Genomic DNA, 57,671 nt, shown 5'->3' with positions numbered 1-57,671 from the left:
CCGCACTGCCTTTGGCCGATGCCTCCTTTGAGGCGGCTTCGGCGTTAGCGAGGATCTCAGCCCATTCGACATCATCATACGCATGGTCGTCACCATATTGATCGTTGAAATCGACCCATTCGATCATGGCGAGGGTTCTCTCAAGCTCATCGAGGGCGGCCTTCAGCGCCGACTTGGCTTCCTCGACTTTCCCGCTTTCGGTTCCGGCCAAAGTCACCAAATACCAGCCCAGAACATTTGAGATCTGCCTGCCCAGATGATGTGCCGTCTGACCGTCGATTTTTTCTGATTCACCGTTGAAATCATACAACGCTTGATTCATCTCGCGTTGTGGTTTGATAAAATCGTCTTGAACCTTATCGGATCGCTGCAAGGCCTCGCCAAGAAGCTTCTGAAGCGTCTCAAGATGGGCGATCTGCGTCTGGGTATTAGTGGCAATCACCTGCGCCCAAACCGGCTTCACCGCGATCCTCGCCGCGACGATAGCCAGCGCCCCGGCTAAGATATTCTGATAGCGATCGACGTTGTCGGCGAGCCATGCGCCGGCATTCGGCAGCCAGGTCCAGTCTATACTCATCAACGCGCCCTCCCGCGGCGTGACGCCGGCACCGAACAGCTTGTACGGAACGTCGAAGCCTTCGCCATCCCGCTTCCGGTTTAGATCGAGGGCCGTCAAGCCGGCAAAATATCCCAAATGGCATGCTCGCGCATTCGCGCATGACGCGCGCGAGCGATTAGAATCCTGGACCAGAGGTGTTTGCCGTCTTGATTGCCTATAAGCGCTGAACGTCGGCTTATCTCCATTGTCACTCGGAAGCGGTCAGCCAGCAAACGGCCAATTGCCGTTAAACAAAAGGTTCGAACTGGTATCGAACGGACCGGAAAAAAGACGCCCGCCCGATCGAAACCGTGCGGGCGTCAGATGAAGATCTCTGATTTCCTGAAAGGAAGAGCTCTCCTGGGTCGCACGGCGCGGATAGGCGAGGCCGGGAAGCGAGGGCGTGCCAAAAAGGTCGGCTTGGGGCGCGGGCCGGGGTGCCCGCGCGGCTGCGCCGCGCGTCATAGCGGGAGCGCGGTTTGCGCCCGCAGCGGTTCGACGAAAAGCGTGTGGCGCGGCGGTTCCTCGAACAGCACCTCGTTCGGCAGTGTCCCGTCGAGCCAGTGCATGACGTTGCGCCGTTCGATGATCACGCCGTGGCGTGACTGATAGGGAATGACGTCGGCGCCGGCGGGGATGGTGAGGATGCGGTACGACAGCGGCCAGTCGGCGAGCGGCGGGTCCCAGACCGCCGCGAGATAAAAGAAATTGCCGCTGTCCAGCGTGACACGGTAGCGATGGTCGCCCGTTCCCATGCGGAACTCGGACGCCGGGATCAGGCAGCGCCGTTTGGGGAAGGCACGGCCTTCGGAGCGCACGAAGCGAAAATTGATGCCGTCCGAGAACCGCGGATCGGAACCCCATACCGCTTTGACCATTTCGACTTCGCCCATATTGTCGGGGTCGCGGCGCACGAGCGCCGTCACGCCGCCGCTCGGGGCATCGGGATCAAAAGGGGTTGGCGCGATGGTCACATGTGGAACATAATAGGAACGAAGATGAGTCGCAAGAGCCAGGGGGCAAATGCGAATGTGCAATGACTACAGGCTGGAAGTCGACATCGCCTCGATCGCCGAGGATTTCGACGACCTAAAGATCAAGATCGAGATGCCCGAGGGCGCGCCGAACGTGCCCGCGCGCGAAGACGTCCGCATCACCGACATGGGGCCGATTGTGAAGGCGAGCGACGGCTCGGCGATGGGTGAGCTCGTCAACCGGCGCTGGAGCTGGCCGGGACAGGGCGGGAAGCCGGTCTATAATGTCCGCTCGGAGGGCCGCGATCTTGGCTCCCAGCGCTGCCTTGTCCTATGCGACGGCTTCTACGAATTCACCGATCCGACCGACAAGACGCAAAAGCGGCTCGATAAATGGCTGTTCACGATGAAAGATCATCGCTGGTTCTGCATGGCGGGCATCTGGCGTGACGCCCACGTCGGCGAGGCCTTTAGCCTGCTCACCATGGACGCGGGGCCGGACATTGCACCTTATCATCATCGCCAGATCATCCCGCTGCCGCGCGATCAATGGGCCGCTTGGCTCGACCCGCGCGTTCCCGCCACCGATGTCCTCAAATGGCTGCCCGAGGGCAGCCTTGAGGTCACGCAGGTCTACGGCAAGCCGCCGGCGCAGGGCGCGCTGGCGCTATGAGCGAAGCACAGGGGCTGGAGCGGTTCGTCGTGGCGCAGGAGCAGATTTACGCCCGCGCGCTCGAAGAAATTCGGCGCGGCAAGAAGCGATCGCATTGGATGTGGTTCATCTTCCCGCAGCTCGCGGGGCTTGGGCGAAGCGCAATGGCGCAGCGCTATGCGATTGCCGATGAAGCCGAGGCACGCGCCTATCTGGCGCATCCGCTTCTTGGCGCGCGCTATGTCGAATGCGTGTCGGGGCTCCAGGATCTGATCGGCAGTGACGCGGTGGCGGTGTTCGGCGATGTCGATGCCGTAAAGCTCCGATCGTCGTTGACGCTGTTCGAAACGGCTGGCGCGGGCGCGCTCGTCGGGGCAGCGCTCGACCGCTGGTTCGGCGGACAGCGCGACGAGCGCACGGCTGAGCTTCTGGGTCTTACCATCGCTCATCCCGCCGAACCGCGCGGTGACTCTGACAATGAGGCCGAGCAAGATTAGCGATCGATGTCGGCGCAATTGCCGGCCGGCATCAGGCGCCGGATTTGGCGATTTTCGGCGTCAGGATCAATGTGCGGTCCTCGACGCGCCACGACTGAAGTTCCGAGAGGAAATTCATGCCTAGGACGTCGGTGTCGCCAAGCCCGGGCGAGATCACGACGTTGAGCTTTCGCGCCTCAATGCCGCCAATCTCCAGCCGGTCGAGCGTTCCTGCGTCGGCGCGAACCGTGCCGTTCGCGGTCTTCATGAGCAAGGGCACGAGCGTTGCATCGGCATCGACGCCTGCGGCCCGTGCCGTCGCGGTCGAAAGGGCGGTGACCGTCGCACCGCTGTCGACAAGCATGCGCCGCTCGATGCCGTTGAGGCGGACCGTCGCCCAGAAATGCCCGTCGCGGGCCATCGGGATGCGGACCTCCTCGCCCACGACCTCTTGCCGGTCGAGACCGAGGCTCGCGGTGATTCGCGACAGATTGGGATCGAAGGGTGCCTGCTGGAGAATGAGGAAGATGCCGAAGGCGAGCAGCGCGAAGGAGAAGAGCCCGCGAATGACCCGTCCGACATAGGGAATCTTGAACAGCAACATCAGGATCAGCGCCGCGCCGACGGCGTAGATCGCAAGCTGGGTCCAGGGCAGGTCGGTGGTGAGCGGCATATTATTAGCGCGCTTTTACAGGCGCGAAGGTGACGCGCCAGTGAATGATCCACAGCAAGGGAACGCGGACCGCTTGACGCACGTTCGTTCCGGGTGGAACATATAGCGAACATCTGAGTCGATGACCATCATGACCGCACCGCCTTTTTCACCGCCCCGGCCGAGCGCCGAGGAGCTTCAAGCGCTTCGCGAAACCGTGGCGCGCGTCGCCGCGGCGCGCGGACCGGTGCTGCCGTTCGGCGTGGGACCGATCGATCATCTGTTGAACGCCGGCGGGCTCGACGGCGCGGGACTGCACGAGGTCGCGGCGGCCTCGGCAAGCTGGAGCGACGATGCAGCGACAACGCTTTTCGCGGCGGGGATCGCCGCGCGCTTCGCGGCGGCGCCCGAAGTGTCAGCCTTGTGGGCCCTGACGCGTTTCGACCTTTACGCTCCGGGACTCGAGCAGGCCGGGCTCGGCCCCGAACGCGTGCTCTATGCGCAAGGCAAGAACGACCGCGAGTTGCTGGCCCTGTGCGAAGACGCGCTGCGAGATGGCTCGCTCGCATGCGTTGTCGCCGAGGTGAAGGCGGCCGATCAAACCGCTACACGGCGGCTCCAGCTCGCTGCCTCCGAAGGGGGCACTCCAATGCTGCTCTACCGCCGCTACCGCCGTTACGGCCAATGTCCGCTCACCGATTTGTCGCTGGCCTGCACGCGCTGGCGGATCGGCAGTCTCGCTTCGACCCCGCTGTCGATGCCCGGGGTGGGGCGCGGGCGATGGTCGGTCGAACTTGTGCGCCAGCGCGGCGGGCCGCCTTTCTCCCTCGAACTGGAGGCGTGCGATGACCAGGGTCGCCTCGCTCTTCCTGCCGCAACTCGCGATCGAGCGGTTGCGACGGGCAGCGCCGATCTCGCGCTCGGGCACGCCGCCTGAACCCGCGCGGCTCGGCCCGCGCCTTCCCGAACCCGTCGACGACAATCCGGGCGCCTGCTCGGTGCCGCGCGGCGGCGGCTGGCGTCCGGGTGCTCGTTGGGCGCGGGACACGGCTTCGGCCGCGCCGAACCGCGACCTTGTCGACGCGCGTCCGGCGCACCAGCAACCGACCATGCGCGAACTGGGGCGGCGCAGCGAGGCGGCCGCGCCTGTCTTTCGGTTATCGCGGGCGGATGATGGATGCCCGTCGCCCGGCGCGTCCATCGCGCCGCCACCGCTGCCCCTGTGGGGCGCCCGCCCGACCATCCTCGTGGCTCGGACGGGTCAGCGTGATGTCGTGACCGCGGCCTGTCCACTCGCACTCGATCTCGGACTCGCGCCCGGCATGGCCGCGGCGCATGCACGCGCGCTCGTTACCGATCTCGATGTGTACGAGGCTGCGCCCGAGGCGGATCGGGCGTGGCTGGATCGGCTCGCCTTGCATGCGGTGCGCCACTGGACACCGACTGCCGCCGTGTCGGGCAGCGACGGGCTATGGCTTGATCTGACCGGCACGACGCATCTCTTTGGCGGCGAGGCGCGCTTCGCCGCGCGGCTTCTATCCTTCGTTCGGCGTCTCGGTTTCACCGCGTGCGTCGCGATCGCTGGCACGCCCGGCGCCGCGCACGCGCTCGCGCGCTTTGGCGGCGCGGCGACCTTGGTCTTGCCGGAAGGGCGGGAGGGGGAGGCGCTGGCCGGGCTGCCGCTTCGCGCGCTCCGGCTCGCGCCCGAGGCGCTGGCGTCGGCGGCGCGTTTCGGAATCGAGCGGATCGCTGACCTTTACCCGATGCCGCGCGGGCCGCTCGCGCGGCGCCTCGGGCGCGGCGCGGTCGAGCGGCTCGACCAGGCGCGCGGCTTTCTGCCTGAGCCGATCGTGCCCGTCGTCCCTTTCGAAATGCCGTGCGCCGAGCGCCGGCTTCTCGAACCGATCGCCACCGCCGAGGCGATCGAACAGGTAATTTCGGATCTCGTCGCCGATCTCGTCGCCGACCTCCGGGAGCGCGGGCTCGGCCTTCGCGCGGCGGTTCTCCGCTGCGAGCGTGTCGATGCGCGCGAGCAGCTCGTCACGGTCGGCACCGCGCGCGCGACCCGCGACGCGAAGCATCTCGTGCGCCTCTTCAGGCTGCGTATCGACCGGATCGAGCCTGGGCTCGGGATCGAGGCGATGGCGCTTGCCGCGCCGCAGGTCGAACCCCTCGGCGCCGAGGTGATCGGCACGGGGTTCGATAGCGGACCGCGCGCCCCCGATCTTGCGCCGCTCGTCGATCAGCTCGCGGGGCGCGCTGGAGAGGGCGCGCTGTTCCGCCTCGAGGGCCGCGAAAGCGATGTGCCCGAACGCGCGATCGGCCGTACCGGCCCGCTCGCCCAGCCTTCCGGCTGGCCGGCTTGGCCGCGGCCGATCCGCATGCTCGCGCGGCCCGAAGCCCTGTCGGGCGTCGTCGCGCTGCTTCCCGACCATCCGCCGCGCCGCTTTGCGTGGCGCGGACGGTCCTACCGCGTCGTCGCAGGCGATGGACCCGAGCGCATTCATGGCGAGTGGTGGCGAACGACCCGCGAAATGTGGGCGGTGCGCGATTATTTTCGCGTCGAGGCGGAGACTGGCGAGCGTTTCTGGCTGTTCCGCCGCGGCGATGCGATCGAAGACCGCACCGGCGATTTGAGCTGGTATATGCACGGCGTCTTCGGATGATCGCTCCCGTCACGACCTATGTCGAACTCCAGGTGACCAGCCATTTCTCCTTCCTGCGCGGCGCGTCAGCGCCCGAGGAGTTGTTCGCGGCCGCCGCGCTCCTCGGCCATTCGGCCCTCGGGCTTTGCGATCGCGGCAGCGTCGCGGGGATGGTGCGCGGGCTGTCGGGGCAGGAAACGACCGGGGTCCGCCTGATCCCCGGCTCGCGCATTGACCTCCGCGATGGCCGATCGCTCCTGCTCTACCCCAAGGACCGTGCGGCATGGTCGCGGCTCACCCGCCTGCTGTCGCTCGGCAAGGCGCGGGGGGGCAAGGGGAATTGCTGGCTCGACTGGCCCGATGTCGTGGCGTGGGCAGACGGGCTGGTCGCTGTCCTCCTGCCCGACGCCGCCGATGAGAGGACGCGCATCGACCTTGGCGAGCTGCGGGAGACCTTTGGCCGCGACGCCTATCTCGCACTGTCGCTGCGCCGTCGGCCTGGTGATTTCGCGCGGCTGCGCGCGCTCGACGCGCTGGGTCGCAGCGTGGGCGTGCGCTGCGTGGCGATGGGCGACATCCTCTATCACGCCCCCGAGCGCCGCCCGCTGCAGGATGTGCTGACCGCGATCCGCGAGAAAACGACCGTCGACGCGCTCGGCTTCAAACGCGAGCGCTTCATGGATCGCGCATTGAAGTCTCCTGCCGAAATGGAACGGCGCTACGCGCTTTTCCCCGACGCGATCCAGGCAACCGCCGACATCGCGTCGGTCTGCTGCTTCGACCTCGGCGAGATCCGTTATCAATATCCCTATGAGGAGGTGATGGCCGGGCGGACGGCTCAGGAGGCGCTTGCAGCGCTTACCGAGGAAGGCGCGGTGCGCATGTTTCCCGGCGGCGTACCGCCTGCCTACCGGAAACAGATTGATCATGAGCTCCGCTTGATCGGAGAATTGAATTACGCGCCCTATTTTTTGACGGTCAATTCGATCGTCGCCGAGAGCCGGCGGCGCGGCATTCTGTGCCAGGGGCGCGGGTCCGCGGCGAACAGCTGCGTCTGCTTCCTGCTCGGTGTGACCTCGATCGACCCGATCAAGCACGAGTTGCTCTTCGAGCGCTTCGTGTCGGGCGAGCGCAAGGAGCCGCCCGATATCGACGTCGATTTTGAGCATGAACGGCGCGAAGAAATCATCCAGTGGATCTACGAGACCTATGGGCGGCATCGGTCGGCACTCACCGCGGTGGTGACGCGTTATCGCACCCGCGGGGCGGTCGCCGAGGTGGGGAAGGCGCTCGGCCTGCCGCGCGACCTCACCAAGATGCTCACCGGCCTCGTCTGGGGCTGGTCGGTCGACGGCATCCCCGACGAGCAGATCGCGAGCCTCAACCTCAACGCCGACGATCATCGGCTGCGGCTGACGCTCGATCTCGCGCAGCAGCTCATCGGGACGCCGCGGCATTTGTCGCAGCATCCCGGCGGTTTCGTGCTGACGCAGGAGCGGCTCGACGACCTCGTGCCAATCGAGCCTGCGCGGATGGAAGACCGGCAGATCATCGAATGGGACAAGGACGATATCGACGTCCTCAAATTCATGAAGGTCGATGTGCTCGGCCTCGGCATGCTCGGCTGCATGAACCGGGCTTTCAATCTGCTTGCCGAGCATAAGGGGATTTCGGTCGGCATGGCTGACCTGCAGGACGATGATCCGGCAGTCTATGGCATGATCCAGAAGGCCGACACCTTGGGCGTCTTCCAGATCGAAAGCCGGGCGCAAATGTCGATGCTGCCGCGGATCAAGCCGAAGTGCTTCTACGATCTGGTGATCGAGGTCGCGATCGTGCGGCCCGGCCCGATCCAGGGCGATATGGTGCATCCCTATCTTCGCCGCCGCGAGGGCAAGGAGAAGCCCGAATATCCCAAGCCCGAGCTCCGCGCCGTGCTCGAGAAGACGCTCGGGGTGCCGCTCTTCCAGGAGCAGGCGATGAAGGTCGCGATCGTTGGCGCGGGATTTACGCCCGCCGAGGCTGACCAGCTCCGCCGCGCGATGGCGACCTTCAAGCTCACCGGCGGTGTCAGCCATTTCTACGACAAGCTCGTGGGCGGCATGGTCGAGCGCGGCTATCCCAAGGATTTCGCCGAACGGACCTTCAAGCAGATCGAGGGGTTCGGCAGCTACGGCTTTCCCGAAAGCCATGCCGCGAGCTTCGCCAAGATTGCTTATGCTTCATGCTGGATGAAGCATCATCATCCCGACGTCTTCTGCGCTGCGTTGCTGAACGCGCAGCCGATGGGCTTTTATGCGCCCGCGCAGATCGTCAGCGATGCGCGCAAGCATGGCGTCGAAGTGCGCCCTGTCTCGATCAACGACAGCCATTGGGATTGCACGCTGGAGGAAGGGAAGGGTCCTTATCTCGCGGTTCGTCTCGGCTTCCGCCAGGTGCGCAGCCTCGCCAATGTCCATGGCGCCGCCATCGTCGGCGCGCGCGGCGATATGCCTTTCGATTGCATCGAAGATGTGTGGCGGCGCGCCGGGGTCCCGCGCGCCGCAATCGAACGGATCGCCGAAGCCGATGGCTTCGCCTGCCTTGCCGAGGACCGGCGGCAGGGCTTGTGGAAGGTGCGGGGTCTTGGCGAGGCGCCGCTCCCCTTGTTCGCGGCGGCAGACGCTCGCGAGTCCAGTTTCTCGCCCGAGGGGCTCGAACCCGCGACCTCGCTTCGGCCAATGACCGAGGGGCGCGAGGTGGTGGAGGATTATCGCACGCTGCAGCTGTCGCTGCGCGCGCATCCGCTTAGTTTCTTGCGGGATGAGCTTGATACGATGGGTATCGTGCGCTGCGCGGATCTCGGACAGATCCGCGACGGGCGCAACATCGAGGTCGCCGGCGTTATCCTCGTGCGGCAGCGGCCCGGCTCCGCGAAGGGGGTGCTCTTCGTCACGATCGAGGACGAGACGGGGATCGCCAACGGCATCCTGTGGCCCGATCGCTTCGATATCTACCGGCGCCAAGTCATGTCGGCCTCTATGATCGCGATGCGCGGTCGGCTTCAGAAGGAAGGCGAGGTCATTCACATCATCTGCGACCGGATCGTCGATCATGACGCGATGTTGCGCTCTATCGCGCAGGGTAATGTCTCCATTGCGCCTGGACGCGGGGATGGGGCGCGGAACGGAGGCGGACCGGACTCCCGCGACGCGCCGCTGCGCATCCGGAGCCATGACTTTCACTGACAGCCATTGCTCTCCTGGCTCGTCGAACCTTTCCCTCATTGGCTGCCTGATTGCGGGCCTCGGCTCGCCTCGTGCCGTCAACCCCCTGCAGGGGTTCGCCCTCGCATGCGCTCGGTGACGGCGGCTCGCGGGCCCTCCCTCTGGCGCCATCGGGGACGGTCCCCGAGCAAGCAAGGAGACTTCAAATGGCAAGCATCGCAAATCTCACCGTCAAGGACGACGGCAGCTTCGAAGGTACGCTCGCGACCCTCATGGTCACCGCGCCGATCGCGATCGTCCCGAACGGCCGCAAGGTGAAGGACAGCGAACCCGTCATCAACACCGACCGTCGCACCTATCATGTCGAACTGCGCGCGACCGCCGCATCCTATATGGCGTCGGTCTCCTGGACTTATCCGGCCGACGAGCTCATCGCCTTGCAGGTCGCCGAAGCCGAGGCAGCGCGTGCCGCGCCCGTCGCCGGTGCGATCGATCTCGCAGCGCTGAATTTCCGCTACCGAATATCTGGCGACAAGGTCGCCTGGCGCCCCGTCCGCGCGTTCGACGACATGCGCCAACTCTTCATCGAGTTCGGCGCGGAGATCGCCACGGGTGACATGCCGCCGCTGTTCGTCACCGGCAGCAGCGGCGAGGCCGAACTCGTCAACTACCGGGTGCAGGGGCGCTATATGATCGTCGACCGTCTGTTCGAGCGCGGCGAACTGCGCTTGGGGGTCGGGAAACAGGCGCGGACCGTCCGGATCGAGCGCGAGACGCCGCGCCGCCGGGGCCGGTCATGACCGAGCGCGAGGACCAGGCCGTGCCGCCAGCCGAGGAGCCGGGCAATGAAAATCGCGCCGCGCAGCCGCCAGCCGTCGACGCCTTCCGTCTGCGCGGTGAACCGCCGCGGGTCATGCGCCTGTCGCGCAAGACGCTGGCGAGCATCGGTGCGGCCGGGGGAGTCGCGATCGGCGGCGCCTTGCTCTGGGCGCTGCAACCCTCAGCGCCCAAGTCGTCCGATAATCTCTATTCTGCCGACACGGCGAACCGCGTCGAGGTCGTGACGGGCGCGCCCGCCGATTATGGCAAGGTGCCGAAGCTGGGACCGCCGCTGCCCGGCGACCTCGGGCGGCCGATCGTCGCAGCGCAGCGCGACGGCGAAATTGTCCCGGTGCCGCCGATGGGCAGTCCGTCGGCAGCCGCGCGCTCGCCAGCCGACGAGGCGCGCGACCGGGCGCGGCAGAAGCGCGAAGCCGCCACCACCAGTCGTCTCTTCCTTGGCGGAGGGTCCGCGGGTGCAGGCATGGCCGAGGCGTTGCGCGGATCGATCGATCCTGTCGTGGCCGCACCGGCGCCGGTAGCCGATGAGCGAAGCCCGGTCGCGGCGCGCCGAGCCTTTCTCGAAGGCGGCGCCGGCAAACCGAACGAAAGTCCCGAACGCATTGGCGGACCCAGCTCGCCCTATATCCTTCAGGCCGGAAGCCTGATCCCGGCAGCGCTGATCACTGGCATCCGCTCCGACCTGCCCGGGCAGGTCACCGCGCAGGTGACGCAAAATGTCTATGACAGTCCGACCGGCCGGATCCTCCTCATTCCGCAAGGCGCACGGCTCATTGGCGACTATGACAGCGAGATCGCCGCGGGGCAGGAACGCGTCCTGCTTGCCTGGGACCGGCTGATTCTGCCCGGCGGCCGGTCGATCCGGCTCGATCGTCAGCCCGGCACCGATGCGCGCGGTATGGCAGGCCTCGCCGATCGCACCGACCATCATTGGGGGTCGATGCTGCGCGCGGCGCTCGTCTCGACCTTGCTCGGGGTCGGTGCCGAGCTTGGCTCGGACGGCGATGACGCGATCGTGCGCGCGCTTCGCGACGGGTCGCAAGATACGATCAACCAGTCGGGACGGCGGCTCGTCGAGCGCCAGATGAACATTCCGCCGACCCTCACCATCCGCCCCGGCTTCGCGCTGCGCGTCCTTGTCACGCGCGATTTGATCCTGGAACCAGAGAATTCGGCGCCATGAGCAAGCTCAGGCTCGGCCCGATCGTTGACGACAAGCCGGTTAAGCTGTCGATCGAATTGCCGGGCACACTCCATCGCGAGCTGATCGCCTATGCCGAGGTGCACGCGAAATCCATCGGACTGGCAGAGCCCTTGCCGCCCGAGAAGATCGCCGTGCCGATGATCGAGCGCTTCATCGCAACCGACAGAGGCTTTGCGACTGCGCGGCGTCGGCGCTGACATCTGGAGACCATGCGTGATTGTCGATGGGGTACGGCCAGCACTGGCGATGGAGGCGTCAATGCACTAACAATCCCATCGTGGAGGCCGGTCAGTATAGGGACCATGAGGATCGCCACTCCGAACATGTGTAACGAGGTCGCTCCAGGTTGTCTGACAGGCTTCGAAATGAGAGGCAGGGAGCCGACGATGTGATGAAGGCGGGAACAGATGCATCCGCGATCGTACGGCGAACGATGATGAAAGGTCTGCTCAGCTTTGGAACAGTCGGCGCCATGAGTTCAGCCCGATTTCTTTTAGCCGCACCCGGGTCGCTCTCCTCATGGAACTTTGGCGCTATGTCCCCCCAATGGCAAACAATCGAGATCGCAAATGGGGACACATTGCTTGTACCGGCTCTGGTCGCCGGGACGCATGCGACCGCAATCCTCGATAGTGGGAGCGGCGCATCGATCATTAGCACGTCTTTCGCAGCCAGGATTGGCCTGAGCAGCGATGAGCAGCGAACAGTCAGCGGCCTAAGCGGCAAGGCACCGGTTCGACTGGTCCGCAATGTCGAAGTGACCTTCGGCGGCGCGGTTCGCCGCCTTCCGTTCGTTATCGCAGCGGACCTTGGCGCGGCATCGGCGGCGTTCGGACGTTCGATAGACGTCATCCTGGGCGAAGATATGTTGCGCGGCAACTGTATCGCGCTCGATTTCGCTAACAGCCGATTGGCCCTTGCAAAAACTGGAAGCTTTGCCGGGGGGGAGGGCTGGGCACCATCGGCGCTCGGACGGGGTGCCAAACGCGAGCTCTTTATTTCCGCTTCAATCGAAGGACGCACTCCCGTTCCGCTCATGTTCGACCTGGGAAACTCCACCGCGTTGATGTTGTCCTCGACCTATCTCGAGGCTCAAGGCATCTTGGAGGGGCGGACGACGTCGACCGCCGTCTACGGCGGAGTTGAAGGCGTTCGGCTAGCAAAAATACTCATGGTGCGAGATCTGACGATCGGCGCGGCAGGGGTTTTTGCTCTTCCAGCGCTAGGCATTGCGAACTGGCTATCGGTCGACACCGTCGGAAACATTGGCCTGCCACTCATAGCGCAGTTCGATGTGATGCTCGACGTAACCGCGGGATTTGTCTGGTTTCGTCGACCCCCATCACAACATCGGCTGCCGATGCTCAAGGATCGTAGCGGCTTGGGCTTGGCAGTATCGGTGGATGCGCTGACAGTCGTTCATGTCGCCCCATCCAGCCCTGCGTCAGCAGCAGGCTGGGTTGCAGGAGAACATATTGTGGCCATTGATGGCCATCCCGTTGATCCGAGCTACACGCGGGGATCTTTGTGGGCGTGGCGTTTCGACGCCGCGGGTACAGTCGTGAAGCTCGAACTGGCGGGAGGGAGCATGCGCGAATTGACCCTCGCCGACTATTACTGATTTGGGGCAAGACGCGCAGAGCGTTCGCGGTCCGCGCAGTGCAATCGGCCTATGTTTGCCGGCATTGCCCGAACCGTCACGGCTTGTTGCCGGCTCGCCCCGGAGGAGGGCAGGCGGGGAAACGCACCACCGGTCCGTGCGCGATCGTCGCTTTCGAAGCAGCCGATGCCGCTCTCCATACCTCCGATTTTTATCAGGTTCGAGCGGCGATCTTCTGCCCGCTTTCAAGCGCGACCTCGCACGCCGGCCTCAGGTGCCCTGGCCAGTAGAAATTTCGCCAGATCAACCAGCGCTTTGGCATTGATCGCGAAAAGCAGCATCGCGAGTCCCAGATAGCCCCATCCCAGCCAGGTCAAGCTGATGATCGTGCGAGCCTCATTGCCTTGCCAGACGACCGCCAGCACTACCTGTGCCACAAACAGACCGGCGAGTGCGGCGGCGCTGCCGAGTCCCAGGCGCAGCCGCAGCAACAAGGCGATGCCAAACAGGGACTGTGTCGCGGTGAGGAAGAACTCTTCGTGCTGACGCGCATCGAGCGGCAGGGGCGACAGATGGCCCGCGCCGAGGCTGAGCGCGAGCGGCAACATCCCGACCAGCAAGGTCCACTGGTTGATCTTGTCCGATATCATAGTCGCCAGGCCATTTTCGGCACGGCCCGAGAGCACAAACAGCACGGCGACCACCACAGCCGGCGCTTCGCTCGCGAGCGGCGCCAGCCATTGGATAAGCAAGAATTCGTCGAACCCAAGCACGCGTCCGGAGTCGACCATCGCCTCCGCAAAGGGTTCGGCCGACAGCAAAATCACCGCCATTGCGGTAAGGGTTAGCGCCCCCATCACGAACCACTGCTGGCGCGAAGGGAGCACGCTCAGCGCCGCCGCCGGGCCGGGCTCATCATCGGAGTCGCACTCGCTGCCCTCCTCTGCAAGGCTGGCGCGCCAGACATAGAGGCCGAACATCGCAACCAATAGGACGGTATCGATGATTGTGATGGCGTTCTTGAACAAGATATTGAAGGCGTAGAGACTGGGCAACAACAGAAAAACGATCTCGGTTCTGTTGGTGGGCCGCAGCGGAATCGCACGTTCGCGGGTCCGGCGCCAATGCAGCAGAACCAGTAATGGCCAGGCAAGTCCGACCAGCAAACGATTGGCGCCAGTCATGTTGGCTGCCGCATAGTGCACATAATTCGAACCCGGGTTCGCTCCGGCGGAATAAGCGTAGTAAAAGTCGACCGCATATTCCGGCAGAACGGTAATCAGCGCTACAATCGCCACGATCAGTCCGGCGGAGATGCGTTTTTCGGCAGCCTCGGCACCCCAAGACAAATAGAAACCTGCGCCGAGTATCGCGATTCCGAATATCAATGCGTCGAGCAGTGGATTGGGGCGCCATCCCGTGGTTCTAAGAATGATCGCCGGCACCATGGCTGCCGCCGTGATGACAAGCAGTACGACAAATTGCCGCATCGATCGGGGGCGAGGACTATCTGTAACCGGTTGGAAGTTCACGGGCCTTACTCCTGCTTTGGAGGGCTTTTGGGCTGGCATATGTCTGGAACCGATGCATCCTGACGAGCGACAGCGCTCTTCAACCTGGCTGCGCCGCCGCCGATGATCTTGATCGCCCCGAGGTGATCGGGCCGATTCCCGGCACATCGCTCATAAGTTTGACTGTTTGGATCTTGCAACATGGCAATTGGAATCTGACAATCCATTTAGGATACCGCACGCTTCCATCGGTCGAGAGCCAGAACACTTCTCGCGCAAGTTGACGAGGTGCTGCCTCAACTGCAACAGCGCGGCCACACGCATTTCTACCTGCTGAATATGGGTTTCAAGTAGCACATTGATTCCGCCACAATCCTGCGTCGGGTTGTCTCTCAGGCCTAACAATGTCCGAATCTCGCTCAGCGTCATGTCGAGGGAACGGCAATGACGAATGAACTGCAAACGCTCGATGTGAGCATCGCCGTACAGCCGGAAGTTGCCACCGCTTCGCGCCGGCTTCGGCATCAGCCCTTCCTTCTCGTAGTAGCGAACGGTCACGACCTCGCAGCCGGAGCGCTTGGCGAGATCGCCAATCCTGATTTCCATGCCTCAATCCCCAGTTATCGCTTGACTCTATAGCTACTATAGAGAGCTATATGAAGTCGAAATAGACGATCTGAGGGAGGTATCCGTGAGCGAATGTTCTTCAAAGGGGTGTGGCTCCCCGGTCGGCCCGACCGTTCAACCTACGGCACAAGCCCTGCGAGCAACTGGATCAACTCAGGCGGCGTATCGCATCGAGAACATGGATTGCCCCACGGAAGAGGCGCTGATTCGCGGCAAGCTGTCCGGGCTTGAGGGCGTCGTGGGTCTGGAATTCAATCTGATGCAGCGTACCTTGGTCGTTCAGCACAAACTGCCTTCGCTGACTTCCGTTGAGCAAGCGCTGGCAGCTATTGGCATGCAGGCCGTGCGCATGGATGGAACGTCGGCCGGGCAAACGACGAGGCTGTCCATTGCCAAAATGGATTGCCCCACGGAAGAGGCGTTGATCCGCAACAAGCTGGGCGCAATGGCCGGGGTTGCCGATCTCGATTTCAACCTGATGCAGCGCACATTGTCGGTACGCCATGCTGACCACGCCTTACCTGACGTCCTCGGGGCGCTGCAAACGCTTGGTTTCGAGGCGCAAGTAGTGGACGCGGCAGAGGCTTCCTCGCCAACTGCTTCCCCTGTGAACACGCCGACCAAGTGGTGGCCGCTGGTCATCTCCCTTATAGCGGCATCCGCTGCCGAGGGGGTCTACTGGTTCAACAACGGCAATCATTGGTCGGTCGTCGTTCTTGCGCTCGTCGCAGTCTTCACGGGCGGCCTTTCCACCTACAAAAAGGGTTGGATCGCACTCAAGAACCGTAACCTCAACATGAACGCCCTGATGTCGATTGCCGTCACGGGCGCCATGTTGATCGGCCACTGGCCGGAAGCGGCGATGGTGATGGTCCTGTTCTCGCTGGCAGAAGTGATTGAAGCCAAGTCGCTGGATCGCGCGCGCCACGCAATCCGCGGCCTGCTTGACCTGGCCCCGGAAGAGGCCACGGTGAAACAGGCTGACGGTACATGGCGCGAGGTGAACGCAAAGCAAATCGCCATCGGCAGCCGCGTCCGAGTCAAGCCAGGCGAGCGCATCGCCCTCGATGGAGAGGTGCTGGAAGGCCGCTCTACAGTCAACCAGGCCCCGATCACGGGCGAAAGCCTCCCGGTCGAAAAATCCCCGGGTGATCCCGTGTTCGCGGGCACGATCAATGAATCCGGTTCGTTCGAATACCATGTCACCGCCGTGGCCAGTGACTCCACACTATCCCGCATCATTCACGCTGTAGAGGCTGCTCAGGGCAGCCGTGCGCCGACCCAGCGTTTTGTCGATCAGTTCGCTCGTTGGTATACGCCAATCGTGTTCGGTCTAGCCATCGCCGTCGCAGTGCTGCCTCCGCTTCTTGTGGGCGCAGCCTGGCTCGACTGGATATACCGTGCGCTGGTTCTGCTCGTTGTCGCCTGCCCGTGCGCACTGGTGATCTCCACGCCGGTCAGCATTGTGAGCGGCTTGGCCGCTGCCGCCCGCCACGGCATTCTCATCAAGGGGGGTGTCTATCTGGAAGAAGGCCGCAAGCTGCGCTGGCTGGCTCTGGACAAGACCGGCACGATCACGCACGGGAAGCCCGCGCAGACCGATTTTGTCCCATGGGGCGATGAATTCGCTTCCGACGGTCGTAGCATCGCCGCCAGCCTGGCGGCCCGCTCAGATCATCCGGTGTCCAAAGCGGTGGCCCAGGCCGCGCAGGCTGATGCGATTTCCCTGCTCGACGTGGCTGAATTCAGTGCGCTGCCCGGTCGGGGCGTGCAAGGCAAAGTCCACGGTGAGGTCTTTCATCTTGGCAACCACCGGATGCTCGAAGAACTGGGACAATGCACACCAGAGCTGGAACAACGCATTGCGGCGCTGGAGACCACCGGCAAGACTGTCGTGATGTTGGTGGGGACAAGGGGTGTCCATGCCTTATTCGCCGTGGCGGATACCATCAAGGACAGCAGCAGGAGTGCCATAGCTGAACTGCATGCGCTGGGCATCAACACCATGATGCTGACCGGTGACAACCACCATACGGCACAGGCTATTGCCGCACAGGCCGGAATAGACCGTGCGCAAGGCAACTTGCTCCCGGATGACAAGCTGCGCGAAGTTGAGGAACTGGCTAGAAGCGGCAAGGTTGGCATGGTCGGTGATGGCATCAACGATGCCCCGGCCCTGGCGCGTGCGGACATCGGTTTTGCCATGGGAGCGGCTGGCACAGATACCGCAATCGAGACCGCCGACGTTGCCCTGATGGACGACAACCTGCGCAAAATTCCTACTTTCGTACGTTTGTCGCGCGCGACAGCTCGGGTGCTGATGCAAAACATCGTGCTGGCCCTTGGCATCAAGGCAATATTCCTGGTTCTTACCTTCACGGGTCACGCGACCATGTGGATGGCTGTGTTTGCTGATATGGGGGCCAGTTTGCTCGTCGTCGGTAATGGCTTGAGGCTTTTGCGCCGATGAACTGGAAACCCTTTATCTATGACTGGGGCGGCCCGAATGTCGTCTTGTTTCGCGCCATCAACGCGGGTGAAGGCGCCGCAACGGCAACCGAAATGCAGGCGCCTGTGGCTCAACGACGGATCGTGCATCCAGCTGCGGCCAGCGTATCCTGGTCCTACGACTTCGTCGAGGGGCGTAGCCACGACGGTCGCAAATACCGTACCGGCCGCCTCCCAATCGGCAACACCGGCCACGCAGGTCTAAGCGCCTTTGCGCCCATGCCAGTGCCCGAGGATTTGCAGTCCCATCTGGGGCATGCTGCGCCATGAACGGCAGGTTGCCTGCATCCCGTCCCGCTGCTAACTGGCGAGTGATGCGATTTCGCCCGATTCAGTTTATGTTGCTCATAGTGGCACTTTTGGCTTGCCCGGACACGCCGGCGATCGCCTATGACGCCGTGTCGCCGGGTATCGATGTGCAGCATCGCGCATCTGTGGACGCATCTGAAGACGCGTCCCCGGACGACAAGTCGCCGAACGGAACCGGCAGCGAACTGGTACATCATCATCATTGCCCTGCAGGACTGGTCGCCGACGAATCGCCGGTTCCCGGCAGCTGCCTGCCAGCACGTGACACCCATTTGTCGCGAACGGCTGCAGCACTCTCCTCACGCGCCACGGCGCCACCAATTGAGCCGCCCGCCGCCTGATCTTTGTTTCGCGCAGGCATTCGCCTGCGTCGTCATGCATTGATCAGGAGTATTTATGTCGAAATCCTTGGGCACCCTGCTGTTTGCAGGGATGCTAACCATGGCAGGCCAGCCGGCGTTCGCCGAACCTGTCTCGCTGTCCGACGCGCTCGCGCGCGGTCAGGACGTATCCCCTCGAATCGCCAAAGCCAAAGCCGAACTGAAGGCGGCCGAGGGCCGCGCCATGCAGGCGGGCGTGCGTCCGAACCCCGAAATCTCTGCAGAAGTCGAGAACTTCAGCGGCACCGGACCCTATCGCTCCTTTCGCCAGACCGAGACGACTGTCTCAGTGTCGCAGCCATTTGAGCTCGGGGGAAAGCGGCGCGCACGCAAGGAGGTTGCTGCCGCCGAGCGGGAGTTCGCGCAGATCGCGCTCCGCAAGGCCGAGGCCGATTTGGCCTACGACATCATCGTCTCGCATGCCGAGCTGCGCGCGGCGGAGGATCGCGCGAAGCTGGCCGACAGCGTCTATGCCAGGGCGGTCGAACTGGCGCGGATCGCCGAAACCCTGGTCGATGTCGGGCGCGATCCGCCGCTCACCAAATTGCGCGCCGACGCCCTGCTCGCCGAAGCGAAGGCCGAAAGTCTGCGGGCCAAGGCGCAGTTGCTGTCGGCGCGGCAAGGACTGGCGCTGCTGATCGCTAGCGACGATCCGGAGCTGTCTGCGATCGCACAGGCAGTGCCGACACCGTCGGCACTGCCTGCCGATGCCCAGAGCCTCGACGAACGCCTCGCAGCGGCCGAGCGCGATGCAGCTTCGGCGCGGGTGCGGCTCGCCCAGGCGGAGGGCGTGCCCGACGTTACGGCGTCGGGCGGTGTGCGCAACTTCCGCGAAAGCCGGGACACGGCGTTCATCGTGGGAGTTTCCATCCCGCTTCCGGTGTTCAACCGCAATCGGGGTAACATCTATGCGGCAAGGGCGAGCGGCGAAGCCGCCGAAGCCCAGCTCGCTCAGACCCGCCTCGACACTCGCTTCTCGCGGCGCGATGCCGAGCTTATGCTCGCGGCCGCCAACGAGCGGGTGTCTGCCCTGTCGGGCGCCGGCCTGTTCCAGGCGAGCGAAGCCGCGCGGGTCGCCGAGATCGGATACCAGCAGGGCAAGTTCACGCTCATCGAGCTGATCGACGCTCAGGAGGCGCTGACCAGCGCCAATCTCAAACTCATTGAAGCCGAACTCGACCGCGCCCGCGCCTTGGCTGCGCTGGGCCGCGCGAACGCGCAATAGGGGACTGAACACATGCAAATCTTCGAAAACAAGAATCGTCTGATGGCCGCCGTGGCGGTCGGGGCGCTCGTGCTCGGTGGCGGCGGCATCCTGATCGGCCGGTCGATGACCGCACCGGTCGCGGCGCCCGCTGCGGCGCCTGCCGAGGAAGAAGAGGAAGGCCATGTCGAAGGCCAGATCCTGATGGACGAGGCGCGCGCCAAGGGCGCGGGCATCGTCACCGAGACGATCCAGGCCGGCGGCCTCGGCTCGGAAATCCTCGCACAGGGCGTCGTCGCATCGACCCCCGAGGGCGAGGCCGTCCTGACGGCGCGCGCCGACGGGGCGATCACCCGCATCAATCGCCGCCTCGGTGACGAGGTGCGCGCTGGCGAGGCGGTCGCGGTGATGGAAAGCCGCGATGCGGCCGCCTTCGCCTCCGAGCGCAGTTCGGCGACGGCGCGCCTTGCGCTCGCCCGCTCGACCTATGCGCGCGAAAAGAAATTGTTCGATGCGCGCATCACGGCGAAGCAGGATCTCGAAGCCGCCGCGGCGGCGCTTGCAGAGGCAGAGTCCGAGGCCCGGCGGTCGCAATCGGCCGCTGCCGCCGCGAAGGTATCGGGCGACGGCCGCACCCTTGCGGTAACGAGCCTGATTTCGGGGCGAGTCACCAAAGCCGATGCGAAGCTCGGGAGCTATGTGCTCGCCGGAGCCGAATTGTTCCGGGTCTCCGACCCCCGCCGCATCCAGATCAACGCCTCGGTGCTCGCTGCCGATGCGCGGCGGATCAAGCCGGGCGATACGGCGGTCATCGAACTGCTGGGCGGCGAGACCGTGAATGCGGTGGTCCGTTCGGCCACCCCGAGCCTCGATGCCGAAAGCAAGACGGCGACGATCGTCCTCATCCCCGATGGTATCGCCGGGCTGACGCCGGGCCAGGGGCTGCGCGCGCGGATCAAGCCGCGCGGCGCTGCCGGGTCGAGCCTGATCGCGCTGCCCGAGGAAGCGGTGCAAGCCGTCGAAGGCCGCGACGTCGTTTTCGTGAAGACTGCCAAAGGCTTCCAGGCGACGACGGTGGTCACCGGCAAGCGCGGCGGTGGTCGCATCGAAATCATCGACGGTGTGAAGCCGGGCGCGGTCATCGCGACCAGGGGCGCCTTCCTGCTCAAAGCCGAAATCGGCAAGGGCGAGGTGGAGGAGTGACATGATCGAAAAACTTCTCGACGCGTCGATACGCTTTCGCTGGGCTGTGGTTCTCCTCACCCTCGTCATTTCGGCCTACGGCCTGTCGGAACTCCTCAAGCTTCCGATTGATGCCGTCCCCGACATCACCAACAAGCAAGTCCAGATCAACACTGTAGAACCCAATCTCGGTCCGCTCGACATCGAGCGGCTCGTCACCTTTCCTGTCGAAACCGCAATGGCCGGGATACCGGGGCTCGAAAGCTCCCGTTCGATTTCGCGCAACGGATTTAGCCAGGTCACGGCAATTTTCGAAGACGATACCGACCTCTATTTCGCGCGGCAACAAGTCGCCGAACGGCTCAATCAGGCCAAGGGCACCTTGCCCGACGGCGTCGAGCCGCAAATGGGGCCGGTATCGACCGGCCTCGGTGAAGTGCTTATGTATACGGTCGATTTCGACCGCTCGGCAAACAAACCGAAAGCCGCCGGCAAGCCGGGACTTCAACCCGACGGTTCCTATATCACCCCCTCGGGTGAAATACTGACCGACGAGGTGGCGAAGCTCGGCTATCTGCGGACTGTCCAGGATTGGGTGATCCGTCCACAGTTGCGCTCGGTATCGGGGGTCGCCGGCATCGATTCGATCGGCGGCTACGAGAAGCAATTCGTCGTTCAGCCGGACGCGACCAAATTGGCGAGCTATGGTATTAGCTTTTCCGAACTCGCCGAAGCCCTCGAGCGCGCCAACATTTCGGTTGGCGCCAATTTTGTCGAACGCGGCGGCGAGGCCTTCCTCGTCCGCGCCGACGGGCGCATCCGCTCTTTGGATGAAATCGGCCGTGCAACGGTAGCCAGCCGCGGCGGCGTCCCGGTCATGGTTAGCGACGTCGCCACTGTGCAGATCGGTGGTGAATTGCGCACCGGATCGGCCTCCGAAAATGGCAGGGAGCTTGTCGTCGGCACGGTGTTGATGCTGGCGAAGGGCAACAGCCGGATTGTGGCTTCGGCGGCAGCAGACCGTCTCAAGGAAGTCGCCAAGTCGATGCCTCCCGGCATTGTCGTCAAGCCGGTGCTCGACCGCTCGCAACTCGTTGATGCAACGATCGGAACGGTCGAGAAGAATCTCGCAGAAGGGGCCTTGCTCGTTGCGGCGGTACTGTTCTGGCTGCTCGGCAACTTCCGGGCCGCAGTTATCGCAACTTTGGTAATCCCGATCTCCTTCCTGATCATGGGCACCGGCATGAACATTACTGGCACTTCGGGCAATCTGATGAGCCTTGGCGCCCTCGATTTCGGACTGATTGTCGATGGTTCGATCATTATCATCGAGAATTGCCTCAGACGCCTCGCTGAACGACAACATCATGAGGGAAGACTACTGACACTGGCCGAGCGGTTGCACGAAGTGTTTGAAGCCTCGCGCGAAATGGTGAAACCGACGATATACGGGCAGGCGATTATCTTCCTCGTGTTCGTGCCTTTGCTCACCTTCACCGGGGTTGAGGGCAAGACCTTCTCGCCGATGGCGATCACGGTGTTGCTGGCTTTGGCCGGTGCGTTCATTGCATCGCTGACCTTCGTCCCCGCAATGGTCGCACTGCTTCTTCGCGGCAAGGTCGCCGAGAAGGAAGTCCGCGCGATCGCGTGGGTGAAGACGCGCTATGAGCCCGTGCTCAAGCGCGTCATCGCACGGCCCTGGCCGTGGATCGGTGCCGGTGGTGGCACCTTTGCGGCCGCCATCCTCGTGTTCGGGATGCTCGGCAGCGAATTCCTGCCAACGCTGGGAGAAGGTAATCTGGCCATGAATGCGTTGCGTATCCCTTCGACGTCGCTCGCGCAGTCGATGGCCATGCAAAAACAGATCGAGCAGACTATCGGACAATTGCCCGAAGTCGCCTTCGTCTTTTCGAAGAATGGCACGGCAGAGGTCGCCAACGATCCGATGCCACCGAACTCCTCGGATGCTTATATTATTCTAAAGCCCAAAGATGCCTGGCCTGCAGGGGTCGAGACCAAGGATGATGTCATCGAGCGCGTCGAAAAGAAGCTAGGCTCCACGGTCGGGACGGTCTTTGAAGTGAGCCAGCCTATCCAGTTGCGCTTCAACGAGCTCATTGCCGGCGTTCGCGGTGACATTGCTGTCAAAGTTTATGGCGACGATTTCGACTCCATGGGGCAGACCGCCCAACAAATCGCTGCCGTGCTCAAGACGGTCAAGGGTGCTGCGGACGTAAAGGTCGAACAGACCGCGGGCTTTCCGGTCCTCGATGTCCAGTTCGACCGCGACGCCATCGCCCGTTACGGGCTGACCTTGCAGGATGTCAGCGATACGGTCGCGGCCGCACTCGGCGGGCGCGAGGCCGGGATCGTGTTCGAAGGCGACCGACGCTATGACATCGTCGTCCGGCTCGACCTCGCAACGCGCAACGATCTCGACGCGGTAGGAGCCCTTCCGGTGTTCCTTCCCGGTGAGGGCGGTGCGCGGGCATCGGTGCCGCTCAGCGAACTGGCCAAATTCGGCTTCTCCGAAGGGCTGAACCAGGTCAGCCGCGAAAATGGCAAACGCCGGGTCGTCGTGCAAGCCAATGTCCGAGGCAATGATCTCGGTTCCTTCGTCGCCGAGGCGCAGGAAAAGGTGGATGCGCAGGTCAAGCTTCCGTCCGGCAGCTTCATCGAATGGGGCGGGCAATTCGAAAATCTGCAAGCCGCATCGGCGCGGCTGTCGATTGTCATCCCAATCATCTTCGCCGCGATTTTCGGCATTTTGTTCATGGCATTAGGCGGCGTGCGACAGGCGATTGCAGTCTATTCGGCGATCCCGCTTGCCCTGGCTGGCGGGGTTTTTGCGCTCCTCCTGACCGGACTGCCCTTCTCGGTGTCGGCGGCCGTGGGCTTCATCGTGCTGTCGGGTGTGACCGTGCTCAATGGCCTTGTCGTGATGTCGAGCATCAACCAGCGCATCGACGAAGGGAAAGCCATCGACGTCGCGATCGGCGAGGGCGTCATGGAACGCGTCCGCGCGGTGCTGATGACGGGGATCGTGCCCGCGATCGGCTTCGTCCCGATGGCGCTCGCCACAGGAACGGGCGCCGAGGTGCAGAAGCCACTCGCGGTCGTCGTCATCGGCGGGTTGATCACTTCGACCCTGCTGACCCTGTTCGTGCTCCCCGCAATCAGTCACTTGCTGTTGCGCGGCCGGCACAAAGTGCATGTCGCGGGCGACTATACCGATGTGACCGCACTCGGCGAGCGCGTGTTCTTGCCGGATGACGACAAGGGTGGGCAACCGGCATGAACATGGCGAACGCAGTTCGCCATCAAAAGAGATTCCGATGGCGGGCACCCACCGCCATCGGAATATTCGAAGGCAGGACGACGAAGAAGAAAGGGCGCGATCCGCGCGGAGATCGACAAAATCGGCGCTTGACGCGATCAGCTTCACGCGGGGCTGGCCAAACAAGCGAGTATCGAAAGTCCGCAGCGCGAAAGTGGCTGTTCCGACGAAGCGCGCGTTTCCTGAGAGCGTGATGGGCGACGCTGGCAAGCATGGCGAAAACGGTCTTTGTCATCTCCGTGGGGGTGGCAAACGCCGCGGGACGGTGTCGCACTGTGCTCAACATAGGTTTTTCGGTCGAGACGCTGGCTGGGCAACAAAATGATAGCGCATAATTGGCTCACCAGCTACCTGCATCATGAGTATCATTATCAATAAGGGCAATGGCTGTGTTCCTTCTCCCGGCGGTCTCCTCAAATATGTCATGGCGCCCGTTCGTTCGTCTTATTTTGGCTGCTCTGCTGGCGCCGCTCCTCTTCTCGCAAACGGCGCGCGCGAGCGAACCCGAAGTTCAGACCATTTGGCGTCTGCTCGACTATGTAGCCGTCGATTATCCCGGTGCGGTGTCCGGCGGCAAGATCGTCAGTGCGGCGGAATATGCCGAGATGACGGAATTCGCCGCACAGGTCGAAGGGCGATTGAAGCGCCTGCCGCAAAAGACGGCGAAACCCCAGCTTTTGGTGCGTGCCGCCGCCTTGCGGCACTCGATCGCCGCAAAATCCGCGCCCGCGACCGTCGAGGAGCAATCGCGGGGGCTCGCCGATGCCTTGCTTACGAGCTATCCAGTGCCGCTCGCACCGCGATCGGCTCCCGATCTCGCGCGTGGCGCAAAGCTTTATACGGAAAATTGTGCCATGTGTCATGGCGCGACCGGCGCTGGAAACGGCCCTGGTGCTGCGCAGCTTGACCCGCCCCCGATCGCCTTCACCGATGGCGCGCGGGCGCGCGAAAGAAGCTTGTTCGCGCTATATCAGGTAATCACGCAGGGCCTCGAAGGCACGTCGATGGCGAGCTTTGGAGATCTTTCGGACGCCGATCGCTGGGCTCTCTCATTCTATGTCGGCAGCTTCGCTTATCCAGAATCGACGCGATCTGCGGGCCGGAAGATATGGGAAAAGGACGCGACTGTTCGCGCTGCCATACCCGACCTTGCAGGCCTCGTCGGCAAGACGCCAGCGAAGCTCGCAGATGAACTGGGTGAGGACAAAGCCGGGCCGCTGACCGCTTTCTTGCGCCGCCAGCCCGAAGCGGTGATTCAGAAACCCGCTGGCTCGCTGACCCTGTCGCGCGAGCGTCTCGAAGCGAGCCTGAAGGCCTATGCTGCCGGCGACCATGACGCCGCGTCCGACCTGGCCTTGTCCGCCTATCTCGATGGCTTCGAGCCGGTTGAGCCGGTCCTCGCGGCCCGCGATCCCGACCTCATGGCCAAGATCGAAATGGCGATGGGACATTTGCGCTCAGCCATCGGCAAGCGGCGACCCGTCGCGGAAGTCGAGGCAGCAAATGCCGAAGTCGCCCGGCTGTTCGTCGAAGCCGAGGCTGCTCTCGCGCCCGAACAGGCGAGCGCCTCGTCGAGCTTCCTAGGCGCCTTCGGGGTCCTTCTACGCGAAGGTCTCGAGGCCCTGCTGATCGTCATCGCGATGATGGCATTTCTGCGTAAAACAGGGCGAACCGACGTCATGGGATATGTCCATGGCGGCTGGGTTTCCGCTCTGGCGGTAGGCGCACTGACGTGGTTTGTGGCCACCTATTTCATCGGAATCAGCGGGGCGTCGCGCGAACTCACCGAAGGCTTCGGATCGCTCTTCGCCGCGATCATCCTGATCTCCGTGGGCATCTGGATGCACGGGAAGAGCAATGCCGAGGCTTGGCAGCGCTATATTAAGGAGAAAATCTCCGCCGCCCTGTCGCGCCGGTCGGCCTGGTTCCTGTTCGGGCTGACCTTCCTCGTCGTCTATCGCGAGGTGTTCGAGACGATCCTCTTTTATGCCGCTTTGTGGGCCCAGGGAAATGGCGGCGCCATGCTGGCGGGCGCTGCGTCGGCCGCCGGCCTGCTGGCCGTGATCGCTTGGGCGATGTTGCGCTACAGTGCGCGGCTGCCGATCACGCAGTTCTTTTCCTGGAGTGCGGCCCTGATCGCGATTCTCGCCGTTGTCTTGGCGGGCAAGGGGGTCGGCGGGCTGCAGGAAGCCGGGCTGCTCGGCGTTACACCGGTAACGGGATTTCCGCGGATAACAATGTTGGGGATATACCCCACGGTCCAGACCATTCTGGCCCAGCTTGCGGCGGCGATCATCCTCGCCGCGGGGTTCTGGCTCAACCGGGCGAAGACGCCGCGCCCGGCCTAATCGCGCTGTGCCAGAAACAGGGTAATCGTGCCGGTGGCGGTGTGGATATGCCGGGCTTCCCGCACCGCGGCAAAGCCAGCCTCCTCCATGAGCCCGGGAAGCACGCCATCGGCGTTGGGCTGCGTATCCTCGACGCCATCCAGGCGCTGGATGGTCAGCCGGAACAAGAGACGCATCAGCCCCGACTGCTTGCCATAATCGGCCACCAACAGGCGACCGCCCGGGCGCAGCGCCGCATGCATGGCTGCGAGGCCGGCTCGTTTTTCGGCCAACGGGACCTGGTGGAACATCAGACTCGAGGTGACGGCGTCGGCGGCAGCGGGGTCGATATCGCGGGCAAAGCCTTGCCGCCATTCGATGGAAACGCCCGCGGACTGGGCCTTGGCGCGCGCGATTGCGAGAGCTTCCGTGTCGGGATCAACCCCGATAACCGCGACATCGGGCGATGCGGTCTTGAGCATCACCGCGAAACTGCCGGTGCCGCAGCCGATGTCGAGAACGGTCTCCCCGGCGCGCGCGCCAAGGAGGTCGAGCATCGCGCCGCGCCAGCGCAATTCCCGCGTCCAGCGGCGGATGGCCTGATCATAGTCGGCGGTATCGCCCGAGCCGAGCGGCGGGGTATATTGTGCGCCGGTCATAGCGCGGACTCCCCGGCTTTGTGCGACGCGAGTTCGCGAAGCGCGTCGCGGATGATGTCATAGGCCGAGTGCAGGAACAGCAGCGCGATGACCCCCGCAACCATAAGATCGGGCCAGGCTTCGCCAGTCACTGCGACGAGCCCGGCCGCGACGATGACCGCAACATTGGCCAAGGCGTCATTGCGCGAGAACAGCCAGATCGCGCGCGCCGTGGCGTCGCCTTCGTTCCGGAAACGGCTGAGCACCAACGCCGCCGCGATGTTGACGAGTAGAGCCACGACGCCGATCCCGCCCATGAGATCGGCTTCGGGCGCGATGGCATGGAAGGAACGCCAGATCGCCGATCCGATAACGCCGAGACCCAGAACAGCGAGGAAAATACCCTGGATCAGCGCGGTACGGCTGCGAGCGACCGCTGCCCAGCCCAGCGCGATCAGTCCGATGAGCGTGATGGAACCATCGCCGATGAAATCGAGCGAATCCGCCTTGAGGGCCTGCGACCGCGCGAGAAAGCCGCCCGCCAGTTCGATTACGCCGAAGCCGAGGTTGAGGATGACGACGATCCAGAGCGCGCGGCGGTAGGCGGGGTCGACGCCGGCGCGCTCTTCGTCGGCTTCGCAGCCACAATCGCTCATGTCGTCCGTCCTTTCCCGTTGCGAGTCGGACAGCTATATGCACCCTCTAGCAACTATAGGGTCAAGCGATGAAAATTGGCGAACTTGCGCGGGCGACCGACACCAAGGTCGAAACCATCCGCTACTATGAAGGAGCGGGTCTGCTGGCGCCGCCCCCGCGGACGGGCGGCAATTATCGCTCCTATGGAAGTGACGAGCTATCGCGGCTGTCCTTCATCCGCCGCGCGCGCGATCTCGGGTTTTCGCTGGACGAGGTCCGCGAGCTTCTCACGCTCGCCGATGACCGGGACCAGCCCTGTGGCGCCGTCGATGCGGTCGCGAGCAGCCATCTTGCGACGATCGAGCGCAAGATCGCCGACCTCGCCCAGATGCGCGACGAGCTCGCACGCGTCATCGGAAGCTGCCGCCTCGGAAAGGTCGGCGACTGCAAGATCATTCAGACCCTCGAACCGATGCGCGGCGCTGCCCGAGGCTGACGCGCGAACCGAAGCCGGGGCTGCACCGTGATCGGCACGCGGGAAGCGCCTCTACGCTATGCTCGTCGCCCGCTCGCTAAGTCTTGAACGGTTCAACGAATTGCCCCGCAGAATGACCCTTGGGTTTATGCTGCACCAACAAGCGGAAGGCTTCGAGAAAGTCAGATGTGACAGCGCAGCGAGTGCAGCGAGGGCGGTGTCGGTATTCCTGCGTCGGGATGATCCGATAGGTTCCTATGCGTACGATCGATCGGAAGAATACGTTGCATTTGGGTGAGAGCAGCCGTTTTGCCCTTGCGGCGCCAACATAGCACCGGACATAGGACCTTCGGTGTCCGGCCCCCTAGGCCGCGAGTTGCAACGCCCGTTGTTTCTCGGCGCCGCGCGCCAGCAATCGTTCGATCTCGTTGGATGTTCGCTCCACCGCCAGCTTTAGCGCTTCGTCGATATGGACATAGTCTTGCGTCACATTCTGCGAGGCATGGCCCAGCATGGCGCGAATTGTGAGTTCCGAAAATCCGAGGTCGCCGGCAACACTTCCGAAGGTGTGACGAAGCGTATGCGGCGTCACGCCTTTGATCCCTGCCAGGCCGCACACCCGCCTCAGGCAATCACTGACCGCGGTGAACGGGCCGTGGCCTACCGCCGATGGAAACAAATGCGGGTTGCCGGCAATCTCCGCCTGCGCTTCGAGCACACGGATTGCGGCGGGCCCGATCGCGCGAATTTGCGCCCCGCCCTTGGTGTCGGGAAACATGACATAGCCGCGATCGGGGTGCAGCCAGCTGCGATGCATCGCTTGGCCTTCCTGACGGCGATAGCCGGTCAGAAGCAATGTGCGCAGCACGCCAAGGGCGACCGGGTTTTCCCCGTTTGCCTCGGCATAGGCGATTGCCTTTCCGAGCATCTCGATCTCGGTGGTGCTCAGTCGCCGTGTTCTCTTCTTTCCGGCGAGTTTCTTGGCGCCAAGCGTGGGATGCGTATCGAGCAGGCCCTTATGCTTGGCGTGGCCGAGGATCGCCTGGAGCGTGCCGACGCAGCGACCCGCGACGCCGGGGCCACCGGTTGCCTTTCCGCCACGGCCTCCCGTCCGGGGCTTTGCAGTCTTGCCGTTCTTCACGTCGGTCTGCATCTGCTCGACGATCGCAATTGTCAGATGCTTGACGATCCGGTTGCCGATCAGCGGGCCGATATGTGTGCGGATGCGGCTCTCATCCAGGTCGAGCGACGATGTTTTGATGGGGACGTTTTTTCGGCCGAGAATGTTCCCGGCCCGAGCCTCTTCGAGATACCAGTCGCACATCTCGGAAACCGTCATACCCTTGCGAACCTGGCGGACCTTGTCGGCGGGATCTTCTCCAACAATGACTTCAGCCAGTTTCAGTTTCGCGAGATCGCGAGCCCCGTCGACAGTCAGCACGCCAAAGCGCCCGAGGTTCATACGACGCTTAATGCCCTCGGCATTTCGATACTGGACGACAAAGGTCTTGATGCCGGACGCCATGATCCGAAGACCGAAGCCCTTTACCTCGGTATCCCACAGAATGGCTTGTTTAGCTTTTGGCGGAACGAGGGCGTCTATGGCCCGTTTAGTCAACTTCACTATCGGCATGCGCACCTCCTGTTGGAGACACAGCCTCGAAAAACGCCTGTGTCTCCAATGTGTCTCCAAATTCGTGGAAAAGGGGGACGGCCGCAGGATACAATAGGTTGAATAGTTTTTCAATAAATAGTGTAAAAATAGGGAGATAGCGTAGTGTAGGAAGGTATCGAAAAGGTAGAACGGCAAGTTGCCAAGGTTGGGGTCGAGGGTTCGAATCCCTTCGCCCGCTCCAGTATTTCAGAAATTTGGCCGTCGCGACACGCGGCGGCCGGGTCGGCCTCCGGGGCCGACCGGCGCATCGCGCAGCGTCGTTCGGCAGCGCTTTTTTAAACTCAGAACAATCCTGGCAATTCGCGTTGCGCCGCGCTCGGTCGTTCGGGCACCAGCATTTCAGGCGCGACGGGCGCGCCCACGGCGCCGCGGCTTGCGGTCGCCCCGATGGTGGCAGCGCCGATCCGCGTGGTGCAACTGCGGCCTGCAAGAAAGTCGATCGCGGCGCGCACCGACGCTTCGCGCGGGTCGCCCAGCGGGAAGGTAAGGTCGTCGCTCGCCGCGCAGCTGTTCGCAATCCGGGGTGCGAGCCCGCTATAATAATCGGCCGCACCGCTGGCGTTGGCGGTGGCGAAGGCGACGACGCGTATACGATCGTCGCATGCTGCCTTGTCGAGCCCGATCTGGCCGACCGGCTTGCCATAGGTGTTGCTGCCGACCAGCGTCATATTGGTGCCCAGATAGGGCTGCATCGAATTGATGACGAGTTCGCTCGCCGAAGCAGTCGAATCGGTGCCGATGAAGGCGATACGCGTCGGCGCGATCGATTCGGGTACGGTGGCAAAAAAACGCCGCTCATTCTCGACCGATTTCGACGGCCGGAAATTGGTCTGCGAAAAAATCTCGGACGAGGTGCGGTTGCGCCCCAACAAATCTCCCATCAGTTCGGCGGTTGAAACCAGCCCGCCGCCATTATAGCGAAAATCGATGACGACATCGGTCACGCCCTGCGCGCGGAAATTGGCGAAAGCGGTGCGGAGTTGCGGGTCTGCCGAGGAGATGAAGCTGCGCAGGTTCAGATAACCGTAATTGCGCCCGCCTTCGCTGATAATCTTTGCGCCATAGCGGTCGGAAATCGGATCGAGCGCGTAATTGGCCTTTGTGATGGTGACGTCGCGCGTTCCCGCAGCATCGCTGATCCGCAATATGCGGGTGACGCCCGGATCGCTCGGACCCAGCGCATTGCTGACGCCGTCAATGCCTTCGGCCGCGAAGATCGACGCGATGGTGCGTATATTGCCACTGTTGGTGCCAATCGCCAAAATTCGCGCCCCGCGGTCGATGCCCGCCGCCAGCGCCGGTGCGCCTTCATAGGATTCGGTGATCACGATCTGCTGCGCGGCGGAATCATAGGCCATCCGGAAGCCAAGGCCTGCGCTCGACCCGCTGGCGTAGAAGGCATTTTCTTCGGCGATCGAGGTCTGATAGGTGAAATAGCGATCCTTGCCGAGCGCGCGCGCCGGGGCGACCAGCGCGTCGATATAGGATCCTACGGTCGCGTGGCTGGCGGGATTGACCCCGCTCGCGACGTCATTGGGGAAGAGGTACCATTCGTCGATCACGGCCTTGGCAAAGGCCTTGCGCTCGGTCGGGCTGCAGCCCGACGTGGGCGTTGGGGTCGGCGTCGGGGTGACGGTGATCGGACCGGTGCTGATATTCTGGCCTTCGCTGCCGCACGATGCCAGCATCAGCGCCGCCAGCGTCATCGAGGCAACCGATCTCCGCTTGAAATCCCTCATTCCTGTCCTCCCCCTTCGACCGGAGCCCCCGGGCGATGATTATTCCTTTTCCACCGCCTCCGCCCCGCGCCGCCCCTTGAAGCCCTGAGCGATGACATACAGCTCGGGCGATCCTTTGCGGCTCGCCGGTGGTTTGGCGTGTTTAACCGTAGTAAAGTTATGTTTAAGCATGGTTAATAATTGGCGATCGGCGCCGCCAGCGAACACTTTGGCGATAAAGGCGCCGCCGGGCACCAGCGTCTGGATCGCGAAATCGGCGGCGGTTTCCGCCAACCCGATCGTGCGCAGATGGTCGGTTTGCTGATGCCCGACGGTGTTTGCCGCCATGTCGGACATGACGAGGTCGGGCGCGCTGCCCAGCGCCTCGATTAACGCATCGGGCGCCTTGTCGTCCATGAAATCCATCTCGAGGATCGTGACTCCCTCGATCGGCTCGCAGGTGAGCAGGTCGATGCCCGCGATGCGCGCACGGGGGTTGACCTTGCGCGTCACCTGCGACCAGCCGCCCGGTGTGATCCCCAGATCGACGACGGCGCGCGCCTTTTTGAGAAAGGCGAATTTCTCGTCGAGCTCGATCAGCTTGTACGCGGCGCGCGATCGGTAACCTTCGGCCTGCGCCTGGCGGACATAGGGATCGTTCAACTGGCGTTGGAGCCAGCGGGTCGACGAGACGGACCGCTTCCTCGCCGTTTTGACGCGTACATGCAGCCCGCCGCGACCGCCCTTGCTGCCGCCTCCACTCTTGTCGTTACTCATTTGCGATGCTCCCGGCGGGTGACGGGGACGTCGCGGCCCTGCATCGCCAGTGACCGCAATATGCCCTCGCGGATACCGCGATCGGCGACCCCGACGCGCGGCGCGGGCCACAGGTCGATAATGCTTTCAAGGATTGCGCAGCCCGCAACCACCAGATCCGCGCGCTCGCGCCCGATGCAGGCAATCTCTGCGCGATCGGCAAGGCTCGCGTCGGCGAGGCGGCGGCTGATATCGCGCATTGCGTCGGTCGGGACGACGAGCCCGTCGACCGCGCGCCGGTCGTAGCGGGGCAGGTCGAGGAAGACGCTGGCGAGCGTCGTCACCGTGCCGCTGGTGCCGAGCAGGCGCAGCTTCTGACCGGCGAAACGTTCGGCGCGGACGGCGAACTCGGAAAAGGCGGTGCGCGTCACTTCGCGCATATGGGCGTAGCTCGCCTGACGCGCGGCCAGACTGTCTTCGGACAGAGGGGAGTGTTCGGTCAGCGATACGACCCCCCAGGGCACACTGATCCAGTCGTGGATCGTCACGTCATGGTTCGAAACATCGACATGCATTAATTCGGTCGATCCGCCGCCGATATCAAAAATCAGCGCGGGCCCGTCGCCCGGTTCCATCAGATTATGGCATCCCAATACAGCCAGCCGCGCTTCTTCGGCGGCGGAAATTATGTCGAGCACGATCCCGGTTTCTTGCCGGACGCGTGCGGCGAGTTCGCCGCCGTTGCTGGCGCGGCGGCACGCCTCGGTCGCGACCGCGCGCGACAGGGTGACGTGGCGACGGCGCAGCTTGTCGGCGCAGATCGCCAGCGCGGCGACGGTGCGGTCCATCGCTGCCTGGCTGATCTTGCCGCTGCCGTGCAAACCTTCGCCCAGCCGGACGATGCGGGAAAAGGCGTCGATGACGACCAGTTCGCCGTCCTGCGGGCGTGCGATCAGCAAGCGGCAATTGTTGGTGCCGAGGTCGATCGCGGCGTAGCTGCGCGGCCGCGCTGCGAACATCGGGCGGGGGTCATCGCCCGCCCTGTTTCGTCCTTTCACCGCCGGCCCGGGCCGCGGCGTCCGCCCTGATGGCGCTGCCATTTGGCGCATGGCTATTATAACCTGTTCAATTCACGCGCCCACAAGACCGCGAGCGTGCACTTGGGCAGGAACTTAGGCTTCGGCGCCCGCGATGACAAGGCGTATCACCCGGCCGCCCCGGGGAAGCCCGAAGGCAAAGAAAACCCCGCCCGGCGGAGGCCGGACGGGGTGAGGGGGAGAGAGGAAATTATTGGGGGTCGGGTCAGCCCTTAACGGCAGCCGTCATTCCCCTTGTCGATCGCGCGGCCGGCGATGGCGCCCACGGCGCCGCCAAGGATGGTGCCGACCGTGCGGTCGCCGCGACCGGCGATTTCATGACCGGCAAGCCCGCCCGCGATCGCACCGATCACGGTGCCGCCGGTGCCATTGTCGCAGCGATTGTTGCGATAGCGCTGATTGTAGCGGCGCTGGTCGTTGCGACGATCGTAACGACGGTCGTTGCGGTCATAGCGGCGATCCGAACGACGGTCATAGCGCCGGTCGTCGCGATCATAGCCGCTGTTGAAGCTGGAATAGCCGTCACGGTCATAATAGCCGTTCTGCGCCGCGGCGGGAGTCGCCAGGCCCAACGTCGCTGCGGACATCAGGGCGGCGATGGAGAGGGTCGTGATCATTTTCATTGTCTGTCTCCTATTTCGTCGGACTGCCCTTGGGCGGGGCGGGGGATCGATAAAGCGGTTTTGCCCGATTCGGTTTGACCGAAGCCTGAACATGCTTGTTGGCTGGCGTTCAGCTTCGCCCGGCGCGCGCTTTCTTGGGCCTGATCCTGCAAGCCTGTTCGCGCTTGCACGCGCCCCCATGGCGGGCCTATCGCCACGCGGATGCGCCGCCCCCTCCTCGCCGCCCTGATTTTCCTCGCGCTGGGGCCGGTGATCGGCACGCATCAGCGTTTCCCGGTCGACGACCTGACCCAGAGTGTGTCGGCGCGGCCACTCCGTTTGCCGGCGGCCGAGCAGGGCATGATGCGCTTCGTGCGTGGTTGGCAACTCGATAGTCCGCACAGCAAGTTCGGCGGCTTCTCCGCGCTCGCCCGGATCGGGCCCGATCGTTTTCAGCTCGTCGGCGACAATGGCTATGGCGTGCGCCTGACGTTGAGCCCCGCCGGCGGCGTGCGCGATGTCCGTATCGTCGCGATGCCGGTGCCGAAGGGACAGCCGCGCCGGAAGACGATGGTCGATATGGAGGCGATGTTCGTCGATCCCGCCAGCGGCAAGAGCTGGGTCGCGCTCGAAGGGCTCAACCAGGTCTGGCGGTTCGACGCCGAGCTTCGCCGTGTCGAAACCCGCCGCCGCCTGCCTGCCCCGCGCTGGCCCGCAAATCGTGGGCCGGAGGCGATGGTGCGGCTCGCAGACGGGCGCACGATCATTTTCTCCGAAGATGCCGACGACGACCCGCGCGGGCGTGAGGCGCTGGTCTATACGGACGATCCAGCCGTCCCGGGAAAGCCGCCGCTGCGCTTCTTCTATGATTCGGCGGGCAAGGGGCTGGTCAGTGACGCCGCGCCGCTGCCCGATGGTCGGGTGCTGCTCGTCCACCGCCGGCTCGGCTTCGATCCTGTCTTTACGACGATCATCGCGATTCTCGATCCGGCCGACATCGGCCCGGACGGCGTGGTCTATTCGCGGACGATTGGCCATGTGCCGCGCGTGTTCGCCGACAATTATGAAGGGGCAGCAGTCTCGGTCGACGGCGCACGCACGTTCCTGTGGCTCGTATCCGATGATAATTTCAACGTCTGGCAGCGCAGCCTGCTGTTGCAGTTCGAACTGGTCGATCTGCCGCCGCGCCGCGCACAGCAAAAAGGCGGTGCCGTTTCCGGCCCGCCTTGATGCGATTCGAATTGGAAAGGGGCTTAAGCGGCCTTTTCGGCCAGCTTCTTCACCACTTCCTTGCGAACCTTGCGCGCCGATGCCGACAGCTTGTCGTCGCCGGCCTTCAGCAGCCAGTTGTCGAGACCGCCATTATGCTCGACGGTGCGCAGGCCGTGGGTCGACACGCGCATCTTGATGCCCTTGCCGAGTGCGTCGGACAGCAACGTCACATTCTGCAGGTTCGGCAGGAAGGTGCGCTTGGTCTTGTTGTTGGCGTGGCTCACATTGTGGCCAACCTGGCGGCCCTTGCCGGTCAGTTCGCAGATGCGCGACATGGTCTTCGTCCTCGTCAAAAAAAACTGGGTCAAAAAAATTCTGGTCGGCGTCCGGGCGCTCCCCGTGAAACGGGATAGGGCGGGACCGGATGAGCCGGGAAAGGCGCGCGCTTATCGGCTTGCCGCAGATTCGTCAAGGGACTAGCGGGAAAAGCCATGTCGCAATTTCCTCTGCCCGACCCGATGCGCCGCGCGCTAAACCTTGCCAAAACCGCGGCGGAGCGGGGCGAAGTGCCCGTTGGCGCGGTCGTCGTCAAGGATGGCGTTATTATCGGCGAAGGACATAATCGTCCGCGCGAATCGCACGACCCAACCGCGCACGCCGAAATCGTCGCGATTCGCGCCGCAGCGGCTGCGCTCGGCAATGAGCGGCTCGACGGCTGCGATCTTTATGTGACGCTGGAGCCCTGCGCAATGTGCGCCGGTGCCATCGCCCACGCCCGAATTGCGCGACTCTATTATGGCGCCGACGATCCCAAGGGCGGCGCGGTCGTCCACGGCCCGCGCACCTTCGCCCAGCCGACGATCCATCACCGGCCCGAAATCTATGACGACATCGGTGCGGGGGAGGCGGCGGCGCTGCTCAAGGATTTCTTCGCGACGCGGCGTTAGGCGGACAGCATCTCGTCCACCCACGCCGGCACCAGCCTGGTCGCCGGCCCTTGCCGCGCCTCGTCGAACCAGTGGCTCCCCTGGCTCGGCTCCATATTCAGCTCCAGCGTCCGCGCGCCGCTCGCGCGCGCTTCGCGGACGAAACCCGCGGCGGGATAGACCGCACCCGATGTGCCGACCGACACGAACAGATCGGCGCGGTTCAGCGCGTGGTAAATCTCGTCCATCTGATACGGCATTTCGCCGAACCACACGATGTCGGGGCGCAGATAACCCACCATGCCGCACGCGGGGCAGGCGGGGCGGTCGATCAGCGAGCCGGTCCACTGGCTGCGCGTGTCGCACGCGGTGCACCAGGCGTTCAGATGCTCGCCGTGCATATGGATCAGCCGCTTCGCTCCGGCTCGCTCGTGCAGATCGTCGATATTCTGGGTGACGATCAGCAATTCGCCCGGCCATTCAGCGTCGAGCCGCGCCAGCGCGTCATGCGCCGCATTGGGCGCCTTGGTCTGGATCGCCTCGCGCCGCATGTCATAGAAGCGCAGCACCAGATCGGGATCGCGCACAAAAGCCTCAGGAGTCGCGACATCTTCGACGCGGTGCTGTTCCCACAGACCCCCGGCGTCGCGAAATGTGTCGATACCGCTTTCGGCCGAAACCCCGGCGCCGGTCAGGATGACGATGTTCTTGATGGGACGGGGCATTCCTTCTCCGTTTGTCCTGAGCTTGTCGAAGGACCGTTCTTCCTTCAAAGCGTCGGTTTAGCAAGGACAGCCCTTCCCCCGGACGAGATCCGGCGCAGGGCGAACGAGGATTTGGGGTCATGACGAGCATCGGTATCATCGGCAGCGAAGGACGGATGGGCGTCGCACTCGCCGCAGCCATTTCCGAAGCCGGACAGCAAAGCTGCGGCATCGACAAGGGCGGCAATGTCGCCAAGCTCGCGGCCGACGCTGGCGCGCTCGTCGATTTTTCCTCACCCGCCGCCCTCGAAGCGACGCTCGATGCCTGCATCGCGGCGAAGACCCCGATCGTGATTGGCACGACGGGGCTCGAGGAACGCCACCATTATCTGATCGACGACGCCGCGCGCGATATTGCGGTGCTTCAGACGGGCAACACCTCGCTCGGCGTCACCCTGCTCGCGCATCTCGTCCGCGAAGCCGCGACGCGGCTCGATGCCGATTGGGATATTGAGGTTCTCGAAATGCATCATCGCAACAAGGTCGACGCGCCGAGCGGCACCGCGCTCCTGCTAGGCGAGGCCGCGGCCGAGGGGCGCGCGATCGAACTGGCGAAATGCTCCGAACGCGGCCGCGACGGCCTCACTGGTGCACGCGGCCATGGCAAGATCGGCTTCGCATCCTTGCGCGGAGGCACCGTTGCGGGCGACCATGACGTCATTTTCGCGGGGCCGGAGGAAATGATCACCCTGTCGCACCGCGCCGAAAACCGCATGATCTTCGCGCGGGGCGCGGTGCGGGCGGCGCTGTGGCTGATCCACCAAAAGCCTGGACGCTACACGATGCCGCAGGTGCTGGGGCTGTCGTAACCGCGATGAAAAAGGCCGACATTTTCGAATTTTACCGCCGGCTTGCCGAGCTCAATCCCGATCCCGAGACCGAGCTGGAATTTGGCAATCATTACCAACTGCTCGTCGCGGTCGCGCTGTCGGCGCAGGCGACCGACGTCGGGGTGAACAAGGCGACCCGGCGGCTGTTTCAGGAAGTCACGACCCCGCAGCAGATGGTCGATCTGGGCGAAGCGGGGCTGAAAGAGCATATCAAGACGATCGGCTTGTTCAATGCGAAGGCGAAGAATGTCATCGCCCTCTCCGAAATCCTCGTCCGCGACCATGGCGGCGAAGTGCCTGCCGATCGTGATGCGCTCGTCGAGCTCCCCGGTGTCGGGCGCAAGACCGCCAATGTCGTGATGAACTGCGCCTTCGGGGCGGAGACCTTCGCCGTCGACACCCATATCTTCCGCGTCGGCAACCGCACCGGCCTTGCGCCGGGCAAGACGGTGCTCGCGGTCGAAAAGGCGATGGAGAAGCACACCCCGGCGCCGTTCCGCGTTGGGGCGCACCACTGGCTGATCCTCCATGGCCGCTATATCTGCAAGGCGCGCACACCGGAATGCTGGCGCTGCCCGGTCGAGGATCTGTGCCGGTATAAACCGAAGACCTTGGCGCCGAAGAGCAAGAAGGCGGCCGCATAAAATTCCGCTTGTCTTGTCGTGGACCCGATCCGGGATTGTCGAAGGGCCGTTCTTCCTTCAGCATGCAAAGGGCAGGGCAGGGCTTCGACACGCTCAGCCCGAACGGATTGAAAAACTTTCCAAAAGGGGTCGATGATATGCGCCTTGCTTCCATTTTTCTGGCTTCCGCCGCTCTGCTTGCCGCCGCGCCCGTCCACGCCAAGCCCGCCGATACCGACACGGCCAAGGCGATCCTAAAAGACAGCATCGCGATCCCGACCGTCGCCGGCCGCGGCAAGGTGCCCGAACTTGCGGCCTATTATGCCGGGGTGCTGAAGGCCGCGGGTTTTGCCGACAGCGATATCGTCATCACCCCGCTGGGGGAGACCGCGACGCTTGCCGTCACGCTCGCCGGAACGGGGAAGGGCAAGCCGATCGTCCTGCTCGGGCATATGGATGTCGTCGAGGCTGATGCGAAGGACTGGACGCGCGATCCCTTCGTCCCCGTCGAGGAGAATGGCTATATTTTCGGCCGCGGGTCGGAGGATAACAAGTTCGACGTCGCGATGATGGTCGCGACCCTCGCGCAACTGAAGAAGGACGGCTTCAAACCCAAACGCTCGATCATCCTCGCGCTTTCGGGCGACGAGGAAACCGACATGCTGACGACCCGGGCGCTTGCGCAAACCTATAAGGGCGCCGAAATGGCGCTCAACGGCGACGGTGGCGGCGGGACGATCGGCGAGGACGGCAAGGCCAAATATTACGGGCTGCAGGCGGGCGAGAAAACCTACGCCGACTTCACGCTCGAGGTGACCAACCCCGGCGGCCACAGCTCGCGCCCATCGGGCAGCAATGCCATCGTCCAGCTCTCGAACGCGCTCGCCAGGGTCGGCGCCTATCGCTTCACGCCGCAACAGAATGAGCTCACCCGGGTCGGTATGCCGATCGTCGCCGATCAGGTCGGCGGCGACATCGGCGCGGCGCTCAGGGCTTTCGCGGCCAATCCGGCGGATGCCAAAGCGATCGCCGCGATCCGCGCCGACCCCGAATATGTCGGTCAGATCGGTACGACCTGCGTGCCGACCCTGGTCAAGGGTGGCCACGCCGAAAATGCGCTGCCCCAGCGCGCCACCGCGAACATCAACTGCCGCATCTTCCCCGGCGTCCCGGTCGAAACGGTGCGCGCCGAACTCGAAAAGGTCATCGCCGACCCTGCGGTCAAGGTGAACGCCGACCCCGACGCCAGCGCGAGCGACGCATCGCCGCTGCGCCCCGACGTCATGGCGGCGGTGCAGAAGGCGGTGCATGCGCGTTTTCCCGGCCTGCCGATCATCCCGTCGATGAGTGCGGGCGCCACCGACAGCTATCATTTCCGCGCCGTCGGGGTGCCAAGCTATGGCGTCGCCGGGCTGTTCAGCAAGGCGAGCGACAGCTTCGCCCACGGCCTCAACGAACGCGCACCGGTCGATGCGATTCCGGGCGCGCTGGCGCATTGGGACAGCTTGCTGCGCGATTTGTCGAGGTAAGCGCAACACCGAACACCCAGGCCCGCTCGTGCTGAGCTTGTTGAAGCACCGTTCTTCTTGCGACGTCGCAAAGAAAGAACAGCCCTTCGACAAGCTCAGGGCGAACGGGAATAGGGTCAGGGTTTGATCAACGCCCCCACCGCTTCCTCCACCATCGCCACCGCCGCCTCGGCGCCAAAGCTCGCGGCGTCGAGCGACAGCTCGAGCCATAGCCCGTCGACCATCGCGGTCAGCATGATCGCCAGCCGCGCCGCATCGGCGGGGGAAACCTCGCACGCGACCAGCAATTCGCCGAGCCGCGCGCGATATCCGGCATAGCTTCCGGCATGAATCGCCGCCATGCGCGCATCGCTGCGCGCCAGCGCCCAGAACGCCGTCCACGCGCCGAGAAGTTCGGGATCGGTCACCGGCGGACGGAAACTCGCGCCCAGATAGGCCGAGAGGCGCGCGCGCGGATCATCGCCGGCACCCGCAACCGCATCGGCGAAAATCGCATCCATCCGGTCGCTCGTCGCCTCATATGTCGCGGCGATCAGATCATCGATTCCTGCAAAATAATGGCGCAGCAGCCCGGGTGATACCCCGGCGCGCGCGCAGATCGCGCGGACGTTGGTGCCCGCAAGCCCCAGTTCGGCAAGGCATGCCGCCGCCGCACCCAACAGCGCCGCGCGGCGGGCGTCGGCGCTTTCGCGCGTAAAGGCTTGGCGAACAGGCTGCATATTGTTATACATATGTACAACAAGGATGGACATATGGCAACGGCACCGCTTCCCGCATCGAACATCGACCCGCAAAGCGGCTGGTCGCTGCCCGCATGGACCTATGCCGATCCCGAATTCCATGCCGTTGAAATCGAACGCATCTTTCGTCCAAGTTGGCAGGTCGTGTGCCACGACAGCGACATACCGAACCCCGGCGACTGGCACAGCATCGACTATATCGGCGAAAGCGTCATTATCGTGCGCGGCGCCGACCGAGTCGTGCGCGCCTTCACCAATGTCTGCCGCCATCGCGGTTCGCGGCTGGTCGATGGCGCGGCGGGCTGCGCCAAAAAGCTCGTCTGTCCCTATCATGCCTGGACCTATGACCTCGACGGCCGGCTGACCGGCGTTCCCGATTCGGCGAGCTATCCGACGCTCGACAGGGGCAAGGCGGGGCTGGTGCCGGTCGATATCGAAAACTGGCGCGGCTTCTGGTTCGTGCGCCTCGCCGACGATGGCGGCCCTTCGGTCGCCGCCATGATGGCGCCCTATGAGGCGCAGATCGCCCCCTATCGTTTCGAAGAACTCGGTGCGCTCGGCCGCGTCACGCTGCGCCCGCGCGAGGTGAACTGGAAGAATGTCGGCGACAATTATTCGGACGGCCTCCACATCCCCGTCGCGCACCCCGGGCTGACACGCCTGTTCGGCAAAAGCTATGGCGTCGAGGCCGAAGACAATGTCGATCGCATGTGGGGCGACCTGATCGACCGGCCGTCGGTCAATTGGTCCGAGCGCATGTATCAGCGGTTGCTGCCGCCGGTCCCGCATCTGCCCGAAGCGAACCAGCGCCATTGGCTCTATTTCAAGCTTTGGCCCAATGTCGCCTTCGACATCTACCCCGATCAGGTCGATTTCATGCAATGGCTGCCGGTCAGTCCCACGAGCTGCCTGATCCGCGAGATCAGCTATGTCCTCCCCGATGCCTATAGCGGAGAATGGCGCCGCGAGATGAAGGCGGCGCGCTACCTCAACTGGCGCATCAACCGCCAGGTCAATGCCGAGGACACCGCGCTGATCAACCGCGTTCAGCAGGGGATGGCGTCGCAAAGCTTCACCATGGGCCCGCTCAGCGACAAGGAAGTCTGCCTCAACCATTTCTGCTCGCGGATGCGCGACATCATCCCCGAAGCGCGGCTGGAACATGCGCCGCCGCCGGGCTGGAGCCGATAAGTCCCCCTCCCGCTTGCGGGAGGGGTTTGGGGAGGGGCTGTTTCTTCCCCCTTTGTTGAACACGGGACAGGCCCTCCCCCGGCCCCTCCCGCAAGCGGGAGGGGAGAATGAGCAAGCATCCTGTCCTTATCGCCGGCGGCGGCCCGCCAATATGGTCGTCGCCACCCCGCGCAGCGATGGTTGGCAATGCGCGCGGATCATCGAAAAACGCAGCTTTCCTGAGATCGAAGCCCATGGCATCGTGGCCTTTCACCACGAGATTCTCGCGCTCGTCCCCGGCCTCGCCGCCGGAATCGCTGCAATGGCCAGCCTCGACGACGTCAAACCGCTTTCGATCGCGCGCGACCGCTTTCCGCTGTTGCGCCGCATTCTCGGCTTCGGCCGCCAAACTGTCCAATCCCCGCTTGCGAAAGAATTTTCATGACCAAAGCCTATGACGCCCTCATCATCGGCGCCGGCCACAACGGCCTCGTCTGCGCTTTCTATCTCGCGAAGGCGGGGCTGAAGGTGCGGATAGTCGAGGCGCGCGATATCGTAGGCGGCGCCGCGGTGACCGAAGAATTCCATCCCGGCTTCCGCAATTCGGTCGCCAGCTACACCGTCAGCTTGCTCCAGCCCAAAGTCATCGCCGACATGAAGCTCGTCGATCATGGCTACCGCGTCATCGAACGGCCGATCAGCAACTTCCTGCCGCAGGAGGATGGAGGCTATCTGAAACTCGGCGGCGGACTCGAACGCACCCAAAAGGAATTTGCGCGCTTCTCCGCCCACGACGCTGCGCGGCTCCCCGAATATTATGACATGCTCGAGGGCGTCGCCGACGTGTTGCGCGATCTCGCGCTCAAATCGCCGCCCAATGTCGGCGACGGCTTCAAGACGTTGATCGACGCGGCGCGACAGGGGCGGGGGCTGACCAGGCTCAGCCTGTCGCAGCAGCGCGACGTGCTCGAACTCTTCACCAAATCGGCGCGCACCTTTCTCGACAGCTGGTTCGAAAGCGAAGCGGTCAAGGCCGCCTTCGGATTCGACGCGGTGGTCGGCAATTATGCCAGCCCCGACACGCCGGGCAGCGCTTATGTCCTCCTCCATCATGTTTTCGGTGAGGTGAATGGCAAGAAGGGCGCATGGGGCCACAGCGTCGGCGGCATGGGTGCGATCACCCAGATGATGGCCAAAGTCTGCACGCAGTTGGGTGTCGAGATTAGCCTCGAAAGCCCGGTCGACAAAGTTCTTGTCGATGGCGGCAAGGCGGTCGGGGTGAAGCTGGTCGGCGGCGAGGAAATCGCCGCGGCGCGCGTCATCGCCAATGTCGGGCCCAAGCTGCTATACGAACGGATGTTCGACGAAGGCGATATCGCCCCCGAATTCCGCCGCCGGATCAAGGCGTTCAAGGCAGGCAGCGGCACCTTCCGCATGAACGTGGCGCTCAGCGAGCTGCCGCGCTTCGCCTGCCTTCCCGAACCCGGCGAGCACCACCAGTCGGGGATCATCATTGCCCCGACGCTCGACTATATGGACAAGGCGTTTCTCGACGCGAAGGAACATGGCTGGTCGAAAAAGCCGATCGTCGAAATGCTCATTCCCTCGACCGTTGACGACAGCCTCGCGCCTCCCGGCCAGCATGTCGCCAGCCTCTTCTGTCAGCAATTCGCCCCCGAGCTTCCCGACGGCAGGGACTGGGATGCCGAGGAAGGCGCCGCCGCCGACTGCATCATCGATACCGTCGAGGCGCATGCCCCCGGTTTCCGCGCCTCGATCCTCGGCCGCCAGATCCTCAGCCCCAAGGGGTTAGAGCGCAAATTCGGGCTCGTCGGCGGCGACATCATGCACGGCAATATGAGCCTCGACCAGCTGTGGTCGGCGCGCCCCGTGCTCGGCAACGGCGCCTATCGCGGGCCGCTCAAAAATCTCTACATGTGCGGTGCGGGCACTCACCCCGGCGGCGGCGTGACGGGTGCGCCGGGGCATAATGCCGCAGCGGTGATCATACGCGATCGGGGTTTCTTCGCGCCCAGGTGGCGCTAGAGCGTTTTCAAGTCAGCGGGGCGGTTTTGATATTATCAAAACCGCCCCCTTCACGGCTGATCAGCCAAACACGTCCTGCGCGCCGTGACCCTTCGGATCGTCGCCAAAGCGGTTCGGGCCCTTCGTGCCTTCGAGGCACATGAAGACGAACACGATGATGCCGCCGACATAGGGAATGAAGCTGAGCAGATAGAACCAGCCGCTCTTGTCCTGATCGTGGAAACGGCGGACCGACACTGCGATGGTAGGGACAAGGAAGACCAGAAGATAGGCGGCCAGGAAAACCAAAAGCAGGACTGGCGGTCCTGCGGTCAGGTCGCTGATTGCGAAAATAATGGACATGGGAACCAGAACGACGATCAGCTGGAACAGCGCGAACATCCAATATTCCTTGCGCCGCGATCGCCCGGTGAAATCGGCGTAGCGCTTCAACGGCATCAACATCCATTCCATGACTTTGCCCCTTCTTCGATCGAACAGGAGAAGTCTGAAACTCGATGTTCCGAATAGCAATAGGCAATCGTTTCGCTACGGAAATACGGGGAAGTTCAGGCTGGAGCTGTCAATCGGCGTTGCATCACCAGATAGATGGGCAAACCGGCGGCGGTCATCGCGAGGCTCCACAGGCTCGCCTCCCACCCCGCGCCGTAAAAGGCCCAGCAACTGTAAGCGAAGCCGACGATTGTCAGCGCGATGAAGGTCGATGATGTCTTGAGCGCGCCATATTCGAGTTTCAGCGCGGCGAGCGCACCAGCGATATAGAAAATGATCGCGGTCGAGGTCGTGATCAGCACCATGAAGCTGAACAGTTCGGCCAGCCCGCGCGAATAATTCGCATAGACGATGACGCTCGCGAGACCGCTCGATACGATTTGCGTCACCCACGGCGCGGCGAAGCGGTTGTCGCGCGCAAAAATGGGCGGGAGCAGGCGGCGGTGCGCGAGATCGCGCGGGATCTCGCCCTGCAACAGGACAAAGCCGTTCAGCGCGCCCAGCGCGGCGATCGCGGCGAACAGCGCGACGCCTTGGCCTGCCGACGGGCTGACCAGCATCGAAAAATAGGTCGCATAGGAGGCGTTCGAATGTGCGAGCGTGTCGAGCGGTAGCAGCAAGGTCACCGTCGTACAGGACAAGAGATAGAGCAGTCCCGTCGCCGCTGCCGCGATCATCGTCGCGCGCGGGATTGTCGTTTCGGGATCTCGCACCCGATCGCCGACGACGCAGCTGCTTTCAAAGCCGAGCAACGCGAACAGGGTGAGCGTCGCGGCGCTGCCGACCCCTGACAGGCTGATCGGCTGGGTTCCCGCCATCGATGCCGTCGGCGCGTCGCCGGTCCCCCATAGCCAGAGCGCGACGATCACTGCGCCGATAATGGGGATTAGTTTGAGCCCCAGCGTCAACAACTGCGCGCCGCCCGCACGCCGCACCCCGAGCAGGTTGACCAGGGTAAAGAACCATATGCATCCGATAGCGATCAACGCCGGCCCCGCGCCGCCCGCGCCGAGCGCTGGAAAGAGGATCGACAAATTGGCGAGCGCTGCCACCGCGAGGGTTGCGACGACGGTCCAGCAACTGATCCAGTAACTCCACGCAACGATAAATCCGGTGCCGGGACCAAAGGCCGCTGCGGCATAGGTGAAGGTCGCGCTGCCCCCGGGCAATTTTCGGGCGAGCCGGGCGAGGACGGCTGCGAGGCACAGCGTGCCGGTGATCGACACCCCCCAGCCGATCACTGCATTCCAGCCGAGCGGGGCAAGATCGCGGGGGAGCAAAAACACCCCCGACCCGATCATATTGCCCATGCCCAGTGCGACGCACATCAAAAGGCCGAGCTTTTGGCCCGGCCTCTCGTCGTGGGTTGCGGTTGCGGTCAACGGGCTAGAACTTGGTTCCGGCCCGCAGCCCGATCGTTTGCGGTCGGTTCACCAATATCTGCACCCGCGTGTTGCACTGGCCGCAGTTGGAGAAGCGCGCCAGTTCGGCGCGTTCGTCGAACGCATTTTCGAGGAACATCTCGAGGCTATATTTGCCGAAATCATAGCCCACCGCAAAATCGACCGTCGTCGATCCGCTGATCCGTCCCAGATCTGTCGCCTGTTCCACCCGGATGTCGGCGGTGGCCGAGCTGCGATGCGCGATCACCGATTGGAAGTGCATCTCGCCCGACCCGACCGGGAAGGCATAGCGCAGCGTCGCATTGGCGTTGAACTTCGGCGTGATCGGCAGGCGGGTGCCCGCCGGCGCGGCGACGTCGGGGCCGGTACAGGAAAAGGTCGGATCGTCGATCTTGCACAGATTGTTGCGTGTCTTGGCGTCGGTATAGGATGCCGCGGCGGTGATCGTCAGCCCTTCGGTCGGACGGACATTGATATCGGCCTCGATGCCGCGAATGCGGGCGTTGGGGCCGTTGTGGATCTCGGTAAAGCTATTCTCGCCGAGGAAGGAGAATTGGAATTTCTTCCAATCCTGTTGATAGATTGCGGCATTCAGGCGCACCGCGCCATCGGCCAGCGTCGATTTAATCCCCAGCTCATAATTGGTCAGGAAGTCGGCGGCATAGGATCCGACCGACGCGCGCCGGTTGATCCCGCCGGGGCGGAAACCGCGCGACCAGGTCGCATAGGTCATCAGATCCTCGGTCGGTTTCCACGTCAGGTTCAATTTGTGCGTGAAACCGTCGTCCTTGGTCCGCTTGGGCACCAGCTTGCCATCGACGAAATCGGCCAGATTCGTGCAGGGGCTGCCGTCCACGGCCGCTGGCAACAAAGTGCCGCCGGGATTGTCGCGCAGGATTGCGCCTGTCGTCGTATAACATCCCGCGACCCCGGTGCGCGAGCTGCCCGCGCCGTTGAAGGGCGGGCCGGCGGGGTTGCGGCCAAATCCGAAGAAGCCGATCAGGCTGTTGTCATATTTGAAATAGCGCCCGCCGCCGGTCAGCGTCAGGTTCGGCAAAATGTCGAAACTCGCCTCGCCGAACGCCGCATAATCCTTGTCGACGCGCTTTTGCTCGGTCAGCCACAGCGTTCCGGGCCTGCCGTTGACCGACATGAGATCGGCCAGCCCAGGGACCATATAATCCTGGTGGATCGCATTGCTCTGGCGCTGATAGAACAGCCCCGCGACGACGCGGAAGCGTTCGTCCTGCGGCGACGCGACGCGGAATTCCTGGCTCATCTTGCGGAAATGGTCGGTGCCGATGATGAACTGGCGCGGGTCGATATCGTTGCCGGCATTATCCTCGAGATAGAAATAGCCCGCCAGGCCGCCCGAGGTTTCATACAGCTTGTCATAAGCCTCGGCATAATCGGTATAATCGTTGATCTGATAGGCTTTGCGATCGAGATAGGCACCGGCGTAAGTGACGTCGAAATTGCCCAGCTTGCCCTCGATCGTCAGCGCCGCCTGGATGAAGCGGTCGCTGCGATTGTCGGGATAGAAGCGCTGGACCTGCAAATCGCCGACCCGTGGATCCTGCGCGAAGGTGCCGTGGCTGGTCTGCTTTTGATACAGCACGGTCGGGGTCACCGTCCAATTATCGTCGAGATCGACTTTCAGCGCGGCGCGGCCGCCATAGACCTCGCTGTCGTTGAAATTCTTTTTGACGAATTCGTCATTGTCGACAGTGATGCCGCCCGGCGTCGGCAGGAAGCTGCGCGTCCCCGCCACATTGTCGATATAGCCCGCGTTGTGCTGATACCAGCCGACGACGCGCAGCGCGGCCATCTCGCTGATCGGGAGGTTGACCATGCCCTCCAGCCGACCGCCGATGTCGCCGCTCTTGACGCTGTTGATCTCGCCATCGACGCGACCTTCGAAACCGGCGGTGCTCGGCTTGTTGGTGATGATACGGATCGTGCCGGCTTGCGACGACGCGCCGTAAAGCGTGCCCTGCGGTCCGGCGAGTGATTCGATGCGCGCGATGTCATAGACATGGATGTCGAGCGTGCCGCCGATGGTCGTCACCGGTTGTTCGTCCAGATAGACGCCGACGCTGGGCAGCGAACCCGAATGATTGCCGTCGCCGCCGCTGGCGACGCCGCGCATATAGACGGTGGTCACGCCCGGCTGGCTCGACTGGAACGAAACGCTGGGGAGCAATTTCGAGAAATCTTCAAAATTGGTGACGTTGAGCTGGTCGAGCTTGCGGGTGCCCAGTGCCTGGATGCTGATCGGCACATTTTGAAGATTTTCTTCGCGCTTTTGCGCGGTGACGACGATCTCATCGTCGTCACCCCTGCTGGGGGTCTCCTGCGCCATCAGTGGGAGGGAAGCCAAGACACTGCTAGACAGCGACGCCAAAAGTAATGCGCGGCAAGAAAAACGGACCGACATAAAAGTCTCCCCCTGGAGGTCGCACACCGCTGGTCGTGATGGCGACGATGGGGGAGTTTTCTACAGTTCCATGGCCTCGTCAATCGAGGTGAGGGGCATTATGCCGCCGAACCGGCGGTTTCAGGCGCACTATGATAAAATTGCCACAATAGGTTCAGGGAGCGGCCGGATATTGCGCCAATACTGGCCCCAGCGCGTCTTTCAGCGGCTGCAACTGCGCCTCCATCGCGCGCCATTGCCCGACCCCGTCGCTGTTGATCGGCCGCCGCACCTGTTCCGAACTTGCGGTGCGCACCGCGCGGTCATTGGCATAGAAATGCAGGCAGGCCTCTTCAAAGGGCAGGCCGAGATATGCGAGCAGCGCGCGCACCTCCGATTCCAGATCGGCGATCAGCCGTTCGTGGATCACGCGGTGAACCCGTCCCGGCAGCACGGCGTCGAAATGATTGAGCAGGTCGGCATAATCGGCATAATAGCGCCCCATATCCGTCTGGCTGTAGCTGAACGCCTGACCGCGCGCGAAATGCTGCTTGAAGTTGGAGAAACAGCAATCCATCGGATGGCGCCGCGCATCGATGATCTTGGCACGAGGCAGAATCAGCTGGATGAAGCCGATGTGCAGCCAGTTGTTCGGCAGTTTGTCGATATAGAAGGGCTTGGCGCTTTTGCGCTGGATGCTTGTGTCGTGCAGAAATTGCTCGCCCAAAGCGCGTGCGTCGGCGGCGGTGAGCTGGGCGATCCCGCCCTGATTTCGCGCCTTTGCGGCCAATTTGGGAATGTCGGGCAGTTCCATCGTGCCCTCGACCATTGAATGGCTCGCCAATATCTGTTCGATCAGCGTCGACCCGGCGCGCGGCATGCCGATGATGAAAATGGGATCGGGCGCGTCGGCGCCAAAATCGCGCCGCGCTTCGAAAAACTCGGGGGTGTAGAGCGATTTGGCATGATCCACCGCAGCACGCGTCTGGTCAGCATCATAGGGGATCAGCGCCTTGCGCTGGGCATTTCCGTCCGCATAGTGGCGAAACGCAATCTCGGCTTGCCGCCGGTCCTCATGCGCCTTGCCGAGCGCGAAATGCAGGTGAAAGCGATCCTCGGCGCTGATGTCGCGCCGGTCCAGTGCCGCCAGCATCGCCGCGACGTCGGCGTCGTCGAACGCGACGGTCTTGAGGTTGGCGAGGCTCCACCACACTTCGCCCAGCGCCGGGGCGAGGATGAGCGCGCGACGATAGGCGGCGACGGCGTCGGTCTGCCGTCCGACCGTCTTGAGCATATGGCCATAGGACATCCAGATTTTCGGCTGTTTGGGCAAGGTCACCAGAACCTGCTCATAAAGTTCCAGCGCTTCGTCAAACTCGCCGACCCGCCCCAGCGCGGCGGCTTTCAGATTGGCATTGGCCAGATTATCGGGGTCGAGCAGTTGCAACTGTTCTAGCTCGGCCACGGCTTCTGCCGACCGTCCCTGCCGGTGGAGGATGGTTGCCAGATTGGACCGCGCGGCAAGGAAATCGGGCGCGATCTCCAGGGCGCGGCGCAGCAGATTTTCGCTGTCGCGATACCGTTCGATCCTTGCCGCCAGTTCGGCGAGCATACGGATCGCGGCGACGTCAAAAGGATCGCGCTTCAATTGCGCCTTCAACAGCGGCTCCGCCTCATGCAGTCGCCCGTCGTGAAGCGCCAGCGCCGCAGCCATCATTTGCGGATTTGCCAATCCTCGCGCGATGGATTTGCGGACCTGGTCGGACACGCCGCGATCAGCCCTTCGCCGCCCGCGCCTTGGCGACGGCTTCGCGCAGCCCGGCATAGCCGATCTGGCCCTGCATCAGCTGGTCGCCGATGATCCAGGTCGGAGTGGCGTTCAGCTGCAACTGGGTCGCGATGGCGAGGTTGCTGTCGAGTTCGCGCTGGAACAGGGCCTCGTTTGCGGTCGCATCGGCGCTGCCGTCGGTGACGACGCCGACCTTCTCGGCTGCTGCGGCGATCGCCGTCTTGTCGAGCGAGCCCGCCGCGAACATCGCATGGTGGAAGGCGTCATATTTGCCCTGACGTGCGGCGGCGAGCGCCATCAACGCGGCGTCGCGGCTTTGCGGGGCGATGATCGGCAATTCGCGGAACACTACCTTAACGCGCTTGTCCTCGCGGATCAGCCGGTCGACGTCGGGGACGCTGGCGCGGCAGAAACCGCAGGCATAATCGGTGAAGACGACCAGGGTTACATCGCCATTGGCGTTGCCCGCCCATGCGCCGGCATAGGGTTTTTCGAGCGCCGGGCGGATCGCGTCGATCGCTTTTGCCATTTCCGTGTCGCGCTGGGCTTCCAGCGCCTCGGGAATGATTTGGGGATTGGCGTGGATATAATCGGCGACGATCGTTTCGACCTCGCTCTTGCTCATCCCGCCGCCGAAACGCCCGCCGAGCCAGAATATCATGCCGAGCAGCGCGAGGCCGGCGATTCCGACCAGCCATTTGCGCGAGGTTCCGCCGTCCATTTCCATACCCTTGATCTGTGGCAGGCGCGGGGCGGCCATAGCCTTCGCGCTCGCCGCCGTTTTGGTGGCGGCCGGTGGCACATGCGGCGAACGGTCGTCGCTTTCCACTGCCGCGCGCGGTGTCGGCGCAGTGGCCATCGGAGGCTCGCCCGCGAACAGCGGCAGATCGGGCGCGTTCGACCGTTCGACCGCCTGTTCCGCAGCTTCCTCACGCGCCAGCAATTGCGCGAGCCCCGACGGCGGCGGGGGCAAATCCTCGTGCGGGGTCGGCAGCAATTTGGTCGCGGCGTCGCCAAGGCTGTCGCGCAGGCTTTCGGTGCCTGCCCGTGCGGCCTGACCGATTCCGGCCTTGGTCTTGCCGGCGACTTCGCCCAGTCCGCGCCCGGCGTCGCTCGAGATTTTGGCGACCTTGTCGCCCAGCGCCATTTTCTCCCACGCCTCGCCGCTCGCGGCGGCAGCGGCGCGTCCGGCACGCGCCGAACCGCTGCCGATCGTGCGCGCGGTGCGGGCGGCGATGATGCCGCTGCGCTGCGCTAGGTCGCGCGACCGGCGCGGAATTTCCATCGCCTCGACGCGCGCGGGGATATCGGCGCGCTCGCCGACGCGGATCGTCCAGTCGGCAAAGGCGGCGCTTCCGGTGCGGACGGCCTGCCAGATGTTCGCGGCGCCCGCCTTCAACGCTTCGGGTTTCACCAGCGGCGGACGCGGGGCTTCATCGCGCGCGGGATAGCGCGTCAGATCGATACCGACCGGCGGAGCGTCCTTCGGTTTGGCGAGGCCTTCAGTGGCCATGGGACGCTGCGCGTCGCGCGGCAGCGGCGTTTCCGCCGGCTCCTCGCGTAGCCATGGCTGGTAATATTCATCGTCTTTGTTGTTGGTCACTTGTCGCCCTTGTGCATCACGGATTTGCGATGCCTGTTCCATATTCTGCTTGAATCTAACGCCGTTTGCGTTCGCGTTCCACTTCGGTGCGCGAGACCAGCGAAATATCCTGTGCACGAATCCAGTCGGGCGACCCTTGGGGCAGGCCCTGCATCGCGGTTTCGGCATTACGCAGTGCGAGCGATGCCTGTCCACCCTGCAACTGATAACGTTCGGCCGAGGCGAGCGCGGCGCGCGCCTGATCGCCCTTGTTCGCATAGACGATACCGAGCTGATACCAGGCGAAGGGGTTTTGATTGTCGAGCGCGACCGCAGTCTTGAGCACCTCTTCGGCCTCGGCATAATTGGCCGGGTCTTCGGTCGCGATCAGCGCATGCCCCAACGTCGCGCTGATCAGCGGCTGCGACCGCGAAATGGTGACCGCCTTGCGCAGCGCCGGAATCGCTTCCTTGGGGCGCCCCGATTCGAGCAGGATCTGGCCTTCGAGCTCGAGGAAATAAGGGTCGCTCGGATTGGTTGCGAGCAGCGCTTCGACCTCGGTCAGCGCCTTTTGCGGATAGGCGCTCCTATGCCAGGCATAGGCACGGGCATAGCGCGCCGGAATGCTGCTGTTGCTCTCGGGGAATTTGCGCAGCGTCCGATCGGGGTCGGCCATGAAACCCGAAAGCTTGGCCTTCACACGCTGGAACCGCTTTTCGATTTCGGGATCGGCGGGCTTGGTCCACGCCGGATCGATCACATAGACCTCGCGCAGCGCCTGAATGCGGTCGCCCGACATCGGGTGGGTGCGGCCATAGGCCTGATCATCGTCCTGCTTGACCCCATAGCGGAACTCGAGATTCTGCAATTTCTTGAAAAAAGCCAGGCTGCCGCGGCCGCTGATCCCGGCTTTCGACAGATATTGTGAACCGGCGGCGTCGGCGGTCGATTCCTGGACGCGGGTGAAGGCGAGGAACTTGCCGAGCGCGGCTTGCTGGCCCGCCATCATGACGCCCATGCCGGCCTCGCCTGCGCCCGCCGCAATCGCCGCGGCCCCGAGCAACAGGCTGAGCAGCGAGATGCCGGTTGCGGTCTTGGCGCCTTCGTTGACGCGGATTGCGTGGCCGCCCATTACATGGCCCAGTTCGTGCGCGAGCACGCCCTGCACCTCTTCGGCGCTGTCGGCGGCCTCGATCAGCCCGCTGAAAACATAAATATCCTGGCTGCCCGCAACAAAGGCATTGATGCTCGGGTCACCCAGCAGGTGGACGCGGACCTGTCCGCGCTGGAGCCCTGCCGCCTCGGTCAGCGGGTCCATCATATCCTGTAACAAGACTTCGGTTTCGGCGTCGCGCAGGATGGATTGCGCCATCGCCGGACGCATCGCGACCGCGAACATCGCCAGCAATGTCAGGATGATGCGGAAAAGCTGGCGCGGGGCATCGGCCCCGGGCGCGATGGGATGTGGGGGAGAACTCATCTCCCGCTGTCTTGCGCCGCGCGCCTGAACCCCGACTGAAGCCATGGGGGTGTTGTGGGGGCCAAGGCGCGCGGAAGCAAGGCCTTGGGCAAGAGCGGGCATCGCGATTTGCGCCGTGCCATATGACGAAAGGCCGGGACCTCGACCGTGCGACGATGCGCGACGGTGAGCTCCCGGCCTTTGCCGGATGATGATTCACGCAAACAGGCGAATCACCTCAATGTTTCGGCGCGACTAGTTGCCGAAAGTCCGCTGCCACCAACCACGGCGCGGTTCGCCGTCGGGGCCGAGGCCTTCGCCTTCGGCGTCCCCATCGGCGCCCACCGCTTCGGCATTCACCGATTCGGCTTCGCGTTCGACGGCGGCTTCGGGTGCGGCTTCAGCGGCCACGGCCTTTTTGGCGCGGCTGGCGCGCTTCTTGGGCGCGGGCTTGGCAGGCGCTTCTTCGGGCGCGGCTTCGACGGCTTCAGGCGCCGCTTCGGCTTCGACAGCAACCGCTTCGGCCGGGGCCGGAGCGACTTCTGCCACGACCGTTTCAGCTTCCGTCTTGGCGGCGTCGGCCTTGGTCTTGCGCGGCGCGCGCTTGCGCTTCGGCTTTTCGGCGGGCGCTTCTTCTGCGACCGGTTCGGCGGCTTCGGCTTCGACCGGGGCGATCTCTACCGCAGCTTCGGTCTCAGCCTCGACTTCGGCGCCGGCTTCGCCCGCATCGGTCTTCGGCTTGCGACCGCGACCACCACGGCGACGACGCGGCTTGGTTTCGGCCTCCACGACCTCGGCGTCGCCTTCGGCCGGTGCCGTCTCTGCGGCATCGCCTTCAGCTGCGGTTTCGGTTTCGCGCTCAGCGTCATCTCCGGCTTCGCTGCCTTCGCCTTCGCTGCCTTCGGCGATTTCATTGCCGTCCTCGTCGCGGCGGCCGCGGCGGCCACGGCGGCGACGGCGGCGACGCTTGCGGCCTTCGCCGTCGGTGTCGCTTTCCTCGCGTGCTTCGCGCGGCTGGCGGGCGGGACGTTCTGTGACCTCTTCGGCTTCGGCTTCGGTTTCTTCTTCCTCGTCGAAGAATTCCTCGTCCTCATCATCCTCGATCGGAGCGATCGGGGCGAAGCTGCGGCGCGCGATTGGCGGCGGACCGCTGACCTCGACCGCCATGCGTGCGCCTTCGGTTTCGCCGTCGGGCAGGATCTCGACCGTGACGCCGTAGAGTTCCTCGATCTCGCGCAGTTCGCGGCGCTTTTCGTTGAGGAGGTAGAAGGTCGCTTCCTGGCTCGCGCGGAGCGTGATCCGGCTGCCCTTACCGCGTGCGGCTTCTTCTTCGATCAGGCGCAGCGCGCTGAGGCCCGCCGACGAAGCGGTGCGGACGAGGCCGGTGCCTTCGCAATGCGGGCACGGACGCGTCGAGGCTTCGAGGACGCCGGTGCGCAGGCGCTGGCGGCTCATCTCCATCAGGCCGAAACCCGAGATGCGGCCGATCTGGATGCGCGCGCGATCATTCTTCAGCGCATCCTTCATCGCGCGCTCGACCTTGCGGACGTTCGAGCCATGATCCATGTCGATGAAGTCGATCACGACCAGCCCGGCCATGTCGCGCAGGCGCAATTGGCGCGCGATTTCATGCGCGGCTTCCAAATTGGTGCTGACTGCAGTCTGCTCGATATTATGCTCGCGCGTCGACCGGCCCGAGTTGATGTCGATCGACACCAAGGCCTCGGTCGGGTTGATCACCAGATAGCCGCCCGATTTCAACTGGACGACGGGATTGAGCATCCCCGCCAGCTGATCCTCGACGCCGTATCGCTGATAGAGCGAGACCGGGTCGGCATATTGCTTCACCCGCCGCGCGTGGCTCGGCATCAGCAATTTCATGAATTGCTTGGCGGCCTTGTAACCCTCGTCGCCCTCGACGAGCACTTCCTCGATATCCTTGTGATAAATATCGCGGATCGCGCGCTTCACCAGGTCGCTGTCCGAATGGATCAGCGCCGGGGCGCTTGATTCGAGCGTCTTTTCGCGAATCTCGTCCCAGACGCGGGCGAGATAGTCGAAGTCGCGTTTGATCTCGACTTTCGTGCGCGCCATGCCCGCAGTGCGAACGATGCAGCCCATCGTCGGCGGCAGGTTCATTTCGTCGACCATCGCCTTCAATTTGCGGCGATCGGCGCCGTTCGAAATCTTGCGGCTGATCCCGCCACCGTGCATCGTGTTGGGCATCAACACGCAATAACGGCCGGCGAGGCTGAGATAAGTGGTCAGCGCCGCGCCCTTGTTGCCGCGTTCTTCCTTGACGACCTGAACCAGCATCACCTGACGGCGACGGATGACGTCCTGAATCTTGTAGCGGCGGCGCAGCGACATGCGGTTTTCACCGTCTTCGTCGTCATTGCGGCGGCTGCGTCCGCGGCCACCCTTGCGGTTGTTGTTGCCCCGGCCGCGTCCACGGCCCCGGCGATCGCCGCGGCCATCCCCGTTTCCTTCGGCGCCTTCGGCTTCACCTTCGGCGCCCTCTTCGGCGTCGCCGCGCTTGGAGTCCTCATGGTCATGGTCGTCATCACGGTCGTCGTCATGGTCTGAATCGGCATGGGCGTCGCCATGCTCGTCATCGTCATGATATTCGACGTCGGCGACATCGCCTTCCAGCTCGTCGAGGTCTTCCTCAGCGCGCTGAGCCGCAGCGGCGGCATGTTCGGCCTCTTCGCGCAGCAGGGCTTCGCGATCTTCCTTCGGAATCTGGTAATAATCGGGGTGGATTTCGCTGAACGCCAGAAACCCGTGGCGATTGCCGCCATATTCGACGAACGCCGCCTGCAGCGACGGTTCGACGCGGGTTACTTTGGCCAGATAGATATTGCCCTTGAGCTGCTTATGCTCGGCGGACTCGAAATCAAACTCCTCGATGCGGTTTCCCTTGGTGACGGCGACCCGGGTTTCTTCCCGGTGCCGCGCGTCGATCAACATGCGCGTGGTCATTATAAACACTCCAGGCGCGCCGTGGCGCGCCAGTTAAAAATCCCGCAAACGCCTTTGAGCAGCGGTCGCGGCGGAAAAGGGTGAAACGAAAAAAGACGTTATTGCCGCGTCCTGGCTGCGTCCGGCCACGCATATCTGCGTGATGGTCCGGTCCGCGCATACGGTCTTCACGTCCAGCGACGGCCGGGGCGAAAGCGCCCGCGTCGCGGAGTGAAGAGAGCATGGCAAGCCACATGCGGCATCAACCTGTTACGGGATGAGCGGGCGGGCAGGGCGGGCGTAAGGCGAACGCCCCGACTGTCCGGTCAACCGGGTGGACTGGCGGCACATCGCCATTCCCCGCGTGTCCGGCACCAGGGCAGCCATGATCCGCAGATTCGCGGGTCAGGCCTTCCCCTCAAAAGGCCGGACGGCGCCGGGAACGACACCGCCAGTGGAGGCCGTGCTAGCATCGGCATGTCCCGACGGCAACCACAACCACCGTACAAAGATGGGTTATACCACGGATGTTGCAAGAAGCGCGCACCGCCGGACGGGGCGAATCGCCCGCGAAGCTTGCCGCTTTGTCGCGATATCGCCCGCTATAGCCACGGATGATTTCATCATGCTCCGTCGCGGCGGGCTGGCTGATTTGGATTATGCGCTGGACCATTGCCGGGCGGCAGCGGCATAGAGACGGAATGAGCCTGCTGCTCGTCCTGATGACGATGATGTCCCACCCCGCAGCGGCGCTCGCGGGACCGATAGATGCGACCGGCGCCCGCGATTCGGGCCTCTCTGCGCGCCGTCCCCACATCGAACGCCAGGCCCCTGCGCGGTTTCGCGCCAAGCCGCCCGAAAAACATTATAGCGTCACGGTGCCGATCGGCCGGGCGAAGCCGGCACTGCCGCTGCCAAGGATCGAGGGCCCCGACGACGCGCGGCTGCCGCTGGTCGTGATTGATGCCGGTCATGGTGGACATGACCCGGGCGCGCTGTCGCCGCACAATGGCAAACGCGAAAAGGATATCACGCTGGCGCTCGCCCGCGCGATTCGTGACGATCTGGTCGCGTCGGGTCGCGTCCGCGTTGCGCTTACCCGTTCGGATGATCGCTATCTGCTCCTCGAGGAGCGCTCGGGCATCGCGCGGCGGCTTCAGGCCGATCTGTTCATTTCGATCCATGCCGATGCGGCGGAGAATGAAGAGGCGCGCGGCGCGTCCATCTATACCCTGTCCGAAACCGCCTCCGACCGTGAAGCGGCGCGGATCGCGGCGCGTGAGAATCGGGCCAATATCATCAATGGTGTGGATCTCGGCGCGCACAGTAACGAGGTGTCGTCGATCCTTGTCGACCTCACCCAGCGCGAAACGATGAATCGCGCCTCCGATTTCGCCCGCCTGCTCCAGCGTGAGGCCGCGGAGGCGGTCACATTCCGTACCACCGCGCATCGTTTTGCTTCGTTCGTGGTGCTCAAGGCACCCGACACGCCATCTATCCTTTTCGAAACCGGCTTTATTTCGAACAAGGATGATGGCGAATTTCTCGCGTCGGCGGCGGGGCAGAAAAAGGTGGCGCGTGGCGTGCGCGAAGCGGTACAAGTCCATTTTGCAAGGCGGGTCGCGGCGCGATAGGCCGTTCCTGCGTTTGGCCGGGAGCCGCGGCGCTTCGGACGCGCGTTTCCCAGGCTGGCGCAGTCCGATTTTCCCGATTTGCGACGACTTGAAATTATATAGTCTTGACTATCTTTCCGCATCCACCCACGCGTCAATCCGTGGGTGACGAAGGAGAGCGGATTATATGCGTTGGAGCAATTGGTCGGGCAGCGTTGAGACCACCGCACGAATAGCCCGTCCACAAAGTGAAGAGGAATTGGCGGGGCTGATCCGCGGTGCGCGGC

General features: G+C 63.8%; 48 protein-coding genes and 2 pseudogenes (2 of these 50 only partly in view). 28 read left to right on the top strand and 22 right to left on the bottom strand.

What is annotated here, in order from left to right:
* Positions 1-676: the 5' portion of a hypothetical protein gene (locus CDQ91_RS07485; RefSeq protein WP_144036717.1), read on the bottom strand. It extends 104 nt beyond the left edge of the window; the window shows 676 of its 780 coding nt (coding positions 1-676); it begins with the start codon at positions 674-676; its stop codon lies beyond the left edge, outside the window.
* A gap of 383 nt (positions 677-1,059) precedes the next feature.
* Positions 1,060-1,572, bottom strand: coding sequence for an SOS response-associated peptidase family protein (locus CDQ91_RS07475; protein WP_237245873.1), 513 nt, complete (start codon positions 1,570-1,572; stop codon positions 1,060-1,062).
* A 55-nt stretch (positions 1,573-1,627) separates the two neighbouring features.
* On the opposite strand from CDQ91_RS07475, the gene CDQ91_RS07470 reads away from it, so the two are divergent.
* Both CDQ91_RS07470 and CDQ91_RS07465 read left to right on the top strand, forming a co-directional pair.
* Positions 1,628-2,245, top strand: a complete 618-nt coding sequence (locus tag CDQ91_RS07470) for an SOS response-associated peptidase (protein WP_088472107.1) — start codon at positions 1,628-1,630, stop codon at positions 2,243-2,245.
* A complete protein-coding gene (locus CDQ91_RS07465) occupies positions 2,242-2,721 on the top strand; it encodes a DUF1810 domain-containing protein (RefSeq protein WP_088472106.1) in 480 nt (159 codons plus the stop codon). The genes CDQ91_RS07470 and CDQ91_RS07465 overlap by 4 nt, the downstream gene beginning before the upstream one ends.
* Before the next feature lie 31 nt (positions 2,722-2,752).
* Here CDQ91_RS07465 and CDQ91_RS07460 read toward each other — a convergent pair whose 3' ends face one another.
* Positions 2,753-3,373, bottom strand: a complete 621-nt coding sequence (locus tag CDQ91_RS07460) for a retropepsin-like aspartic protease family protein (RefSeq protein WP_088472105.1) — start codon at positions 3,371-3,373, stop codon at positions 2,753-2,755.
* Positions 3,374-3,503: 130 nt separating this feature from the next.
* Here CDQ91_RS07460 and CDQ91_RS07455 point away from each other — a divergent pair, with 130 nt between their 5' ends.
* From CDQ91_RS07455 to CDQ91_RS07425, 7 genes and pseudogenes are all read left to right on the top strand, one after another.
* Complete coding sequence (locus CDQ91_RS07455) at positions 3,504-4,289, top strand: ImuA family protein (RefSeq protein WP_088472302.1); 786 nt, start codon at positions 3,504-3,506, stop codon at positions 4,287-4,289.
* A complete protein-coding gene (locus CDQ91_RS07450; protein WP_088472104.1) occupies positions 4,198-6,018 on the top strand; it encodes a DUF6504 family protein in 1,821 nt (606 codons plus the stop codon). Before CDQ91_RS07455 ends, CDQ91_RS07450 begins: the two co-directional genes overlap by 92 nt.
* Complete coding sequence (locus CDQ91_RS07445; RefSeq protein WP_088472103.1) at positions 6,015-9,224, top strand: error-prone DNA polymerase; 3,210 nt, start codon at positions 6,015-6,017, stop codon at positions 9,222-9,224. Before CDQ91_RS07450 ends, CDQ91_RS07445 begins: the two co-directional genes overlap by 4 nt.
* Before the next feature lie 311 nt (positions 9,225-9,535).
* Positions 9,536-10,003 (top strand): annotated as a pseudogene (locus tag CDQ91_RS07440) (TrbG/VirB9 family P-type conjugative transfer protein); the annotation flags it as partial.
* On the top strand, positions 10,000-11,226 hold the full coding sequence (locus CDQ91_RS07435) for a TraB/TrbI/VirB10 family type IV secretion system protein (protein ID WP_088472101.1): 1,227 nt from the start codon (positions 10,000-10,002) through the stop codon (positions 11,224-11,226). The pseudogene CDQ91_RS07440 and the gene CDQ91_RS07435, both read left to right, overlap by 4 nt.
* Entirely contained in the window at positions 11,223-11,444 is a 222-nt protein-coding gene (locus tag CDQ91_RS07430; protein ID WP_088472100.1) for a DUF2274 domain-containing protein, read from the top strand. The genes CDQ91_RS07435 and CDQ91_RS07430 overlap by 4 nt, the downstream gene beginning before the upstream one ends.
* Before the next feature lie 194 nt (positions 11,445-11,638).
* On the top strand, positions 11,639-12,868 hold the full coding sequence (locus CDQ91_RS07425) for an aspartyl protease family protein (protein WP_237245897.1): 1,230 nt from the start codon (positions 11,639-11,641) through the stop codon (positions 12,866-12,868).
* A gap of 224 nt (positions 12,869-13,092) precedes the next feature.
* Here CDQ91_RS07425 and CDQ91_RS07420 read toward each other — a convergent pair whose 3' ends face one another.
* Both CDQ91_RS07420 and cadR read right to left on the bottom strand, forming a co-directional pair.
* Complete coding sequence (locus CDQ91_RS07420) at positions 13,093-14,379, bottom strand: sodium:proton exchanger (RefSeq protein ID WP_237245872.1); 1,287 nt, start codon at positions 14,377-14,379, stop codon at positions 13,093-13,095.
* A gap of 150 nt (positions 14,380-14,529) precedes the next feature.
* Positions 14,530-14,964, bottom strand: coding sequence for a Cd(II)/Pb(II)-responsive transcriptional regulator (gene cadR, locus CDQ91_RS07415; protein WP_088472098.1), 435 nt, complete (start codon positions 14,962-14,964; stop codon positions 14,530-14,532).
* 85 nt (positions 14,965-15,049) lie between these two features.
* On the opposite strand from cadR, the gene CDQ91_RS07410 reads away from it, so the two are divergent.
* The 8 genes and pseudogenes from CDQ91_RS07410 to CDQ91_RS07385 all read left to right on the top strand — a co-directional run bounded on the left by CDQ91_RS07410 (position 15,050) and on the right by CDQ91_RS07385 (position 26,253).
* Positions 15,050-17,455, top strand: coding sequence for a heavy metal translocating P-type ATPase (locus CDQ91_RS07410; protein WP_088472097.1), 2,406 nt, complete (start codon positions 15,050-15,052; stop codon positions 17,453-17,455).
* Between the two features lie 66 nt (positions 17,456-17,521).
* Positions 17,522-17,655, top strand: a pseudogene (locus CDQ91_RS21685) (IS3 family transposase); the annotation flags it as partial.
* 15 nt (positions 17,656-17,670) lie between these two features.
* Positions 17,671-17,763, top strand: a complete 93-nt coding sequence (locus CDQ91_RS22020; RefSeq protein ID WP_419722553.1) for a DUF3703 domain-containing protein — start codon at positions 17,671-17,673, stop codon at positions 17,761-17,763.
* The gene (locus tag CDQ91_RS20970; protein ID WP_144036716.1) at positions 17,760-18,143 is read left to right on the top strand and encodes a hypothetical protein; all 384 of its coding nucleotides are present in this window, start codon (positions 17,760-17,762) and stop codon (positions 18,141-18,143) included. Before CDQ91_RS22020 ends, CDQ91_RS20970 begins: the two co-directional genes overlap by 4 nt.
* A gap of 55 nt (positions 18,144-18,198) precedes the next feature.
* Positions 18,199-19,407, top strand: a complete 1,209-nt coding sequence (locus tag CDQ91_RS07400; RefSeq protein WP_088472095.1) for a TolC family protein — start codon at positions 18,199-18,201, stop codon at positions 19,405-19,407.
* Between the two features lie 12 nt (positions 19,408-19,419).
* Positions 19,420-20,589 (top strand): efflux RND transporter periplasmic adaptor subunit, encoded by a 1,170-nt coding sequence (locus CDQ91_RS07395; RefSeq protein ID WP_088472094.1) that lies wholly within the window; start codon positions 19,420-19,422, stop codon positions 20,587-20,589.
* A gap of 1 nt (position 20,590) precedes the next feature.
* On the top strand, positions 20,591-23,866 hold the full coding sequence (locus CDQ91_RS07390; protein WP_088472093.1) for an efflux RND transporter permease subunit: 3,276 nt from the start codon (positions 20,591-20,593) through the stop codon (positions 23,864-23,866).
* A 458-nt stretch (positions 23,867-24,324) separates the two neighbouring features.
* Entirely contained in the window at positions 24,325-26,253 is a 1,929-nt protein-coding gene (locus CDQ91_RS07385; RefSeq protein WP_174688480.1) for an FTR1 family protein, read from the top strand.
* On the opposite strand, the gene CDQ91_RS07380 is transcribed toward CDQ91_RS07385, so the two are convergent.
* On the bottom strand, positions 26,250-26,891 hold the full coding sequence (locus CDQ91_RS07380; protein WP_088472091.1) for a class I SAM-dependent methyltransferase: 642 nt from the start codon (positions 26,889-26,891) through the stop codon (positions 26,250-26,252). The genes CDQ91_RS07385 and CDQ91_RS07380 overlap by 4 nt on opposite strands.
* A complete protein-coding gene (locus CDQ91_RS07375) occupies positions 26,888-27,526 on the bottom strand; it encodes a cation efflux transmembrane domain-containing protein (RefSeq protein ID WP_088472090.1) in 639 nt (212 codons plus the stop codon). Before CDQ91_RS07375 ends, CDQ91_RS07380 begins: the two co-directional genes overlap by 4 nt.
* Positions 27,527-27,594: 68 nt before the next feature.
* Here CDQ91_RS07375 and CDQ91_RS07370 point away from each other — a divergent pair, with 68 nt between their 5' ends.
* The gene (locus CDQ91_RS07370; RefSeq protein WP_088472089.1) at positions 27,595-28,002 is read left to right on the top strand and encodes a MerR family transcriptional regulator; all 408 of its coding nucleotides are present in this window, start codon (positions 27,595-27,597) and stop codon (positions 28,000-28,002) included.
* 343 nt (positions 28,003-28,345) lie between these two features.
* Here the strand turns inward: CDQ91_RS07370 and CDQ91_RS07365 are convergent, their stop codons facing one another.
* The 5 genes from CDQ91_RS07365 to CDQ91_RS07345 all read right to left on the bottom strand — a co-directional run bounded on the left by CDQ91_RS07365 (position 28,346) and on the right by CDQ91_RS07345 (position 33,850).
* Positions 28,346-29,614 carry a tyrosine-type recombinase/integrase gene (locus CDQ91_RS07365; protein WP_088472088.1) on the bottom strand — a complete coding sequence of 423 codons (1,269 nt, stop codon included), beginning with the start codon at positions 29,612-29,614 and terminating at the stop codon, positions 28,346-28,348.
* 323 nt (positions 29,615-29,937) lie between these two features.
* Positions 29,938-31,395: a S41 family peptidase gene (locus tag CDQ91_RS07360; RefSeq protein WP_237245870.1), complete on the bottom strand. Its 1,458-nt coding sequence runs from the start codon at positions 31,393-31,395 to the stop codon at positions 29,938-29,940.
* Positions 31,396-31,434: 39 nt separating this feature from the next.
* Entirely contained in the window at positions 31,435-32,151 is a 717-nt protein-coding gene (locus tag CDQ91_RS07355; RefSeq protein ID WP_088472086.1) for an RlmE family RNA methyltransferase, read from the bottom strand.
* Complete coding sequence (locus tag CDQ91_RS07350; RefSeq protein WP_088472085.1) at positions 32,148-33,239, bottom strand: Ppx/GppA phosphatase family protein; 1,092 nt, start codon at positions 33,237-33,239, stop codon at positions 32,148-32,150. Before CDQ91_RS07350 ends, CDQ91_RS07355 begins: the two co-directional genes overlap by 4 nt.
* Positions 33,240-33,439: 200 nt before the next feature.
* Positions 33,440-33,850, bottom strand: coding sequence for a glycine zipper 2TM domain-containing protein (locus tag CDQ91_RS07345; RefSeq protein WP_088472084.1), 411 nt, complete (start codon positions 33,848-33,850; stop codon positions 33,440-33,442).
* Positions 33,851-34,051: 201 nt separating this feature from the next.
* Between CDQ91_RS07345 and CDQ91_RS07340 the strand changes: the two genes are divergently transcribed.
* Positions 34,052-35,059, top strand: a complete 1,008-nt coding sequence (locus CDQ91_RS07340; protein ID WP_088472083.1) for an esterase-like activity of phytase family protein — start codon at positions 34,052-34,054, stop codon at positions 35,057-35,059.
* 23 nt (positions 35,060-35,082) lie between these two features.
* Here the strand turns inward: CDQ91_RS07340 and rpmB are convergent, their stop codons facing one another.
* A complete protein-coding gene (rpmB, locus tag CDQ91_RS07335; protein ID WP_088472082.1) occupies positions 35,083-35,376 on the bottom strand; it encodes a 50S ribosomal protein L28 in 294 nt (97 codons plus the stop codon).
* A 156-nt stretch (positions 35,377-35,532) separates the two neighbouring features.
* Between rpmB and tadA the strand changes: the two genes are divergently transcribed.
* Positions 35,533-35,988 carry a tRNA adenosine(34) deaminase TadA gene (tadA, locus tag CDQ91_RS07330; protein WP_088472081.1) on the top strand — a complete coding sequence of 152 codons (456 nt, stop codon included), beginning with the start codon at positions 35,533-35,535 and terminating at the stop codon, positions 35,986-35,988.
* On the opposite strand, the gene CDQ91_RS07325 is transcribed toward tadA, so the two are convergent.
* Entirely contained in the window at positions 35,985-36,692 is a 708-nt protein-coding gene (locus CDQ91_RS07325) for an NAD-dependent deacylase (protein WP_088472080.1), read from the bottom strand. The genes tadA and CDQ91_RS07325 overlap by 4 nt on opposite strands.
* 119 nt (positions 36,693-36,811) lie before the next feature.
* On the opposite strand from CDQ91_RS07325, the gene dapB reads away from it, so the two are divergent.
* From dapB to CDQ91_RS07310, 3 genes are all read left to right on the top strand, one after another.
* On the top strand, positions 36,812-37,540 hold the full coding sequence (gene dapB, locus CDQ91_RS07320; RefSeq protein ID WP_088472079.1) for a 4-hydroxy-tetrahydrodipicolinate reductase: 729 nt from the start codon (positions 36,812-36,814) through the stop codon (positions 37,538-37,540).
* A 5-nt stretch (positions 37,541-37,545) separates the two neighbouring features.
* Positions 37,546-38,205: an endonuclease III gene (gene nth, locus CDQ91_RS07315; RefSeq protein WP_088472078.1), complete on the top strand. Its 660-nt coding sequence runs from the start codon at positions 37,546-37,548 to the stop codon at positions 38,203-38,205.
* Between the two features lie 137 nt (positions 38,206-38,342).
* Positions 38,343-39,713 carry a M20/M25/M40 family metallo-hydrolase gene (locus tag CDQ91_RS07310; RefSeq protein WP_088472300.1) on the top strand — a complete coding sequence of 457 codons (1,371 nt, stop codon included), beginning with the start codon at positions 38,343-38,345 and terminating at the stop codon, positions 39,711-39,713.
* A 116-nt stretch (positions 39,714-39,829) separates the two neighbouring features.
* Here the strand turns inward: CDQ91_RS07310 and CDQ91_RS07305 are convergent, their stop codons facing one another.
* On the bottom strand, positions 39,830-40,465 hold the full coding sequence (locus CDQ91_RS07305; RefSeq protein WP_237245869.1) for a TetR/AcrR family transcriptional regulator: 636 nt from the start codon (positions 40,463-40,465) through the stop codon (positions 39,830-39,832).
* Between CDQ91_RS07305 and CDQ91_RS07300 the strand changes: the two genes are divergently transcribed.
* Genes CDQ91_RS07300 through CDQ91_RS07290 form a run of 3 tightly spaced genes read left to right on the top strand, consistent with a single transcriptional unit; the run spans position 40,466 to position 43,669 of the window.
* Positions 40,466-41,644, top strand: coding sequence for an aromatic ring-hydroxylating oxygenase subunit alpha (locus CDQ91_RS07300; protein ID WP_088472299.1), 1,179 nt, complete (start codon positions 40,466-40,468; stop codon positions 41,642-41,644).
* A complete protein-coding gene (locus tag CDQ91_RS21535; RefSeq protein WP_158213632.1) occupies positions 41,616-42,068 on the top strand; it encodes a hypothetical protein in 453 nt (150 codons plus the stop codon). The genes CDQ91_RS07300 and CDQ91_RS21535 overlap by 29 nt, the downstream gene beginning before the upstream one ends.
* Entirely contained in the window at positions 42,065-43,669 is a 1,605-nt protein-coding gene (locus tag CDQ91_RS07290) for a phytoene desaturase family protein (RefSeq protein WP_088472075.1), read from the top strand. Before CDQ91_RS21535 ends, CDQ91_RS07290 begins: the two co-directional genes overlap by 4 nt.
* A gap of 60 nt (positions 43,670-43,729) precedes the next feature.
* Here the strand turns inward: CDQ91_RS07290 and CDQ91_RS07285 are convergent, their stop codons facing one another.
* The 7 genes from CDQ91_RS07285 to CDQ91_RS07255 form a co-directional block, all read right to left on the bottom strand.
* The gene (locus CDQ91_RS07285) at positions 43,730-44,122 is read right to left on the bottom strand and encodes a DUF805 domain-containing protein (protein WP_088472074.1); all 393 of its coding nucleotides are present in this window, start codon (positions 44,120-44,122) and stop codon (positions 43,730-43,732) included.
* A 95-nt stretch (positions 44,123-44,217) separates the two neighbouring features.
* Complete coding sequence (locus CDQ91_RS07280) at positions 44,218-45,543, bottom strand: APC family permease (RefSeq protein WP_144036715.1); 1,326 nt, start codon at positions 45,541-45,543, stop codon at positions 44,218-44,220.
* A 4-nt stretch (positions 45,544-45,547) separates the two neighbouring features.
* Positions 45,548-47,926 (bottom strand): TonB-dependent receptor, encoded by a 2,379-nt coding sequence (locus tag CDQ91_RS07275; RefSeq protein ID WP_237245868.1) that lies wholly within the window; start codon positions 47,924-47,926, stop codon positions 45,548-45,550.
* Between the two features lie 229 nt (positions 47,927-48,155).
* Positions 48,156-49,694, bottom strand: coding sequence for a tetratricopeptide repeat-containing sulfotransferase family protein (locus tag CDQ91_RS07270; protein ID WP_088472298.1), 1,539 nt, complete (start codon positions 49,692-49,694; stop codon positions 48,156-48,158).
* Positions 49,695-49,755: 61 nt separating this feature from the next.
* Entirely contained in the window at positions 49,756-51,372 is a 1,617-nt protein-coding gene (locus CDQ91_RS07265) for a DsbA family protein (RefSeq protein WP_237245867.1), read from the bottom strand.
* A gap of 55 nt (positions 51,373-51,427) precedes the next feature.
* Positions 51,428-52,831, bottom strand: coding sequence for a M48 family metalloprotease (locus tag CDQ91_RS07260; RefSeq protein WP_088472070.1), 1,404 nt, complete (start codon positions 52,829-52,831; stop codon positions 51,428-51,430).
* A gap of 234 nt (positions 52,832-53,065) precedes the next feature.
* Positions 53,066-55,792, bottom strand: a complete 2,727-nt coding sequence (locus tag CDQ91_RS07255) for an Rne/Rng family ribonuclease (protein ID WP_174688479.1) — start codon at positions 55,790-55,792, stop codon at positions 53,066-53,068.
* A gap of 638 nt (positions 55,793-56,430) precedes the next feature.
* On the opposite strand from CDQ91_RS07255, the gene CDQ91_RS07250 reads away from it, so the two are divergent.
* Positions 56,431-57,405 (top strand): N-acetylmuramoyl-L-alanine amidase family protein, encoded by a 975-nt coding sequence (locus tag CDQ91_RS07250; RefSeq protein ID WP_237245866.1) that lies wholly within the window; start codon positions 56,431-56,433, stop codon positions 57,403-57,405.
* Between the two features lie 166 nt (positions 57,406-57,571).
* Positions 57,572-57,671, top strand: partial view of a D-arabinono-1,4-lactone oxidase gene (locus CDQ91_RS07245; RefSeq protein ID WP_088472068.1) — the start only. Its footprint extends 1,154 nt past the window's final position; the window shows 100 of its 1,254 coding nt (coding positions 1-100); the start codon lies at positions 57,572-57,574; its stop codon lies off the right edge, out of view.

Origin of the sequence: Sphingopyxis witflariensis (assembly GCF_002205635.1) — a bacterium.
Lineage (GTDB): Bacteria > Pseudomonadota > Alphaproteobacteria > Sphingomonadales > Sphingomonadaceae > Sphingopyxis > Sphingopyxis witflariensis.
The sequence above is the reverse complement of the archived record's forward strand: the minus strand, read 5'-3'. Positions and strand labels throughout refer to the sequence as shown.

Coding starts and splice junctions, on each gene's coding strand:
- CDQ91_RS07470 (WP_088472107.1), top strand. CDS start 1,628: ATGTGCAATGACTACAGGCTGGAAGTCGACATCGCCTCGATCGCCGAG.
- CDQ91_RS07465 (WP_088472106.1), top strand. CDS start 2,242: ATGAGCGAAGCACAGGGGCTGGAGCGGTTCGTCGTGGCGCAGGAGCAG.
- CDQ91_RS07460 (WP_088472105.1), bottom strand. CDS start 3,373: ATGCCGCTCACCACCGACCTGCCCTGGACCCAGCTTGCGATCTACGCC.
- CDQ91_RS07455 (WP_088472302.1), top strand. CDS start 3,504: ATGACCGCACCGCCTTTTTCACCGCCCCGGCCGAGCGCCGAGGAGCTT.
- CDQ91_RS07450 (WP_088472104.1), top strand. CDS start 4,198: ATGACCAGGGTCGCCTCGCTCTTCCTGCCGCAACTCGCGATCGAGCGG.
- CDQ91_RS07445 (WP_088472103.1), top strand. CDS start 6,015: ATGATCGCTCCCGTCACGACCTATGTCGAACTCCAGGTGACCAGCCAT.
- CDQ91_RS07435 (WP_088472101.1), top strand. CDS start 10,000: ATGACCGAGCGCGAGGACCAGGCCGTGCCGCCAGCCGAGGAGCCGGGC.
- CDQ91_RS07430 (WP_088472100.1), top strand. CDS start 11,223: ATGAGCAAGCTCAGGCTCGGCCCGATCGTTGACGACAAGCCGGTTAAG.
- CDQ91_RS07425 (WP_237245897.1), top strand. CDS start 11,639: ATGAAGGCGGGAACAGATGCATCCGCGATCGTACGGCGAACGATGATG.
- cadR (WP_088472098.1), bottom strand. CDS start 14,964: ATGGAAATCAGGATTGGCGATCTCGCCAAGCGCTCCGGCTGCGAGGTC.
- CDQ91_RS20970 (WP_144036716.1), top strand. CDS start 17,760: ATGAACGGCAGGTTGCCTGCATCCCGTCCCGCTGCTAACTGGCGAGTG.
- CDQ91_RS07400 (WP_088472095.1), top strand. CDS start 18,199: ATGTCGAAATCCTTGGGCACCCTGCTGTTTGCAGGGATGCTAACCATG.
- CDQ91_RS07395 (WP_088472094.1), top strand. CDS start 19,420: ATGCAAATCTTCGAAAACAAGAATCGTCTGATGGCCGCCGTGGCGGTC.
- CDQ91_RS07390 (WP_088472093.1), top strand. CDS start 20,591: ATGATCGAAAAACTTCTCGACGCGTCGATACGCTTTCGCTGGGCTGTG.
- CDQ91_RS07385 (WP_174688480.1), top strand. CDS start 24,325: ATGTCATGGCGCCCGTTCGTTCGTCTTATTTTGGCTGCTCTGCTGGCG.
- CDQ91_RS07380 (WP_088472091.1), bottom strand. CDS start 26,891: ATGACCGGCGCACAATATACCCCGCCGCTCGGCTCGGGCGATACCGCC.
- CDQ91_RS07375 (WP_088472090.1), bottom strand. CDS start 27,526: ATGAGCGATTGTGGCTGCGAAGCCGACGAAGAGCGCGCCGGCGTCGAC.
- CDQ91_RS07370 (WP_088472089.1), top strand. CDS start 27,595: ATGAAAATTGGCGAACTTGCGCGGGCGACCGACACCAAGGTCGAAACC.
- CDQ91_RS07365 (WP_088472088.1), bottom strand. CDS start 29,614: ATGCCGATAGTGAAGTTGACTAAACGGGCCATAGACGCCCTCGTTCCG.
- CDQ91_RS07360 (WP_237245870.1), bottom strand. CDS start 31,395: ATGAGGGATTTCAAGCGGAGATCGGTTGCCTCGATGACGCTGGCGGCG.
- CDQ91_RS07355 (WP_088472086.1), bottom strand. CDS start 32,151: ATGAGTAACGACAAGAGTGGAGGCGGCAGCAAGGGCGGTCGCGGCGGG.
- CDQ91_RS07350 (WP_088472085.1), bottom strand. CDS start 33,239: ATGCGCCAAATGGCAGCGCCATCAGGGCGGACGCCGCGGCCCGGGCCG.
- CDQ91_RS07345 (WP_088472084.1), bottom strand. CDS start 33,850: ATGAAAATGATCACGACCCTCTCCATCGCCGCCCTGATGTCCGCAGCG.
- CDQ91_RS07340 (WP_088472083.1), top strand. CDS start 34,052: ATGCGCCGCCCCCTCCTCGCCGCCCTGATTTTCCTCGCGCTGGGGCCG.
- rpmB (WP_088472082.1), bottom strand. CDS start 35,376: ATGTCGCGCATCTGCGAACTGACCGGCAAGGGCCGCCAGGTTGGCCAC.
- tadA (WP_088472081.1), top strand. CDS start 35,533: ATGTCGCAATTTCCTCTGCCCGACCCGATGCGCCGCGCGCTAAACCTT.
- CDQ91_RS07325 (WP_088472080.1), bottom strand. CDS start 36,692: ATGCCCCGTCCCATCAAGAACATCGTCATCCTGACCGGCGCCGGGGTT.
- dapB (WP_088472079.1), top strand. CDS start 36,812: ATGACGAGCATCGGTATCATCGGCAGCGAAGGACGGATGGGCGTCGCA.
- nth (WP_088472078.1), top strand. CDS start 37,546: ATGAAAAAGGCCGACATTTTCGAATTTTACCGCCGGCTTGCCGAGCTC.
- CDQ91_RS07310 (WP_088472300.1), top strand. CDS start 38,343: ATGCGCCTTGCTTCCATTTTTCTGGCTTCCGCCGCTCTGCTTGCCGCC.
- CDQ91_RS07305 (WP_237245869.1), bottom strand. CDS start 40,465: ATGTCCATCCTTGTTGTACATATGTATAACAATATGCAGCCTGTTCGC.
- CDQ91_RS07300 (WP_088472299.1), top strand. CDS start 40,466: ATGGCAACGGCACCGCTTCCCGCATCGAACATCGACCCGCAAAGCGGC.
- CDQ91_RS21535 (WP_158213632.1), top strand. CDS start 41,616: ATGCGCCGCCGCCGGGCTGGAGCCGATAAGTCCCCCTCCCGCTTGCGG.
- CDQ91_RS07290 (WP_088472075.1), top strand. CDS start 42,065: ATGACCAAAGCCTATGACGCCCTCATCATCGGCGCCGGCCACAACGGC.
- CDQ91_RS07285 (WP_088472074.1), bottom strand. CDS start 44,122: ATGGAATGGATGTTGATGCCGTTGAAGCGCTACGCCGATTTCACCGGG.
- CDQ91_RS07275 (WP_237245868.1), bottom strand. CDS start 47,926: ATGGCGCAGGAGACCCCCAGCAGGGGTGACGACGATGAGATCGTCGTC.
- CDQ91_RS07270 (WP_088472298.1), bottom strand. CDS start 49,694: ATGGCTGCGGCGCTGGCGCTTCACGACGGGCGACTGCATGAGGCGGAG.
- CDQ91_RS07260 (WP_088472070.1), bottom strand. CDS start 52,831: ATGAGTTCTCCCCCACATCCCATCGCGCCCGGGGCCGATGCCCCGCGC.
- CDQ91_RS07255 (WP_174688479.1), bottom strand. CDS start 55,792: ATGACCACGCGCATGTTGATCGACGCGCGGCACCGGGAAGAAACCCGG.
- CDQ91_RS07250 (WP_237245866.1), top strand. CDS start 56,431: ATGCGCTGGACCATTGCCGGGCGGCAGCGGCATAGAGACGGAATGAGC.